Source organism: Glycomyces tritici, assembly GCF_030403505.1.
Genome location: NZ_JAUEMJ010000006.1, coordinates 232533 through 287306, shown reverse-complemented (window position 1 = coordinate 287306; position 54774 = coordinate 232533). Strand labels below are relative to the sequence as shown.

Sequence of the window (54774 nt, the reverse complement as noted above, 5' to 3'; positions counted from 1 at the left end):
GGCCGGAGTCGTGCACCGTGATGCGCACGGCCCCTTCGTGCTCGCTGACGGCGACAGCCACCCACGCGTCCGTGTCGCTGCGGCGCGGCAGCGGCGCGTCGCGGGCGTGCCCGGCGGCGGCCTCGACGGCGTTGTCGACGAGGTTGCCCAGGACGGTGCCGACGTCGGCGGAGTCCTCGGGGTCGAGCGGCGCGAGCGCGCTCTCGGCGACGATGTCGAGCCGCACCCGCCGCTCGGCCGCCTGCGCGGACTTCGCCATGAGGAGCGCGGCGATCGCCTTGTCGCGGATGGGTTCGGCGATGTGCAGTTCGAGGGACTGGCGGTGCCGGTTGAGGGCGTCGATGTAGGCCACGACCTCGTCCTGCTCGCCGATCTGGATGAGCCCGGAGATGGTGTGGAGCTTGTTGTCGAACTCGTGGGCCTGGGCGCGCAGGGCCTCGGCGGTGGACCGGAACGAGCCGAGGTCGCGTTCGAGCTGGGCGAGCTCGGTGCGGTCGCGCAGGGTGGCGACCGAGCCGAGGGACCGGCCGTCCTTGGCGACGGGCATCCGGTTGACGACGAGCACGCGGTTGCCCTGGAGGACGACCTGGTCGGCGCCCGCGGCGGCGCCGGTGAGCACGTCCCGCAGGCGCGCGGTCAGCCCGAGTTCGTCCACGAGCGCGCCGACGGCGCTCTCGGGCAGGTCGAGGAGGCGGCGGGCCACGTCGTTGACGAGGGTGATCCGGTGCTGCGGGTCGAGGGCCACGACCCCTTCGGCGATGCCGTAGAGCATCGCTTCGCGGTGCTCGGCGAGCCCTGCGATCTCGCGCGGCTCCATGCCGAACGTCTGGCGCTTGATGCGCCGGGCCAGGAGCCACGACCCGGCGATGCCCAATGCCGAGGCGATCCCCAGGTAGAGCAGCAGGTCGGGGCTGTCCCCGGCGAGCAGCGCGGCCGGGGAGGGCACCTCCTGGCCGACGACGGCGACGCCGAGCTGCACGATCGGGTCGCCGTCGTCGCCGTCACCGTCGGCGTAGCCGAGCACGGGGGCCTGGCCGACGAGCTCGGTGCGGCCGCCGATCTCGATCTCGCCCCGCCAGCCGCGCCCGTCGAGCACGCCCGGCCCCAGCGGCAGGACGGTGCCGATGAGCAGCGGGTTCGTGGAGGCGACGACTTCTCCTTCAGCGTCGGCGATCGTCACGGAGGACACCAGCCACCGCTCCTGGCTCGACTGGATCTCCGGCGCGAGGGTCTGCGCGGGCGCCGGCGCGGGGAGTCGGCCGCGCACCAGGTCGGAGGCGGCGAGGCTCTCGGCGAGCTGCGTGACCCGGCGGCCCTGCTCGATCGCGAACACCGCCTGCGACTGCGCGAGCGAGACGCCCGCGACGGCGGCGAGCACGAGGAGGATCACCGTCAGCTGGGAGGCGAGCAGCTGACCGGCGAGCGTAGGGCGCTTCCTGAACACAATGAACTCAATGATCGTTACGGACACAAGGCTGACGCCGGGGCCGCGTCGGGGTGACCATCGTCTCTCACAGCACCCTCGAAATGAAAGAGCAACGACGATGAAATTTCACCGGAGGGCCTTCCTCAGCGCCGCGGCGGCCGTCCCCCTCGCTGCCACGGCTTCGGCCTGCGGCATGACCGCCGACGACGGCGGCGGCGAAGGCGGACCCCTCACCGGTCTGCGGATCATGGTGCCCAACAGCCCCGGCGGCGGCTACGACACGACCGCCCGCTCGATCGCCAGGATCATGGAGGACGAGAAGATCGCCAAGGCCGTCGAGGTGTTCAACCTCGAGGGCGCGGGCGGCACGGTGGGCCTCCAGCGGGTCGTGGGCGAGGAGGGCAACGGCGAGCTCGCCATGCAGATGGGCCTGGGCGTCGTGGGCGCCTCGTACACCCAGAACTCCGAGGCGAAGCTGACCGGGACGACGCCGATCGCGAAGATCGTCGAGGAGTCCGGCGCCATCGTCGTGCCCGTCAACTCCCCGTTCCAGACCATCGACGACCTGGTGGCGGCCTGGTCGGCCGACCTCAAGGGCGTCACCGCGGGCGGCGGCTCCTCCCCCGGCGGCCCCGACCACCTGCTGCCGATGCAGCTCGCGAAGGCCGTGGGCATCGACCCGGCGCAGGTCAACTACGTCTCGTACGACGGCGGCGGGGAGCTCCTGCCGGCGCTGCTGGGCGAGAAGATCAGCTTCGGCGCGAGCGGCGTGGGCGAGTTCATCGACCAGATCGAGGCCGGGCAGCTGCGGGTCCTCGCGGTCTCCGGCGCCGAGCGGGTCGACGTCGTCCCGGACGCGCCGACGTTCGTCGAGTCCGGCATCGACCTGGAGTTCACGAACTGGCGCGGCTGGGTGGCCCCGCCCGGCATCAGCGACGCCGACAGGCAGTCCTGGATCGACGCGCTCACCGCGGTGCACGAGTCGGCGGCCTGGCAGGAGGAGCTCGACAAGCAGGGCTGGATCGACGCGTTCGTCACCGGCGACGACTTCGGCGCCTTCCTCACCGAGCAGGACGCGACGGTGGCGGCGACGCTCCAGGAACTGGGCCTGGCATGACCGTCGACAGCGAAACCGCGGTCGAGGAGGCCGAGGCGTCCGCGCCGAAGCGCGACCTCGCGCAGCTGTGGGTGTGCGGGTTCCTCGCCGTCCTCGGCGTGCTCGTGGTCGTCGACGCTTCGCGCCTGGGCGGGTTCTCCGCCTCGAACGACCCGATCGGCCCGAAGCCGGTGCCGATCATCCTCGGCGTGCTGCTGGTCGCCGTCGCGGTCTGCTACGCGCTCGACGCCCTGCGCGGCGGGCACGGCGAGGACGAGGGCGCGAACGCGGGCGAGCGGTACGACTGGAAGACCATCGGCCTGCTCTGCGCCGTGTTCATCGCGAACGCGCTGCTCATCGACTGGCTCGGCTGGGTGATCTCCGGGTCGCTCCTGTTCTGGGGCTGCGCGATCGTGCTCGGCTCGCGCCGGTACTTCCTGACGCTGGCCGCGGCCGTCGCGCTCGGCCTGGCCACGTTCTACGGGTTCGCGATCGGCCTGGGCCTCGGCCTGCCGGCCGGCGTGCTCCAGGGCATTCTGTAGGGGGCGGGCATGGAGAACCTCAACGCCCTCATCGACGGCTTCGGCGCGATCCTGACGCCGGGGAACCTGCTCATCGCGCTCATCGGCGTCACCATCGGCACGGCCGTGGGGATGCTGCCGGGCCTCGGCACGGCCATGGCTATCGCGCTGCTGCTGCCGATCACGTACGGCATGGAGCCGACCCAGGCGTTCATCATGTTCGGCGGGATCTTCTACGGCGGCATGTACGGCGGCTCGACCACCGCGATCCTGCTGAACACGCCCGGCCAGTCGTCCTCGGTGGTCACCGTGCTCGAGGGCTACAAGATGGCCCGGAACGGGCGCGGCGGCCAGGCCCTGGCGACGGCGGCCATCGGCTCGTTCGTGGCCGGCACGATCGCCACGGTCGCGCTCGTGTTCGTCACGCCGATCACCGTGCAGTTCGCGATCGGCCTCGGCGCGCCCGAGTACTTCGCGATCATGATGCTCGCGCTCATCGCCACGGCCTCCGTGCTGGGGTCCTCACGCATCCGCGGCTTCGCGTCGCTCCTGTTCGGCCTCGTCATCGGCACCATCGGGATCGACGCGGTGACCGGCCAGCAGCGGCTGACGTACGGCGTCCCGGAGCTGGCGAACGGCATCGACATCGTCGTGGTCGCCGTCGGCGCCTTCGCGGTCGGTGAAGCACTGTGGACGGCCGCGCGCCGCCGCAACGGCAAGGACGAGATCGTGCCGGTCGGCCGGGTCTGGATGGGCCGCAGCGACTGGCGGCGCTCGTGGGGCCCGTGGCTGCGCGGCTCGGCGCTGGGCTTCCCGTTCGGCGCGGTCCCCGCCGGCGGCGCCGAGGTGCCCACGTTCCTGTCCTATGTAACTGAACGCAGGCTCTCCAAGCACAAGGACGAGTTCGGGAACGGCGCGATCGAGGGCGTCGCGGGCCCGGAGGCCGCCAACAACGCCTCTGCCGCAGGAACACTCGTGCCGATGCTCGCGCTCGGCCTGCCGTGCAACGCGACGGCGGCGGTCATGCTGGCGGCGTTCCAGACCTACGGCATCCAGCCGGGGCCACTCCTGTTCGAGAAGGAGTCGGCGCTGGTGTGGACGCTCATCGCCGGGCTCTTCGTGGGCAACGCGATGCTGCTGGTGCTCAACATGCCGCTCATCCCGATGTGGGTGAAGCTGCTGCGCATCCCCAAGCCGTACCTGTTCGCGGGCATCCTGTTCTTCGCGTCGATGGGCGCGTACGCCACGAGCGGCCAGGCGTTCGAGCTGTACATCCTGCTCGCGCTCGGTCTGGCGGGGCTCGCGATGCGGCGCTTCGGGATTCCGATGCTGCCGATGATCGTCGGCGTGATCCTCGGCCCGATGGCCGAACGGCAGGCGCGCATGTCGCTGCAGCTCTCGGGCGGCGACCTCTCGGGCCTGATCGGCGGCCCGGTGGCGTGGACGGTGTACGCGGTGGTGGCCGTGATCGCCCTGTGGCCGCTGGTGTCGCTGGCCCGCCGCCGGGCAATGAAGGGCCGCGAGGCCGTCGCGGCCTAGTCGGAGGGGGAGGTGGGGGCCGGTCGCGTGCGACCGGCCCCCACCTGTTCCTGTCTCCTAGCGGAGTACGGCTTTCTGGAGCATCTCGGCGGGGCCGGTGCTGAAGCGGCGCAGCCACAGGCTCGATCCGATGAGCAGCAGCGCGCTGATGGAGGCCCAGAGCGCGAGCACGAACCACGGGTTCGAGTCGAACCGCGCGGCCAGGCCCAGGCCCCAGCCGTAGCAGATCACCGAGGCCAGCAGGTTCTGCAGGATGTAGCCGCTCAGCGCGGTGCGGCCCAGGCTCTCGAAGGCGCCCATGACGACGCCGCGCCGGGCCTTCTCGACGATGAGGCCGACGAGCCCGATGTAGCCGAGCATGACCACGGGCGCGGCCACGTACCGCTCGAGGTAGAACAGCTCGGTCGGCCCGGCCATGACGGCGAGGTTCAGCGGCACGCCGATCCCCAGGCCCCACACCAGGAGGCGGCGGCGGATGCGGCCGCCGGTCGCGTCCCCGCCGAACGCGCCGGCGCGGAAGAGCTTGACGCCCAGCATGAACAGGAACACCAGCAGCGGGAAGGTGATGACCGGTTCGATGCGGAAGGCGATGGCGTTGTCGAGGCGGAACTGGACCTGCTCGAGCCACGAGCCGGAGGCGTAGAGCGCCTGCACTTCGGCGTCGGGCTGGGGTTCGAAGCCGCTGCCGGCGGTGACTGCGGCGGTGAGCAGGCCGGTGAGGGCCAGGTGCAGGCCGAGCGCGCTCCACATCACGGCGTTCTGCGCCCGCTGGGAGCGCTTGAGCATCCAGGCGACGACGATCGCGGTGACCGCGTAGCCCATGAGGACGTCCCACGCGAACAGGAGGATGAAGTGGACGGTGCCTTCGGCGAAGAGGAACAGGGCCCGCCAGTGGTAGCGGCCGGGCCAGCGGCGGCCCTTCTTCTCCGCGGAGCGGTACTGGATGGCCAGCCCCACCCCGAAGAGGACCGTGAGCATGGACAGGAACTTGCCGTTGGCGAGGAACTGGAGCGCCCCGCCGAGGAGACCGCCGCTGGTGATGCCGAAGCCCAGGAGCGGCCCGGCCTCGCCGTGCGCGGAGGCGAACAGCCAGACGTTGGTGCCGAGCGTGCCGACGATGGCGACGCCGCGGAGCACGTCGAGCAGCGGCAGCCGCTTGGCGGTCGGTGCGGTGTCGACGGCCGGGGCCGCCGCGGTGGAGGTGTGCATGTACTCAGGTTCGCGCGCCGCGGGCCCGAAAGAATCCTTCCCCGGCATGGACTTTCAGGGTGAAACGGGGCGACCGGGGGTGCAGGTCCGGCCGCCCCGAAAGTCGCAGGCTCAGGCGCCGACTGCGACTTTGGTGGCAGGCGCAGTGCGCCCGGCGCCCGGTTTCCGGGGGCGCTTCGGCTTTCGGTCGAGCCACCACTGGGCGATCATGAGGTTGACGATCCAGCTCGTCCAGATCGAGGCGATGGCCCCGTCCCGGATGAGCGCGTCCATGTCGCCGCCGTAGTACCCGTCCAGGAACGGCATGAGCGCCACGATGAACAGGACCATCCACACCCGGTTGAGCACGATGGAGGTGCAGAGCGCGAAGCTGCGGATCATCCAGCGGCGGTGCTCCTGGAAGCGCCGGCGCCGGGCCGCGACGAACCCGGCGAAGGTGAAGCCGAACCACAGCGACGCGCCGATGAGGTTCCCGATCTTCCCGGCCGGGCCGATCACGGACATGACGGAGACGATGATCGCGAACACGCCGGAGGGCACGACCCCGGCGAAGACGTAGAGGCGCCCGGAGATCCGGTGCACCTTCGGGTGGTGCTGGCGCAGCCACGGCCAGACCTGCATCGAGCAGGTGATGATCGCGATCGAGCCGAACAGGATGTGCCCGCTGAGCATCAGGTAGTGGACCTCGGGGAAGTCCGGCTGGAGCTCGACCAGCGAGTCCCCGGTGTCGAAGGTCAGGTAGCTCGGCAGCCGCGCCGCCACGAACAGGCCCACGATGAGGAACAGCGGGACGATCCAGGGGCGGCGGTACCACTTCGGTCGCGCCTTGGGGGGCGGTGCTCCCGGGGCCTCGGGTGTTTCGGCGAGGAGGGTCGGCTCGGCCATGGGGGGACTCCGATCACGCGTTCCGTTCGATGCGTATGAGATACGCTAATTAGCGTACCTCATACGCAAGACCGACGAGTGCCGCCACATCCGGCCGCGACGTAGGCTGCGGTGCACGAGGCGAAAGTGGAAGGGGCGCACCAGTGGGCACAGGCGACTACGAACTGCTCTGGGGCGGGTCGGCCCGCGCCGGCCGGGGACGGCCCGCGGGCCTCAGCCGCGAGCGCATCGTCGCCGAAGCCGTCGCCATCGCCGACGCCGAAGGGCTGCAGAAGGTCTCGATGAAGCACCTCGCCGAGCGGCTCGGCAGCGGCGTCATGTCCCTCTACCGGCACGTTCCCGGCAAGGACGAACTCGTCCTGCTGATGTACGACTCCCTCATGGCCGGGCCCCACCCGCTCCCCGAAGCCGACCACTGGCGCGAGATCCTGCGCGGCTGGGGGCACGGCGTGCGGAAACTCTTCATCACCCACCCCTGGGCCCTGAGCGTCGCCACCGCCGAGCGGACCATGGGCCCGGGCGAGGCGACCCTGGTCGATGCGGTGATCGGCCGCCTCACCGCCGTCGGCATGCCCGCCGGACTGGGTCTCGTCGCCGTGCTCACCGTCGACTGCTTCATCCTCGGCGCGGTCCGCCCCGAGATCAGCGGCACCGACGGCAGCACCGAGTACTTCCAGTTCCTCGCCGACCCCGCAATGCGCGCCCGCTTCCCCAACCTCGCGCACATCGCCGCGCCCGGCACCGCGTCCGGCATCGCGATGGAGGACTACTTCTCGTTCGGCCTCGAACGCGTCCTCGACGGCCTCGAGCGCCACATCGAAACGGGCGCATAGAAAACGGGGACCGGCCCCGAAGGACCGGCCCCCGCCATTTCAGGAGAGGACAAAGCTTAAGCGGGTTGCAGCGCAGGCTCGCCCCTGCGGGGCGCCTCCTCCGGCTCCTCGGCGTCGCCACCGAAGGCCGACTCGGCGTCCAGCGGCACCGGAGCCGCGTCGTACACCTCGCGGTCGAGGATCTTCTCCGACTTCGCCACGATCACCGGCACCACCATCTGCCCGGTCACGTTCGTGGCCGTGCGGATCATGTCCATGATCGGGTCGATCGCCAGCAGCAGGCCCACGCCTTCGAGCGGCAGGCCCAGCGTCGAGAGCGTGAGGGTCAGCATCACGGTCGCGCCGGTCAGGCCCGCCGTCGCCGCCGAACCGATCACCGAGACGAACGCGATGAGCAGGTAGTCCTGGATGCCCAGCGGCACGTCGTACACCTGCGCCACGAAGATCGCGGCGATCGCCGGGTAGATCGCGGCGCAGCCGTCCATCTTCGTGGTCGCCCCGAACGGCGACGCGAACGACGCGTAGTCGCGGGCGACGCCGAGCCGCTCGGTCACGATCCGCTGCGCCAGCGGCAGCGTGCCCACCGAGGAGCGCGAGACGAACGCGAACTGGATCGCCGGCCACGCCTTGCGGAAGAACTGCACCGGCGACACCTTCGCGACCAGCCGCAGCAGCACCGGGTAGACCACGAGCATCACGATGAGCGCGCCCAAGTAGATGTCGATGCTGAACACCGCGAGCGGCTCCAGCAGGTCCCAGCCGTACGCGAACACCGAGTTGCCGATGAGGGCAGCGGTGCCGATGGGCGCCAAGCGGATCACCCACCACAGGGCCTTCTGGATCAGCGCCAGCGCCGACTCGTTGAACTTCAGGAACGGCTCGGCCTTGTCGCCGAGCTTCGCGGCGGCCGCGCCGACGATGATCGCGAGGAACACGATCTGCAGCACGTTCACGTTGACGAACGCGTCGACCACGTTGGTGGGGATGATCCCGGTCAGGAAGTCCGTCCAGGAGCCGGTGGTCTCCGGCGCCGCGGCGGAGCTGGTGAGGGTCACGCCCTCGCCCGGGTTGGTGGTCAGGCCGATGGCAAGGCCGATCGCGACGGCGATGGCCGAGGTGAGCGCGAACCAGCCGAGGGTCTTGGCGACCAGGCGGCCCGCGTTCGCGAGGTTGCGCAGGTTGGCGATCGACGCGACGATCGCGGTGAACACCAGGAACGGGACGATGAGGAACAGGAGCTGCACGAACAGCGTCCCGATCGTCTCGAGGGTGGTGCCGAGCCAGGCGACCGACCATTGGCGGGCGACGTAGCCGAGGACGAGGCCGAGCGCGAGGCCGATCAGGAGCTGCCAGGCGAACGGGATCTTGAAGCGCTTGCGCTGCTTGGAGTCGTTTGGTGCCGCGGTTGCGGACATGGTGAACCTCTTGGATTCTGGGCAGACAGCAGGGCACGGCCCGGCTGCGGTCTTCTGGGGAACGCTGGGGTGGCTCGAGGCCAGCGTGAGAAAAGGGGGAGTCTTCGGCGAGCCCGCCGGTGAAGAGGTTCGGTGCTAACGACAGAGCACGGTGGACACGCGGCAGAAGTCGAGGTGACGTCTCCGGGTCAGGTGCTGGTTCGTGATCGTGTAGCGCATCGCTCACAAGGCTAGCGGCACTCGCATATCGGGCGCAAGGGTCAGTGAGAGACCGCATACGGCCCGGTCCGCGGGAATATCCGCGGCGACTAGATTCGTGGCGTGCCCGACACCAGCCGCCCGCCGAGGGACCGCGAGCCCCAGCGCCGCCCGCCGCGGGACCGCGGACCGCAGCGTCCACCGCGGGACCGCCGACCCGGGCGCCGCCCGTCCCTGAACGGCCAGTCTCCGCACCACCGCCCCTCCCTGCGCGGCGCGCTGCGCGCCGCCTCCGCACCGGCCCTGGCCGCGGTCGCCGCGGGCGGCGCGATCGGCGCGCTCGCCCGGTACGGGCTGACCGTGGCCTTCCCCGCTGCTCCCGGCGCGTTCCCGGTGGCCACGTTCACCGCGAACACCGTGGGCGGCCTGCTCATCGGGGTCCTCATGATCACGGTCACCGAGGTCGCGCCCGGCCTCGGCCGCCTCCGTCCCTTCGTCGGGATCGGCATCCTCGGCGGCTTCACCACCTTCTCCACCTACATCCTCGACATCGGCCGCACCGCGAGCGCCGGAGCGACCGCGCTCGCGGTCGTCTACGCGTTCGCGACGATGGCCGCAGCGCTTCTGGCCGCCGCGATCGGCATGTACGCCACCCGCAGACTCGTCCGGCGCCGCGCATGACACTCCTCCTCATCGCCGCCGGGGCCGCGATCGGCGCGCCCGCCCGCTTCCTCACCGACCTCGTCATCGCCCACTACGCGGGCCGCTACCTGCCCTGGGGCACGCTGGTCGTCAACGTCGCCGGGTCCGGCCTCGCCGTGTTCCTCGCCGTCGCCGTGACGAACGCGGACTGGACGGCGCTGCTCGTCACCGGCTTCTGCGGGGCGCTCACCACGTACTCGACACTCTCCTACGAGACGCTGCTGCTCGTCGAGTCCGGCCGCTGGCGCCACGCGCTGTGGAACGTCGCCGCGAACCTCGCGGGCGGCCTCGCCGCGGGCCTCCTCGGGCTCGCGCTCGCACACCTCGTCACCGGCTGAGTTCCGACACGCGGCTGCGGCAAATGCGCGGTTCGGGCGCCGCCATGCCCCACGATCGAGGTCCTGCCATAGCTGCCGGCCGGGGGCGCTTCAGTGCCCCCGGCCGGCACGACTCGAAAGGGACCCCTGATGCCGGGCTCGCGCCGCATTGCTCTCCACCGCCTCGCAGGCCGAACGGCCGCGTCCCGCATCCGGACGACCGCCGTCGTCGCCGCGGCGCTCGCGCTGCCGATGCTGGCCTCCTCCTCCCTTGCCGCCCAAGCGGCCCCGGAGGAAGGCGCGCCCCGAGTCTGGCTGGTGGAGCTCGCTCCCGGCGCGGGCGCGTCGGCCCTCGACGCGGCCGCCCGCGACCTGGACTACACGCTCCGGCACGACTTCGCGCGCGTCTGGAACGGCGTCTCGGTCGAGACCGACCCGGCCACCGCCCGGCGGCTCGAACGCCTCGACCTGGTCGAGCAGGTCTGGTCGGACGTCCTCCTGATGGGCCCCGCGCGCGTCGGCGACGAGGCCGCGCCCCCTGAGGCGCAACCCGAACTGGCCCAGGCGATCCAGACGACCCGCGCGGCGGACGCGCACGACCGCGGCATCACCGGCGAGGGCGTCAAGGTCGGCATCATCGACACCGGCATCGACTACACCCACCCCGACCTCGGCGGCTGCTTCGGCGACGACTGCCGGGTCGCGTACGGCACCGACTTCGTGGGCGACGACTTCGACTCGGACGACCCCGAGAACGCCGAGCCCGCGCCCGACGCGGACCCGGCCGACTGCGGCGGCCACGGCACGCACGTGGCGGGCATCGTGGGCGCGAACGGCAAGGTCACCGGTGTCGCCCCCGACGTCGAGCTCGGGGCCTACCGGGTGTTCGGCTGCGACGGCTCCACCAGCTCCGAGGTCATCATGCAGGCGCTCGAGGCGGCGCTGGACGACGGCATGGACGTCGTGAACCTCTCGCTCGGCCAGTCCTTCGAGTGGCCCGGCTACCCGACCGCGGAGGCCGCGGACAAGCTCGTCGAAGAGGGCGTCACGGTCGTCGCCTCGATGGGCAACGACGGCGAGGCGGGCATCTACTCGGGTTCGGCGCCGAGCCTCGGCACCGATGTGATCGCGGTGGCCTCCACGGACAACCCGAAGCAGCGCATGGACGCCGCGTTCGTGCCGGCCCTGGACCGCAGCATCGGCTACCGCCAGATCGACGACACGCCCGAACCGGAAGCGCCCACGGACCCGCTCGTGTGGCTGGGCCGCGCCTGCGCCGACGACGCGTCCGAAGGGGACGTCGCCGGCAAGGCCGCGCTCATCGTGCGCGGCACCTGCACGTTCAATGAGAAGTACCAGCGAGCGGTCGCCGAGGGCGCCACGAGCGTCGTCATCTACAACGACCGCTCGGGCCCCTTCGGCGGCGGCGGCATCGCGGACGGTCCCGTTCCGGCCCTTGCCGTGACGGACACCGATGGCACCGACCTGCACGACCTGGCGACGATCGGCAAGGCCCCGGTCCTGGAGTTCTCCGGCGAGACGGTCCTGGTCGAGCTCCCGCGCGGCGGCTTCGCCTCCTCCTTCACCGCTTACGGTCCGGCCCCGGACCTCTCGTTCAAGCCCGACCTGACCGCCCCCGGCGGCGGCATCTGGTCCACGATCCCCGTGGAAGACGGCTCCTACGCGGCGCTTTCGGGCACTTCGATGTCCTCCCCGCACGTCGCGGGCGCCGCCGCGCTGCTGCTCGACGACGACTCGAGTCTGAAGCCGCGCGACGTGCGCACCCGCCTCGCCAACTCCGCCAAGCCGGTCGCATGGGGCGACAACCCCGACCTGGGCGAACTCGAAGCGGCCCATCGGCAGGGGACCGGGGTCATCGACGTGATCGACGCCCTCGACGCCGAGGCCGACCTCTACCCGACCGGCGTCAACACCGGCGACGGCACGGGCCCGCGCACCTTCGAGCTCCAGCTCACCTCGCGCGACACCAAGACCCGCACCTACGAACTCACCCACCGCTCCACGATCGCCACCACCGGCGACACCCGGGCGCCGGGCTTCGTTGCGGCCGAGCCGAACGTGACGTTCGAGCCGAAGACCCTCGACCTCTATCCGGGCCAGACGGCCACGGTCCAGGTCACGGTCGAGCCCAGCGCGGACCTGCCTGCGGGCTCCGTCTTCGGAGGCCGCATCACCGCCCGCCCGGACTCCGGCGAATCACTGACCGCCGCCTACTCGGGATACCAGGGCGACTACCTCGCCATTCCCGTCCTCGATCACCCGGAGTTCCCCCGTCTCGCGGCGATCGTCGGCCAGGACCCGGAGACCCACCAGTTCGAGTACCGCGACCTGGAAGAGACCGAAACCTTCAGCCTCGCCGAAGGCCCCGACCTCGCCGCCCTCGTCTACCTGGGCCACCAGGTCTCCTCCATGGAGATCAGCGCCGTCAACACCGCCACCGGCGAAGTCGTCGAATGGGAGCCCGAGCAGTTCCTCCCACGCTCCCCGGGCCCGGACGACGCCATCGGCATCCACCTCGAGGACCTCACGGAGTCCCGCCCCAATGCCTTGGAACCCGGCCAATGGACCCTCCATGTCAAGGTCCTCAAAGCCCTGGGCGACGAGGCGAACCCGGCCCACTGGGAGCAGTGGACCTCGCCCGCCTTCACCTTGACCGAGTAGCGCTAGCCGACCGGCGCTCCACCCGCCGGACACGGGAATGGGCGGCACCGCATCGCGGTGCCGCCCTTGTCGTTCCCATCGTTCGCTCTATCGGAGGGTCCAGCGCTGGTTGCTGCCACTGCCGCAGGCCCGCAGGATGATCGGGGATTCGCACGTGGGTTCAGGCTGACACAGCTTTTCGCGCATCTGCAAGCGCAACACACCTTCGTGTGCAAAAGCGTCTAGAAGCCCCCGCCCACCTCACCCTCACCAGCTGTCTTTCGGTGTACCCCAAGACAGGCGACAGTCCACTACTCTGGGTCGCGGCCGTAGAACAAACCCGGCAATCCCCACCGGAGGTCCCACCCGTGCCACAATGCACCCCCAACCTGGCAATGGTCCACGACCTGCTCTCGGAGTCCTGCTGATGGGCAACGGATTCAACCTCGATCCCGAGGCGATCGACAAAGTCGCAACAGGAATCTTCACGCTCTCCGAAGAGCTCTACGGCAACATGAGCCTGGTCGTGAATGATTCCGACGACCTTTCAGGCTCGGTCGATACCGCCCAGTTCACCGGCGTGGCCGAAGTCCTCGAAGCGGTCGGCAAGTGGGGGGACGAACTCATACCGACCCACCGCTTCCGGATCGAGGAGTTCGCCGGATACCTGGTCGTGGCAGTTCGATCCACCGAAGAGATCGACGATTACGTCTCGTCGGAGTTCGACCAGTACGCCGACCAGTTCCCCCGCAACGCCGACATCCCGGCTCCGGCCCTACCTGCGCCAGACTCTGCCGACGCCGTCCCCTCGCCCAACGGCCTTGACGTGGCGGTGTGACGACGATGCCGATCACCTATCAAGGCCTCACCAGCGCCGACTTCGATCCACTCAAAACCCACGGTGAAACCTGGCTGCAGTTCTCGAAGCACCTTGAAGAACGTCTCGCCGAGCTCGACGACTTCCGCACCGGCGACTTGAAGGACGACAATTGGAGCGGCGACGCCGCAGAGGCCGGTCGCGAACGCATCAAGGAATTCGTGCAGGACCTCGACGAGCGCGCAGGCCAAGCTCGAAGAATCGCGGCAGCCATCGATGATGCGGTGGTCGCGCTTCAGGATGCGAAGGCTCAGCTCGCGAATTTCGTCGCGAGCATCGACCCGGCGCTGAATGTCAGTGTTAAGGCTGACGGCACGATCACCTGGGAAGGAGGTGCTCTGGCCGGCACCATTGATCAGATTGAGGGCGAGATTCAGAGCTGGCTCGACAAGGCGACCGAGGCCGACGACGCGTTGAAGGCCGCAATCGGACTATATGGCGAAACACTCAGCGCCGCTGAGGAAGCCGCGCTGGACCAACTCGCCGCCAACGAGGTCGGAGGTCTCCAGGACCTCATCGACGGAGATGCCTCGCCCGAGGAAGTCAACGAGTGGTGGAATTCCCTGAGCGGCGCAGAGCAGATCGCCATGCTCGAGAACCACCCTGAACTCCTCGGCGGACTCGACGGCGTCCCCACCGACACCCGCGACTACGCCAACCGTGAACTGCTGGAGTCCGAGCTCAACCGGTACAGCCCCACTCTCGACGCCGACATCGCCGATCTCCAGGCGCAACTCGACGCCATGGGCGACCCGAAGCAGTTCGAAATGGCCACAGGCGGATTGTGGATGGAGGAGACCGAGGAGTACAAGGAATACCAGGCACTCCAGGAAGAACTCGCCGCCCTTGAAGACCAGCGCGACCGACGCGACTCCCTGACCGGCTTGCAGGACGCCATCACCGGACAGGCGACCACCGGGCAGGATTACTACCTGATCGGATACGACTCAGCGAAAGACGGCAAGGCGATCGTCTCGGTCGGAAACCCTGACTCCGCCGACAACACCGCCGTCTACGTGCCCGGCACGGGCTCCGACCTCTCCAACTTCAGTGGTTCGCTCGATCGGGCCGAGACCATGGCCGAGGACGCCAAGAGTAAGGACTCCAGCGCTGAGACCGCCGTGATCGCCTGGCTCGACTACGACGCTCCCGACGATGTCAAACCCTCCGAGGAGGACGGAGCTTGGAGCACCGGAGCCGAGAACATGCACTGGGCGGAGGACGCGGGCCCAACCCTCTCCCAGTTCACACACGCACTCGAAACGACCCACCAGGGAGACTCGCACACCACGCTGGTGAGTCACTCCTACGGCACCACCGTCGTCGGACACACCGCCTCCGAGTACGGCGTCGCGGTTGACAAGATCGTCGCCGTGGCATCACCTGGTATGGATACCGAGCACGCCGCTGACCTCGGCATCGGCGCCGAGAACGTCTACGTCACCACCGCTGAGAATGACGCCATCCGCGATACGACCGACACGGTGACCACCATTCAAGATGCCCTGCCGGAAGGATGGTCCACTGTTTTCGGCGCACCCACGTATGACAACGAAGGCGACGGCTCGCAAGCCTGGCACGGCGGCACCAACCCAGTCAACGACGACTACGGAGCAGTCGAGTTCGCCAGCGACCCCACCGACAAGAACGGCGAGCTGACTGACGACGGAACCGACATCCACAAAAACTACTGGGCCGACGGGAACGAAGCTCGAGAGAATATGGCCTTCATCATCACTAACCAGGCCGACCGAGTCACTCTCATGGAAGGGTACGAACCGTCATGAGGCACGAACGCCCTCTAGCGCGGCGTATCGCCGCCCGACTCTTGACCGCCTTGGCGGCGCTCACTCTGACAGGAGCCTGCATGCACACCTCCAGTGAGGAAGAACCTCCCCCCGAACGCGAGTTCGACCAGTCGACCGCCTGGGAGCGCCTCGAAGCAGCCGCCGCCGAGGCCATCACCGATCTTCCCGAGTTCCCCGGATTTTTCGAGCGCACCATGCTTCAGCTCGAATGCAGCCACACCGGCACGGTCAACGAGGAGTACATCAACCTCGAACTCTCCTACCGGTTCAGCGCCGAAGTATCGAACCAGGATCTTGTTCGAGAGGAGTATCGGACTGCACTCCGTGACAAGTGGGCGGCAGCGGGATACGACATCCATCGTGATGTCCAACAGGGTGACGACCCGCCGTTCTACGCACTGGAGGCACTCCAGCCGGACGGCATCAACCTCTGGTACGAAGTGGCAGGCTACGTGGTCCTCCATGTGCAATCCGGATGCATCAAGACCGTCGAAGGCGGCGATTACAACCCTGACTGTCCGACCCCGCTCGGCGGCGTAACCCGCGAGAACGACCATGCAAGCAAGTTCTGCTCCAACATCGACACGGTCTACCCCGGCGAGGAGATCGCAAGCGAGGCCGTCGACCCGTTCGCGACTCCTTCAGGGGAGTCGTCGTCCACTCCAGCGAGGATGGTTCCCTGGGCGCGTGAACCCGATCCGCGCGAGACAGGCCCGACCAGTTACGAGGGCCTACTCTGACCTCGTTCCGCAAGAACGACATCGGCCCGGCAGTTACCGCCGGGCCGGTGTGCTTGCGCTGCTTACTGCTGGCGGCGGTGAACCTGCTGGGCTCCGGTCTGGTCTCGGGGCATGATCGTGATCTGGTCGACGTTGACGTGCGCGGGTCGCGTTGCGACCCAGGTGATCGTCTCGGCGATGTCGTCGGCGGTCAGGGGGGTCATGCCTGCGTAGACCGCATCGGCGCGCTCCTTGTCGCCTTCGAAGCGCACCAGGCTGAACTCGGTCTCGACCATGCCCGGGTCGATCTCGCAGACGCGGACCGGTTGGCCGAGGAGTTCCAGGCGCAGGACGCGCGTGACGGCCGCTTCCGCGTGCTTCGCCGCGTTGTAGCCGCCACCGCCGGGGTAGGGCTGGTGGGCCGCGATCGAGCCGATCACGACGACCTGGCCGTTGCCGGATTCGACGAGCTTCGGCAAGAGCGCCTTGGTGACCCGGATGGTGCCGAGGACGTTCACGTCGTACATCTTCTGCCACAGGTCGAGGTCGGCCGTGGCGATCGATTCGAGGCCGAGGGCCCCGCCCGCGTTGTTCACCAGCAGGTCGCAGCGTTCGACCTGCTCGGCGAAGGCTTGCACTGAGGTTTCGTCCGTGACGTCGAGCGCGATCGCCCGGCCCCCGCACTCCGCCGCGACCTCGGCGAGCCGGTCGGCACGGCGGGCTCCCAGGACGACGTCGAACCCGGCCTTGGCGAGGGCTTTCGCGGAGGCGGCCCCGATACCGCTGCTCGCTCCCGTGACTACGGCTACTGGTCTGGTGCTCATGGGGCCCGAGCCTACCCATTCGCCGGAGGGACCGAGCCGCGCTCGTCCCACAGTGCGGCCTCGTTCGGGGCGCAAGCCCCTGCGCGGCCGTACCATCGGTTCCGACGCTGGTTCCGGAGCGGTGCACGCCGCCCCGGCTAAGAGGGAATCTGGTGCGAATCCAGGACTGCCCCGCAGCGGTGAGAGGGAACGAAACCCGCCATGAGCACTGGGCCCGGAACCTGGGAAGCGGTGGGGACTAGGAGAACAAGCGCCCTCGAGTCCGAATACCTGCCCGCGTACCGCGCGCGACCGCGCGCGGTCCCGTTGTCGCAAGTTCGAGGGAACTGACACATGAACACACCTACCAGCGTGCCCGCGAAACCGCAGGCCACCGCACTCGGCTACCCGCGCATCGGCCCGAACCGCGAGCTCAAGCGCGCGCTCGAGGCCCACTGGTCCGGGCGGCTCGACGCCGCCGGGCTCGAAGCCGCCGCCGCGTCCGTCCGCTCCGGAATGCTCGACGACCTCTCGGTGCTCGACACGGTCCCGTCCGGGACGTTCTCGCTCTACGACCACGTGCTCGACACGATCGTGGCTGTTGATGCGCTCGCTCCTCGGCATCGCCGCGAGACCGAACTGGCCTCCTACTTCGCGGCCGCGCGGGGTGACGAGGCGGCCGTGCCGCTCGAGATGACCAAGTGGTTCGACACGAACTACCACTACCTGGTGCCTGAGATCGGGCCCGACACCGAGTTCGACGCCAAGCCCGCCAAGGCCGTCGCCGAGTTCCTTGAAGCGAAGGAACGCGGCCTCGACGCCCGGCCCGTGCTGCTCGGCCCGGTCTCGTTCCTGCTGCTCGCCAAGGCGAGCGAGGACGCTCCTGCCGAGTTCACGCCGTTCGACCGGCTCGACGACCTCGTTCCGGTCTATGTCGAGCTGCTTGCCGCGCTCAGGGAGGCAGGGGCCGCGCTCGTTCAGGTCGATGAGCCCGCGCTCTGCGCCGACCGGTCCGAGGCCGAGCTCGCGGCCGTCGCCGCGACCTACCGGCGGCTCACCGCCGACACCGAGATCGTCGTCGCGGGCGGCTACGGCCCGTTCGGTGAGGCGCTGCCGGTGCTGCTGGAGGCGGGCGTCGCAGGCATCGCGCTGGACCTCGTCCGGGGCCGCAGTGACCTGGAAGCACTTGAGGCACTGGATGTTTCACGTGAAACATATTTGCTCGCGGGCGTGGTCGACGGCCGCAACATCTGGCGCACCGATCTTGCCAATGCGGGCGCCGACATTGCACGGCTGCAAGGCATCAGCGACCGCGTCGGGGTCTCCTCGTCCTCCTCGCTGCTGCACGTCCCCGTCGACCTGGACGCCGAGCACGAGCTGCCCGCCGCGCTGATCGAGCGCCTGGCCTTCGCCCGCCAGAAGCTCCGCGAGATCACCACGCTCGCGGACCCGGACGGTGCGCGCGCCGCGCGGCCCCAAGCTCCGGATGCATGGCGCGATGACTCGGTGCGCTCGCGGCTCGCCGCCCTCGGCGCCGACGCCGACCGGCGCATCCCGTACGCCGAACGCCAAGCGGCCCAAGCCGAACGCGTGCCGCTCCCGGTGCTGCCGACCACGACCATCGGCTCGTTCCCGCAGACCGCCGAGCTGCGCAACGCCCGCGCCGCGCACCGCCGCGGGCTGATGATCGACGCCGACTACAAGGCCCGCATGAAGGCCGAGGTCGCCGCCGTCATCGCCGAGCAGGAGAAGCTCGGACTGGACGTGCTCGTGCACGGCGAGCCGGAACGCAACGACATGGTGCAGTACTTCGCGGAGCAGCTCACGGGCTTCGCGACCACCGCCGCGGGCTGGGTCCAGTCCTACGGCTCGCGCTGCGTCCGCCCGCCGGTGCTCTACGGGGACGTCACGCGGACGGCCCCCATGACCGTCGAGTGGACCTCGTACGCGCAGTCGCTCACCGAGAAGCCCGTCAAGGGCATGCTCACCGGGCCCGTGACGATCCTGGCCTGGTCGTTCGTGCGCGACGACCAGCCGCTGTCCGAGACGGCCGACCAGGTCGCGCTCGCACTGCGCGACGAGGTCACCGACCTCGAAGCGGCCGGGACGGCGATCATCCAGGTCGACGAGCCCGCGCTGCGCGAGCTCCTGCCCGTGCGCGCGGCTTCCCGTGCGGCGTACCGGGACTGGGCGACCCGCTCGTTCCGCCTCGCCACCGCCGGCGTGCGCCCGGAGACCGCGATCCACACGCACCTCTGCTACTCGGAGTTCGGCGAGGTCATCGACGCGATCGCCGCCCTGGACGCGGACGTGACCTCGATCGAGGCCTCGCGCTCGAAGATGGAGGTCCTCGCCGACCTCGACCGCGCGAACTACCGCAGCGCGGTCGGCCCGGGCGTGTGGGACATCCACTCGCCTCGCGTCCCGGCCGCCGACGACATGGCCGAGGCGCTGCGCCTCGCCGTGGCCGCGCTCGGCCCGGAGCGGGTGTGGGCGAACCCGGACTGCGGCCTGAAGACCCGCCGCTACGAGGAGGTCCGGCCGTCGCTGGAAGGCCTCGTCGCCGCGGCCCGCACGGTGCGCGAGCAGCTCGCGTAAGACGAGAGCACCGCCCCGGATCGAGCATCCTATAGGAAACAGGGTGCACGGTCCGGGGTCGGAGCGCTGCTGTCCGGCTCCCCGGAATCGGGCACGTACCCTTGCATATGTGGCGATCGACAACTTCCGTGTCCTGACCGAGCCCGAATTCGGCACCATGTCCGGCCTGGCGAAGGCCAGCGCCGACTGGCGGCGCCTGGCGCACAACGTCGAGGCGCTGGCGGCCGTGGCCGGGGTGCCGATGATGGCGATGGTGAAGGCCGACGGGTACGGGCACGGCATGGTCCCGGCCGGACGGGTCGCGATCGAGGCCGGGGCCGCCAGCCTCGGGGTCGTGACCCTCAGGGAGGCATGGCAGCTCAAGCGCCTGCCCGACCTCGCGGATACGACCGTGATGGCGTTCTTCTTCGCCCCCGACCAGCCCGGTCTCACTGAAGTCGTCGGCGCGGGGATCGAGCTCGGGGTGTCGTCGCTGGCGCAGCTCGACGCGGTCGCCGAGGCGGCCGACCGGGCCGGGGTACCGGCCCGCATCCATCTCAAGGGCGACACGGGCATGTCGCGCGGCGGTGTGGCCGAGCACGAGTGGGCGTTCGTCGCCGAGGCCGCCGCGAAGCACCAGGCCGCCGGATCACTGGTCGTCGTGGGCGCGTGGAGCCACCTGGCGTGCGCCGACGAGATCGGGCACCCGGCGAACGCCCAGCAGAAGGCGGCGTTCGAGCGGTTCCTCGAAGCGGTCGCCGCCTCGGGCCTGGAGCCGGAGGTGCGGCACCTGGCGAACTCGGCGGCGCTCATCGCCGACCCGCAGACCCGCTATGACATGGTGCGCCCCGGCATCGCCCTGTACGGGTACAACCCGGTGCCGCAGTTCGCGGTCGACCTGCGGCCGGTGATCGAGGTGCGGTCGGTGGTGATGTCCGTCAAGCGGCTCCCCGCCGGTTCGGGCATCTCCTACGGGCACACGGTGCACTTGGAGCGGGACACGAACGTGGCGCTCGTGCCGCTCGGGTACGCCGACGGTGTACCGCGGGCCGCTTCGGGGAAAGCCGAGGTGTACCTGGCGGGCAAGCGCCGCCGGGTGCTGGGTCGGATCTGCATGGACCAGTTCATGGTCGACTGCGGTGACGACGCGGTGAAACCCGGCGAGCCGGTGGTGCTCATCGGCGCGGGCGCGCAGCACCTCGACGCGGACGACTGGTCGGCGTGGGCGGGGACGATCCCCAACGACGTGCTGACGGGGATCGGTTCGCGGGTGCCGCGGTTGTGGAACCGCGGCCTGGCGCCGCTCGGGGACGCCTGAGTACGGAACGCCGCGTCTGCTGCAGTGCGGCGGTTCGACCGGTGACGGGGGACTTGTGTTCGGAAGGCTTGGTGTTCGAAGGCATTGCGAGGCCGCATGAGTGAGAAGCAGTCCCGCCGACGCCGCGGTCTGGCGGTCGCCGGCGGCGTGACCGGCGGTGTGGCGTTCGGCGCCGCCTTGGCGTGGGGCATCCCCCGGTACCTGGCGCGGCGCACGCGGGCGTCGTCGGTCGACCCGTACGCGCACGAGCCGTTCGAGCTCCCGCCGCAGCGCTCGGTGTTCACGGTGGAGTCGCGCGCCGGCGTGCCGATCCACGTGGAGACCGCGGGCCCTGAGGACGCCGACCTCACAGTGGTCTTCGTGCACGGCTACATGCAGGACATGGCCACCTTCTACTTCCAGCGCAAGGCGATCGCCGAGGCGAACCGGGGCGACGTGTCGCTGCGGGCGGTGCTGTACGACCAGCCCGGGCACGGCCGGTCCGGCCCGCTGCCCCGTACGGAGTACGGCATCGAGGACCTGGCGGAGGTCATGCACGACGTGCTGACGGCCGTGGCCCCGCGCGGGCCGCTGGTGCTGGTCGGGCATTCCATGGGCGGCATGACGATCCAGGTGTACGCGCGCCTCCACGAGGCCGACTTCCGCGAGCGCGTGAAGGGGGTCGCGTTCCTCTCCAGCAGCGCCGCGGGCCTCGACACCGTGGAGACGAAGCCGATGCGCGCACTGCGGCGGCTGCGGCGCACGGTGCTGCCGATGCTCCAGCAGGTCGCGGGCTGGACGCCGGACCTGATCGACCGGTCGCGGCTCCTCGCGGGCGACCTGGGGTGGCTGCTCACCCGCAAGGCCGCGTTCGGGCACATCGACCCGCCCGCGTCCCTGGTCACGCTGGTCGAGCGGATGAACCGGCGGACCTCCATGCAGAGCATCGTCGGCTACGCGCGCGCTATCCTCGACCACGACGAGACGGCGACGCTGCCGCTCTTCAAGGGGCTTCCGGCGCTGGTCGTGGTCGGTGACGAGGACCTGCTGACGCCGCCGGAGCATTCGCGAAGGCTGGCGGCGGCGCTCGAGGGGTCGCGATTCGCGCTCATAGCCGAGGCGGCTCACTCACCGCAGCTGGAGTATCCTGGTGAGATCTCACAACTCTTGTTGGAGATGATCGACAAAGTCGTGGCTGAGATCGGCAGGGGTTCCGCCGTGTCCGCCGCACCGGAGGCGACGCCGTTCGAGCGCGACCCGGGGCGGCACCGCAGGTGGTCGCCGTTCTCCCGCCACCACGGGCACCGTCTCGAACCGTGACGCGACCCGAGCAGTAAGACCCGCGCCGCGCCGACACGACGCGGCCCATCGACACGCACTTGGAGGAGTGAAACGTGAGGCTCCAGCTCCAGACGGCCGACGACACCCACGAGTTCGGGCTGCGCCTGGCCGCGGTCCTTCGCGCGGGCGACCTCGTGATCCTCACCGGCCCGCTGGGGGCCGGGAAGACGGCCCTCACGCAGGGCATCGGCGCCGGCCTCGGCGTCGAAGGGCGGATCACCAGCCCCACCTTCGTGATCGCCCGCTCGCACCGCGCGGGCACCGCGGGCGTGCCGCTGGTGCACGTCGACGCGTACCGCCTGGAGACCCTCGACGAGCTCGACGACCTCGACCTCGACACTGATGTGGAAGCGGCCGTCACGGTCGTGGAATGGGGCGCGGGCCTGGCCGAGCGCCTCGCCGAGTCGCACCTGGAGATCGCGATCGAACGCCGGGCCGACGAGGTCCGCGAGGTCGTCCTGCACGGCCGCGGCGGCGACTGGGCCGAGCGCCTGGCGTCGGGTCTCGGCGACTCCGACGAGCCGTCGATCGGTGCAGCGGCTCCCGTGGGCGCTGCCGCATGAGGGTCCTCGCACTCGACACGTCCACTGCCGCAGTGCAGGCCGCACTCGTCGACCTCGACGACGACGAGCTGTTCCTGACCTCGTTCCGCCGCGAGATCGACGCGCGCGGCCACGTGGAGAAGCTCGCCCCGTTCATCGAAGGCTGCCTGGCCGAAGCCGGGCGCACCGTCAAGGACGTCGACGCGGTCGTCTCCGGCGTCGGCCCCGGGCCGTTCACCGGCCTTCGCGTGGGCATGGTCACCGCCGCCGCGTTCGCCGACGGCGCGGGCATCCCCGTCTACGGCGTCTGCTCGCTCGACGGCATCGGCGCGAACACGAGGGGCCGCGCGCTCGCGGCCACGGACGCGCGCCGCAAGGAGATCTACTGGGCCGTCTACGAGGACGGCGTGCGCGAGGGCGAGCCGCAGGTGTGCAAGCCGAGCGAGCTCCCCGACACCCGCGCCGACTACGCGATCGGCGAGGGCGCGAGCAAGTACGCCGACGAGCTCCCGATGGACGCCGAGGCCACCGCGATCTACCCTGACCTGGTGAAACTCGTCGAACTCGCCGCCCCGCGCCTGCTCGCGGGCGCCCCGAGCGAGCAGCTCACCCCGCTGTACCTGCGCCGCCCGGACGCCCAGCCCGCCGCGGGGAACCCGGCGCCGTCGGCCTGAACGCCGTCGCGTGGTACAGCTTGATGCGATGAACGACTTGCGGATCGACCGGCTGCGCTGGTGGCACCTGCCCGCCGTCGCCGAGATGGAGACCGCGATCTTCGGGCCCGAGGCCTGGAGCGAGGGACTGCTGTGGACCGAGCTCTCGGCCGGGAACGACTACCGCGCGGTCTTCGACGGTGAGCGCATCCTCGGCTACGCGGGGACCGCGCTCAACGGCGATGAGCTGTGGCTCAACAACATCGCCGTCAGCGCCGAGGCGCGCCGCAGGGGTGTGGCGCGGATGCTCATGGACGATCTGATCGCCCGGGGCCGGGCGCACGGCGTGAAGGCGGTGTACCTGGAGGTCGCCGTCGACAACGTCCCGGCCCAGCGCCTGTACGACGGGTACGGTTTCGTGGGGCTAGGGGTGCGCAAGAACTACTACCAGCACACTGGCACGGATGCCGCGGTGATGAGGATGGACCTGTGAAGAACAACCCTGTGGTGATGGGCATCGAGACCTCGTGCGACGAGACCGGTGTCGGGATCGTGCGCGGCCACGAGCTGCTGGCCGACGCCGTGGCGTCGTCGGTCGACGAGCACGCCCGCTTCGGCGGGGTCGTGCCCGAGGTCGCCAGCCGCGCGCACCTGGAGGCGATGGTGCCCACCGTGCAGCGGGCCCTGGACGACGCCGGGCTCACCCTGAACGACCTCGACGGCATCGCCGTCACCGCGGGTCCCGGCCTCGCCGGGGCGCTCATGGTCGGCGTCGGCGCGGCGAAGGCCTACTCGATCGCCACGGGCGTGCCCCTCTACGGCGTCAACCACTTGAGCGCGCACATCGCGGTCGACACCCTGGAGAACGGCCCGATCCCGGAGCCGGCGATCGGCCTGCTCGTCTCGGGCGGCCACTCCTCGATCATGATGGTCGAGGACCTCGCCGGGAAGGTCACGCAGCTGGGCGCGAGCATCGACGACGCCGCCGGCGAGGCGTTCGACAAGGTCGCGCGCCTGCTCGGCCTGCCGTTCCCCGGCGGGCCCTACATCGACAAGGCCGCCAAGGAAGGCGACCGGGCGTTCGTGCGCTTCCCGCGCGGCCTCACCGCCGCGAAGGACATGGAGAAGCACCGGTACGACTTCTCCTTCTCCGGTTTGAAGACCGCCGTGGCCCGCTGGATCGAGGCCCAACGGGCCGAAGGCAACAACGTCCCGGTGAACGACGTGGCCGCGGCGTTCCAGGAGGCGGTCTGCGACGTGCTCACCCAGAAGGCGATCCTCGCGGCGAAGGAGCACGGGGTCGACACGATCCTCCTCGGCGGCGGCGTCGCCGCGAACTCGCGGCTGCGGACCCTCGCGGTGGAGCGCGCCGAGGACGCCGGCATCACGCTGCGCTACCCGCGCCCGAAGCTGTGCACGGACAACGGCGCGATGGTCGCCGCCCTCGGATCGCACCTGGTCTCGGCCGGTGTGGCCCCGTCCGTGATCGACTTCCCGGCGAACTCGTCGATGGACGTCGAGGTCGTCAGCCTCGCCAACCGCCTCTAAGGGTGATTGAGCAACCCCGCTAGACCGCCTGCGCGGGCCGGTCCAGACCGCCCGGGGCGCTCAGAGCGAGGTGATGCGGACGATCGCCGTTCCCGCCGTGAAGGCGAGCAGCTCCACGATGAGCACGCCCGCCTCGGCCTCGGGGAGCGGCGGGCGCTCGTCGCCGACGAACCCGCCGTAGCAGCCGGTCTGGACGCCGTTCTCGGTCAGGAACGCCACACAGTAGCCGCCGGAGATCCCCGCGGAGGTGGAGCCGCCGCCGCGTTCGGCGGTGATGTCGACGCCGTCCTGGGTGACGGCCGTGATCTGCAGCGTGAAGCCGTCGAGTCCAATGTCGACCGGTTCGCTCACGGCCACTTCGCAACTGCCGTCGCCGCAGGCGGCGTAGTCGGTCCCGTCGGCGGCGGTCGGCGGCTCGGGGGTCGGACTCGGCTCGGGCTCGGTCGCTTCGACGGTGGCCGCTGCGCCGGAGGACTCCGGAGCGGGATCGACGGTCCCGGTCTCGCCGGTGCAGCCGGCCGCGAGCAGGAGGAGCAGTGCGGGGGCGAGGAGCCGCGAGGCGGTTGAGGCGTCCATGGACCGATGTTAGGCGCGGCGGCGCGGGACCGGTCCCTTCGATCAGTCCCCGTAGTGCGCAAGGATGCCCGCCGCCAGCTCCCTGACCTTCTCGCGGGCCTCGGGCGGGTCGAGGACCGTCGCGGAGTCGCCGAACGACAGGAGCTGGCACACCTCGTCGACGACGTGGCAGCGCAGCACGGCGTGCGTCCATCCCGGTTCGGCCGCCTCGCCGAGGGCCAGGCGGGAGCCGAAGATCCGTTCCGCGCGCCCGCGCTGGCGGTCCTTGAGCACGAAGCGCACTTCGAGCCCGCCGCCCGCGTCCCACCGCTCGGTCAGCTCCCGTGCGGTGGCGGCGAGGCCCGCGCCGGGGCGCAGCCGCCGCGGCACCCGCAGCGCGTCCCACCGCTCGACCCTGGCGAGGTTCCACATCCGCGCCTTCCCGAGCTCGTCGGCGATCAGGTACCAGCGCCCGCCCTTCGCGAGGAGCCCGTAGGGGTCGACGGTGCGCCAACGCGGTTCCCCGCCTTCACGGGCATAGAGGATCTTGAGGCGCGCACCCGAGCGCAGGTCCCCGATGAGCGCCGCAGGGGAGGTCCCGGTGGGTTCGCGGCCGAACCACGGCCGGTTGTCGCTGACCACCAGGTCGTTGACGGCGAGCAGGTCGTTCCCGGCGCGGGCCGCGACCTTGCGGCGGGCCCGCCCGCCCTCCTCTGCGACGCCGAGTCGGCGCCGCTGCTCGTCGTCGAGTCCGTTGAGCGCCAGTTGATCCCGCTCGCCGGGGGTCAGACGGGTCATGTCGAGGGTCCCGCCGGGGAGCATGAACACGCCGCCGTAGCGGCCGCGCCGCAGCACCACCGGGAAGCCGGCGTCCTGGAGCCATCTGAGGTCGCGCTGGACGGTCCGCTCTGACGACCCGGTCTCGGCGGCGATCGCGGCCACCGTGGTCTCGGGACGGGTCTGGAGGGCGAGGACGAGCGAGAAGAACTTGTCTGGGGTCACGCCCCGATTCTCCTCGAGAACCCGACAGTTCCTGTCGCCTTCCGCTCCTAGGGTGGCCCGGTCAATCGCTTCGAGAGGACGGCAGCCAATGCCCGCACCGAACCAGTTCATCGTCTACGTCGCTGACGCCCCGGCCTCAGCACGCTTCTACGGCGGCCTCTTCGATCTGAAGCCGGTCTTCGAGACGCCCGGGTTCATCGCCTTCGACATCGGCGGCGGTGTCCAGTTGGCTCTGTGGAGCCGGGTCCCGTTCGACCTCGCCGAGGTCGATCACCGCACCAGTGAGCTGTGCGTCGCCGTCGAGGGCGCCCCGGCCTCGGTAGACGCCCTGTACGAGGAGTGGAAGGCCAAGGGCGCCAAGGTGGTCACCGAACCGTATGACGACGTCTTCGGCCGCACCTTCCTCGTGGCCGACCCCGACGGCAACCTGATCCGGGTCGCCCCGGTCGACTAGGGCTTGTCCCAGGCCGGGGTGGCGTCGATGCCGCTCCCCAGGTCAGCCTGGGGAGCGGCATCGACCGGTGCGAAGGCGGTCGGGCTCACCGGCTCGCCACGAGCGGGTCGGCCGGGCGGTTCGCGCGGCGGACGCCTGCGAGGTAGAGGACTGCGCCGACCACGCCCACGATCCAGGGCGACGGCAGCAGGATCGCCGTGTTCACCAGCGTCCAGGCGAGCAGGATCCAGCCGAGGTACGCGGGCGGGACCAGGCCGCGCCGGTCGATCCAGAGGATTGCGAGGCCGAGCACCACCAGCGGCCCGCCGAAACTGGCGAAGGAGAACCAGTACGCGCCCATGGTCGGGTTCATCTCGGTGAAGCCCCCTTCGGGGCGCCACAGTTCCGCCCCGAACCAGGCGGCGGCGCGTTTCGGAGCGGTCATCGCGAGGCTGAGGACCATGTGCGCGGTGCCGAGGAAGACGAAGATCCGTCCGGCCCATTTGATCATGACGACTCCTAATTACGGAACTGATAGTTTCAATACTCTTGGTTCCGTATCCTAGGTCCATGCTGGAAGCGAAGCAACCCGTGGGCCGCCCGCGAGACGGCCAGATCGATCACGCCATCGCCGCCGCGACGCGGGAGCTCCTGGCCGAACGCGGGTACGCGAAGCTCACCGTGGACGCGGTCGCGTCCCGGGCCGGGATCGGCAAGGCCGCGATCTACCGGCGGTTCACCACCAAGCAGGAGATGATCTTCGCGGCCACCGTGCACGACATGGAGGAGCAGCCGCCGCCCGACTCGGGCTCCCTGCGCGGCGACCTGCAGGCCATCGGCGAGGTCATCGCCGGGCAGCTCTCGACCGCGCCCCCCGATGTCCTGCACGGGCTCTTGGCCGACATCCACGGGGACAAGTCGCTCGGGGCCCGCTTCACCGGGACGTTCATCGAGCGCGAGCGGTTCGTGATCGACACCGTCCTCGCGCGCGCCGTCGAGCGCGGCGAACTGGAGGCGATGCCGGACGCCGCGATCGTCCACGCCCTGCTGCTCGGCCCGATCTTCTACTGGCTGCTCATCCTCATCGGCGACCGCGACGCCCTGCCCGAACTGGTGCGGACCGCGGTCGGCGCGGTCGCCGACACGCTGACCGCTACCTGAGCGGCACGAACACCCTGCGCGCGGGCACCGCGACGAGCAGCGCCGCGGCGACGAGGACCGTTGCGGCCCATAGCGGCCCGGTCGGGCCGGTGCCCAGCGCGAACGCGGCGATGACGGGCCCGATCGCGGCGCCGACGTTGAGCGCGGCGGTGGCGTAGGAGCCGGCCATCGTGGGGGCGTCCGCCGCTTCGTGGAGGACCCGGGCGATGAGGGTGCTGCCGACCGCGAACGCCAACGCGCCCTGGGTGAACGCGAGCGGGAGCAGTACCGCGGGGTGCCCGGCCCAGAGGCCAAGGGCGCACCAGCCGAGGAGCAGGGCCGGGCCCGCGACGGCGACGACCCGGCCGGGCCGGCGGTCGGACCAGCGCCCGGCGACGGTGACGCCGGTGAACGAGCCGGCACCGAAGAGCACGAGCACGACGGGGACCCACAGTGCGCCGAGTCCGGCGGTCCCGGTGACGACGGGCGCGATGTACGTGAACGCGCCGAACGTCGCCGCGTTCACGAGTGCGCCCAAGCCCATGACCAGGAGCAGCCGGGGCCGGCGCAGTGCGGCGAGCTCGGTGCGCAGGCGCGGGCCGTCCGCCTCGCGGGTGTCCGGAAGCCCGCGCAGGAGGCCGAGGGCGGCGGGCAGGCACAGGAGCGCGACCGCCCAGAAGGTCGCGCGCCAGTCGAGGAGCGCGCCGAGGAGCGCCCCGCCGGGGACGCCCGCGATGGTGGCGATGGTGGTGCCGCCCAGGAGGACGGCGAGGGCGCGGCCCTTCCGGTCGGGTGCGACGAGCGCCGTGGCGGCGGTGAGGGCGACGGCGAGGAACCCGGCGTTCGCGAGCGCCGCGACGACGCGGGTGGCGAGCAGGACCGGGAACACGTCCGTGACCGCGCCGACGACGTGGGCGGCCAGGAACAGGCCGAGGAACGCGAGGAGGGTCGCGCGCGGGGGCCGGCGGCGGGCGAGGGCGGCGGTGAGCGGCGCGCCGACGACCATGCCGGCGGCGAACGCCGTCGTGAGGAGCCCGGCGTCGGCGACGGTGACGCCAAGGTCGGCGGCGAGGTCCGGCAGGAGGCCGGCGAGCATGAATTCGGAAGTGCCCATGGCGAAGACGGCCAGGGCGAGCAGGTATACGGGAAGCGGCATCGGATGGCTCCGTGGTGTCGAGCGGTCTGTGGGACGTCTCGTCACCGCGGCCAGCGGCCCCGGGGTCGTTGCTTCAGGGGGCTGGCGGGTGACCGGCAGCCCCTGCCGTGTCCGATTCCGGATTCACCATGTGCGCGACCCTATGCGGGCGGGCGCGGCGGGCGCAACGCATTTGGCCCGGATGTCGGACCTGCGGTCTACGGTGGCGGGATGAGCGAAGACGAATGCTGGTGGGAACCGCCGCTGGCGGGCACCGAAGAGGCGCACCTGCTGGGGGCGCTGGACCGGCTGCGGGCGACGTTCCGCTGGAAGGCCGACGACCTGGACGCGGCGGGACTGGACACGCGGATCGGCGCGTCGGCGCTGACGCTGGGCGGGCTGCTGAAGCACCTTGCGCGCGCTGAGGACGTGACGTTCAACTGGAAGCTCCGGGGTCGCGCGCCGGGCCCGGACTGGGACGAGCCCCTGCTCGCCGACACCGATGAGAACTGGGTGTTCACGTCGGCCGCCGAGGACTCGCCGGAGTTCCTCTACGACCTGTGGGACCAGGCGGTGGCGCGCTCGCGCGAGCGGCTCGCGGCGATCCTCGAAGAGGGCGGTCTCGATCAGCCCGCGCATCTCGAATGGCCGGGGATGGGGCATCTGAGCGTGCGCCGCGTCGTGTTCGACATGGTGGAGGAGTACGGCCGCCACACCGGCCACGCCGACCTGCTGCGGGAGGCCGTCGACGGCCGCGTGGGCGAGGATCCGCCTGCGGGCTGGCGCCCGGTCAGCGGATCGGGCGGCGCCTGACCGACCGGGAGCCGTGTAGCCCTCCGCCTTGCGGAGACGGGAACCGGCACCGACCTGACTCCAACGGTGAGGTCCCGCCGGCGAACTGACGCCAATCGCGGATCGCGTCGCCCAGCCGACCGGGTGCCTTGCGGCCCTTCGTCTTGCGGGTCCGGGTTCCCCATCTCCGCAGTGCCGTCCGTGCCGTGATCCGCCGACCGGCCGTCACACCGCGAGTACTAAATCCCTTGCCCGCGATCACCCCCTCGGGAATGCTGACGGCATGAGCGGCAACCCTTCCTCGCCGAACGGCGAACTCCGGCTCAACCTGCCCGTCTTCCTCGCCCGCTTCGGCCTCGAGGCCCGAGGTAAGGCAGAGCCGCTGACGGGCGGCGAGGACAACGTCAACGCGCGGGTCGCCACGGACCGCGGCGACGTGGTCGTGCGCGAGTACGTGCGCTCCGAACCCGCGAAGGTCAGAGCAGAACTCGCCCTCGTCGCGCACCTCGCGGGCAGCGGATTCCCCACGCCCGCACCGTTCACCGCCGACAGCGGCGAACGCTTCGCGCTGGTCGCGGGGAAGCCGATTGCGGTGTTCCCCTTCGCCTCCGGCGAGGTGCCGCCCGCGATGACACCGGACCTGGCCGAGCAGTCCGGGGCCCTGCTCGCCCGGATGCACACGGACGCGGCGGGCTGGACCGACGACCGCATCCCCGTCACCGACCGGACCTGCCTCCTCGAGACCGCGGCCTCCAGCGACGTCGACCTCACGGGCGCGGACCACTGGCGCGCAGCGGTCCGCGACTTCCTCGACCGGCACGCCGAAGACCTGGCGCTCCTCGGCGAGCAGCCCGCGGGCCCGCTCCACCACGACCTCCACCGCCAGAACCTCCTGGTCGAAGACGGCCGGGTCACCGCCGTGCTCGACTTCGACGAGCTCAACCACGGGCCCCTGATCCTCGACCTCGCCAGGGCCCTGCAGTACGCGGCCCTGGAGCAGCCGGACCGGCGGCTCCCGGCCGCCGTCGCGGAGGCCGCGCTCGCGGGCTACCGGAAGATCCGGCCCCTCACCCCGACCGAACTGCAGCTCCTCCCGCTCGCCTTCGACCTCGCCGGGATGTGCGACGCGGCCGGATTCATCATGTGGGCCGCCCCCTACCTGGGGGTCGAGCACGTCGATGAGTGCCGCAGCTGGCTCGGATACCTCGCCAACCGGGACGCGCTGCACTGACGGACCCCTGACTTTCGGCAGGGGTGGTTCAGGACATTCGGCAGCGGGCAGGGGCCCCGAAAATCCATAACCTCGAAGCATGGAACCGAGACACCCCGCCAGATCCCTCCTCACCAAGAGCGTCGCCGCCGGCGGGATCGCCTTGGCCGCCTTGGGCTTCACCGCCCCGGCCGCTGCCGCCGCACCCGCGGCCGAGCTCACCCCCGAGGCGATCGACGCCTACATGACCGACCTCCACGAAACCTCCGGCGTCCCCGGACTCTCGGTCGTCGTGACCCGCGACGACGAGATCGTCCTCGCCGCCGGGTACGGGCACGACTCCGAAGGCGAGGAGATCACCGAGGACAGCCCGTTCCGCGTCGCCTCCGTCTCGAAGTCGTTCACCGCCATGGCCGTCATGATCCTCGCCGAGGAGGGCGCGATCGCCCTCGACGAGCCCGTCGCGGACCAGCTCCCCGGGTTCGACATGGCCGACGAGCGGGTCGACGCGATCACCCCCCGGCACCTCCTGAACCAGACTTCCGGGTTCTCCGACACCTCGATCGACGTCGTCGAACTCCAGGACGCCACCTCCCTGGAGGACTACGTCGCCCGCCTCGGCGACGACGCCCTCGCCACCGATCCCGGCACCGACTGGGAGTACGCGAACCCGAACTTCAACGTCGCCGCCCGCCTCGTCGAGGTCGCGAGCGGGCAGACCTTCGAGGCGTTCATGGCGGAGCGCGTGTTCGCACCGCTCGGCATGGAGCACAGCGCCACCCGGGACGAACTGATCGACCCCGGGCTCGGGTACAACAACCTCTTCGGCCTCTGGATGCCCCGCGGCGCGGCCGTCGACGGCATGCTCGACAACTCCGGTTCGGGCGGGATCATCACCAGCGCCGCCGACATGGGCCGGTGGCTCATCACCCAGAACGGCCAAGGCCCCCAACTGGTCTCCGCGGAGGGCCTGGCCGAGATGCACGCGCCTTCGGCGGTCCAGGACTACGGCATGGGCTGGGGCGTCGAGCCCGACGGCACGCTCGTGCACTCCGGGAACCTCATGACCTACAACGCGGTCGAATGGATCGACCCTGAGAGCGGCTACGGCATCGCGGTCCTCACCAACGGCGCCGGCATGGCCGACGTGACCTACACGGCGATGGAGGCCCTGGCCGCCATGGCGAACGGCGCGGAACCCGCAGCGCCGAAGGGCGACGCGCTCGCGCAGATCGCCCTGGCCGCGCTCACCGCCGCCGCGATCGCCCTCGGCGTCATCGGCGTCGTCCGGTCCCGCCGCTGGGCCGAGAAGCGCCGGGGACGACCGGCCTGGCGCATCGCGCTCCGCTTCATCCCGGTCCTGCTGCCCGCGGTGCTGTTCCTTTCCTATCCGGCCCTGGTCTCGCTCATCTCGAACGGCCGCACGGTCACCTGGCCCTCGGTCTTCTACTTCGCGCTGCCGCTCACCCTCGCGCTGCTCGTCGCGGGCCTGGCAGGGGCGGCCACGGCGGCCGCCCGCCTGGTCCGGCTCCGATCGGTAGGCTCGGCCGCATGAGAAACGGGGCGCTGCTGGCGGTCATCGCGCTGGCCGGACTGGTCGACGGTGTGGCGACGTTCGCGGTGCCGATGTCGCGGCAGGCGCTCCTGGTCCTGGTGGCCGCCGCGGCGTACCTCCACGGCTGGCGATTGACCGTGCGCTACGGCTGGTGGATCCTGGGGGCGGTCGCGGCGCTGGGGACCCTGCTCGGGATCGCCACCGAGCGGGACCCGTTCACGACCCTGCTAACCTTCGGCTCCTTCGTGGTGCTGCCCTGGCTGATCGGCCGCTTCCGGCGCCAGCAGGCCGACCTGATCGCCGCCGCCGCCGACCGCCTCACGCGGCTCGAACGCGAACGCGAACTCGTCGCGGGCCGCGCCCGGGCCCAGGAGCGGGCCCGGATCGCGACGGACATGCACGACTCGCTCGGCCACGAACTCGCCCTGATCGCACTCCGCGCAGGCGCGCTCGAACTCTCCCCGGACCTCCCGGACGGCAACCGCGAGGCGGCGGCTGCGCTGCGGCGCAATGCGGTCGACGCCACGGACCGGCTGCGCCAGACCATCGGCATCCTCCGCGACGGACCGGCCCCGGAGGCCCCGCTCGACGAGTCGCTCGAGGCGCTGGTCGGGCGCGCGGCCGAAGCCGGCATGCGCGTCACCCTCGCGACCGATGCGGTCCCGCTGCCGCCGCTGGCGGCGAAGACCGTGCACCGGGTGGTCCAGGAATCCCTGACGAACGCCGCGAGGTACGCCCCGGGCGCTGAGGTGCGGGTCGCCGTATCGGTGGCGGACGCGATCGCCACCGTGTCGGTGCGCAACAGCGGCAGGCACGCCGCGGTCCCGTCCGGCAAGGGCAGCGGCCTGGTCGGGCTGGAGCAGCGGGTCCGGCTCCTGGACGGCGCCTTCAGCGCCGGACCGGTCGAAGACGGCTTCGAAGTGCGAGCCGAAGTGCCGCTGGAGAACATGAAGATCGATGCGACCTGGCAGGGGAACCGATGATCCGCGTACTGCTCGCCGACGACGAGGCGATGATCCGGGCCGGCGTCGCGGCCATCCTCGCCACCGACCCCGGCATCGAGATCGCGGCCGAAGCGGGCGACGGCGCCGAAGCCGTGGAACTCGCCCGCGCGCACCGCCCCGACGTGGCGCTGCTCGACATCCGCATGCCGAAGATGGACGGCCTGGCCGCCGCCGCGGAACTCCGCAAGGTCATGCCGGAGGTCGCGGTCGTCATGCTCACCACCTTCGACGAGGACGCCTATGTCGCCCAAGCGCTCTCGCAGGGAGCGAGCGGGTTCATGCTGAAGGCCGCCGACCCGCGTGAACTCATCATCGGCGTCAAGGCGGTCGCCGAAGGCGCGGCCTACCTCTCACCGAGGATCGCCCAGCGGGTGATCGCGCGGCTCAACAACGGCGGCCTCGAACGCGTCGCCCCGGCGAGGGAGCGCATCGACGCGCTCACACCGAGGGAGCGAGACGTCCTGGCACTCATAGGGAAGGGGGAATCCAACCACGACATCGCCAGGCAACTGCACCTCTCCGACGGCACCGTGAAGAACCATGTCAGCACGATCCTCACCCGCCTCCAGGCCAAGAACCGCGTCCAAGCGGCGATCATCGCCTATGAAGCGGGCCTGGTCAACGACTAGGGACCGATTTGCCCGCGCCGACTACCGTGGCGCAGATGCTCCCCCACAACGCCCTCGACGCGCAGGGCATGAACCGGCCCCGAGGGCCCGAGCCGGTCCGCATCGCGTTCCTCGTGCTCGCGGCGCTGATCCCGATCGACCTCATCGCCGGCCTGATCGGCGGGTTCGCGCTCTTCGCAGCGAACGTGGCGAACGACATGGGCGGGCGCACCGTCGTCGTCCCCGCCTACACCAAAGTGGTCCTGGCGGTCGCGCTCGGATTCGCCGTGGTCTGGACGATCGGGCGCGTCGTACTCGCCTTCGGCGTCGCGAAAGGCCGGCCCCTCGCGCGCATCGCGGCGATCGCTGCCGCCGGGCTCGCCATCGCCGTCTGGGCGGCGGCCACGGTCGCCAGACTGGAGGACGGCGACGGCGTCGACATCGGAGGCGGCCCGATGGAGGCGCTCCGGGGCTTCGCGATCGCCTGCATCATCGAGTCGGCCGCGATCATCGTCCTGCTCTGCCTCCCCTCGGCCCGCGCGTGGTTCAAGCGCGACCAGGTCGCCGCCTAGGCGAAAGCCCGGACCTGCGATCGGACTGGTCGCCGCCTGGGCGAAAGCCCGGATGCCTGCGGTCGGGTCTGGTCGCCGCCTGGGCGAAAGCCCGGATGCCTGCGGTCGGGCCTGGTCGCTGTGGAGCGGTACAGGCGGACGCGCTGCGGTCGGGCCTGGTCGCCGCCTGGGCGAAAGCCCGGACCTGCGGTCGGACCTGGTCGCCGCTGGAGCGGTAGAGGCGGAGGCGCTGCGAGGAACGCCGATGTCTTCGGACTGGGCCGTCGGGTCCTGAGGCGTCGCGGGCAAACGTGATTGAAGGGAACGCTGGCGTTGCGGAACCGCCGCACCAGTCTAGGCGGCGGAAAGGTCCCGATGTTGCTGCGGCGTTGCCGCATCGGCCTACGCCGACGCAACGGGCCGCGCGGTGAACTGTCCTTGTCGGGCCGAATCCCTATCGGCCGCAGCAAAGGATGAGACCTGATGGACAAGCTCAAGAAGACCGCGATGTGGACGGGAATCGTCGTCATCGGATTGTGCGGCGTGGTGCTGCTCGGCGGCGGCAAGATCGTGTCGGGAACCCTGATGGTCACCACGGCCTTCCTCATGGTGCTGCCGTACGGGCCGCGCAAGCTCCCGCGATGGCTGGGCGTCGCGCTGCTCTGCGCCGTGTTCGCCCTCGTCGTCTGGAACATCTCCACCACCGAACTCCCGGACCCCTCGCTCGGCATGGTGGCGTGCGGCGATGAGATCTCCGACCTGTACTCGCCGACCGGGATCGAATTCGTGGACCAGGTCATGTACATCTTCAGCGGCTTCCTGGCCCAGGCGGCGCCTTCCTAGCGGTCGACCGTCTTCATCGGACAGAGCGCCGGTTTCGAGGTCCCCGACGGACTGCGTCACTGCGGTGGTCGCTGACCGAGGCTGCAGTGCTCCGGAGGAAGGTGATCAAGCCTCCTCCGGAGTCGCGGGTCAGCGCTGGGTGAGCGAGATGCGGTTGCCGCTGGGATCGGCGACCACGGACCGGCGGGGCGCGTAGTCGGTCTCGAAGGGCGCCTGGACGAGCTCGGCTCCCGCGGCGAGTGCGGCCGCGTGAGCGGCGTCCAGGTCGTCGACGTAGATCCCGAACATCGCCGGACCGAACCCGCCGCCCTTACCCGCCGCCGCGTCGAGCGTCAGCAGGAAGAACGAGTCGGTCTCCCACGCGCCGAACTGGAACGAGGCGATGCTCTGGTCGTATTCGAGTCCGAACGCCTCGGTGTAGAACCGGACGGTCGCGTCGAGGTCCCGTGCCGGAACGGTCACCTGTACCACCCTGTCCTCCTTCGTCATTGCCATTTCGGTCCCTTCCTCGTAGTGCCGGCCGAGGGTCTCGGCCAGTCGCTGGACGGCATGAGCCCGCTCCAGGAGACGTTCGCGGTGCGCGTGCAGCACCGCCGAGGCGTCCTGTCCGCTCTGGTCGGCCAGCAGCGTCCGGATCTGGTCGATGGGCACGTCGACTGATCGCAGGTGGCGGATCAGCGTCGCCTGCGCGGCTTGGTCGAGCCGGTAGCGCCGGTACCCGGTGCCGGGATCGACCCGGGCCGGTCGCAGCAGATCGACCTCGTCGTAGTGGCGCAGTGCCGGGATCGACAGGCCCGTCTTGACGGAGAACTCGCCGATGCTGAGCAGTTCGCGATGACTCATACCGGCCACGCTATGGGCTCCGGTCACCTGAGGGTCAAGCCTCGGCCAGAACTCTTTTTCGAGCAGGACGCACGGCTCGGCGGCTCGGCGGCTCGGCAGCTCGGCAGCTCGGCAGCTCGGCAGCTCGGCAGCTCGGCAGCTCGGCAGCTCGGCAGCTCGGCAGCTCGGCGGCTCGGCGGCAGGCTAGTCGACCTCGGCGAGGACGTCCGCGATCATCCGGTGGCCCTGCGCCTCAAAGTCCTCGGCACCGACCAGGTGCGCCCAGCAGGCCGTGCCGATCGCCGAGCGGACGCGCTGGCGGAACCAGGCCTCGGGCTCGCGGGGGTCCGCGCCGTATCCGGACAGGAACGCCGCCTCCGAGCCGGGATGCCACACAAACTCCTGCGCGGCCAAGCGCTCGAAGTCCTCCGCGGCCGGGCGCATGTCCGCGCGGCCGAAGTCGATCACCCGCAGGAGGCCGTTGTCCTGCAACCAGTTCCGCGTCTGCCAGTCGCCGTGCGTGGGTACCCGGACGACCGCGGGCGCGGGCCAGGACCGCACCAGGTCCCGCAGCCGGTCGGCGGTCGCCGGTTCGACCCGGTTCGGGCCGTCGAGCCACGCGAACGCCTTGGCGTTCATGTGCTCCTCGTAGCCCGGGTCCTCAATGGCCGACTGGTCGTGGAAGGCGCGCAGCAGTGCTCCCGCCTGCGCGTAGAGGTCGAGGTCGGCGGCCGCCGCGGTGTCCCGCACCAGCGTTCCGGGGAGGTATTCGGTGACGAGGAGCCTCGCGTCGGCGTCGGCGTGGAGCATCCGCGCGGCCCTGCCGATCCGCGTCCACGGCCCGGTCCACTCGTGATGCGCGCGGATCTCCCGCTCCATGTGGTGGTCGCCGGGGCCGCCCGCCTTGACCACGACGAGCCGCTGCCCCGCCTTCGCCCGCAGGACCGTGGTCGCCACCAGGTTCCAGCTCATGTCGGCCTCGACGGCGAGGCCGGGGAGCCAGGTTCGGAGGAGTTCGCGCTGGCGCGGGTCGAGCGCGTCGAGTGGGTCGATCATCGATGCGAGCTTAAGGCTTCCGCGCTTTCGGGGCGGGGAAGCCGGGGGCAAAGCTCGTCGAACTCGCCCGGATCGCTTGGGGCGGGCGTCTTCCAGGTTTCGGAATGCCGTCCGTCACCTACTCTGGTGTCGTCGGAACGACAACTGCGCGAAAGGGGCCCCGAGATGGTCGACGAGCGGTTCGGCATCGTCTGGAATCCATCGAAGACGTCTAGGGAGGCACTCGAAGCGGCGGCAGGGCCGGTACTCGGTTCGGTCTCGTGGCACGAGACGAGCGAGGAGGATCCCGGTCGGGGCGCAACGGAGGAAGCCCTGGCGGCGGGTGCCGACGTGGTGGTGGCCGCGGGCGGTGACGGCACCGTGCGGGCCGTCGCCGAACGGCTCGCCGAGGACGACACCGCTGCCGACCTGGCCATCGTGCCGCTCGGCACGGGCAACCTGCTGGCCCGCAACCTCGGCGTCCCGCTCAACGACCTCCCGGGCGCTTTCACGCGGGCGATCGAGGGCGATCCCCGCGGTATCGACCTCGGCTGGGTCGAGGGGATGGTCGAGGGCGTCGGCATCCGCAAGGCCTTCACCGTCATCGCGGGCTTTGGCCTCGACGCGCACATGATCGACCAGACCGACGACGACCTGAAGAGCAAGGTCGGCTGGCTCGCGTACATCGAGTCGCTGGGACGCGCGCTGAAGGCGAGCGAGGTGGTCGACCTCGAGCTCACCCTCGACGGCGGGACGCCGGAGCGGACCAGCGGGCACACGCTGATGATCGGGAACTGCGGCTCCCTGCAGGGCGGGGTCGCACTGCTGCCGGACGCGGACCCCTCCGACGGCGAGCTCGACCTGCTGCTGCTGGAGGCCGAAGGTGTGGGGCAGTGGCTCGACACGCTCCGGTCGTTCGTGTGGGACAACGGCATCCGGCGGCTCGTCGGCAAGCAGGGCGAAGCGCAGAGCGCGGACACGGTCACGCACGCGAGGGTCCGCAGCCTGAGCGTGTCGATGAGCCGGCCGCGGCTGCTGCAGATCGACGGCGACGGCCTCGGCGCGACCTCGGCCTTCACGATCGAGACGCAGCCGGCCGCCGTCCGCGTGCGCTGACGCGGAGCCCGATGCTCTGCGGAGGCGCCGCTGCCCGGTCGGCGCCTAGGGCCTGTCCTGGCAGCGAGCGGGCAGATGGGCCAGCTAGCGGCCTTCCGGCGTCACAGCACAGGCCCTAGAGGCTCGCCGGGAGGCCTTCCCTGATCGAGGGGAACGCGGGCGCCCAGGCCAGCTCGCGTTTCGCCTTGGCGTTGGAGAGCCGGATGCGGGTGGCGACCATCAGCGCGTGGAGGTACGGAAAGGCCTTGAGCGCGGCGCCGGGGACGGTGCGGGGGGCCGGTGCTCCGGCGGTCAGGGCGATCGTGCGGATGTAGTCGTCGAAGCCGACCGGTTCGTCGTCGACGATGTTGTACGCCTGGCCCGCGCGCCCGCGTTCGAGCGCGGCGGCCACGGCTGAGGCCGCGTCGTGGAGGTGGATCGGCGCGATGGTGCCCGCACCCCGGACCGCCGGCAGTCGGCGCCGCCGGGCCAGCGCGAACAGCTTGCGGGTCGCGGGTTCGGGCCCGTAGAACATGCCGTACCGCAGGGCGATGCCGCCGCTGCCGAGGACCTGCTCCTCGTTGGCGCGCATCGCCCGCATGTGCCGGTCGATGCCGCGGTGCCCGGTGGGTTCGGCGAAGGGCCGGTCCTCGGTGAGCGGCTCGGGGCCGTGGTCGCGGTAGCCGTAGCCGAGGAAGAACGACTGGGTGAGGACGCGCCCCGCCCCGGTCTCGGCGGCGGCGCGCAGCAGGTTCGCGGTGCCCTGCTCGCGCAGATCGTCGGTGGCGTAGAGGGAGCGGTGGAACATCGGCATCCCGGTGATGGCCGTGGCCTGGTGGACGATCGCGTCGGTCCGCACGCCGTCCAGGGCGCGGAGCAGGGCGTCCGCGTCCATCATGTCGGCGAGGACGGGCCGGATGCCGTTGGCCGCCAAGCGGTCGGCGCCAGTGTGGGATCTGGTCAGGCCGAGCACGTCGTGCCCTGCCGTGTGCAGCTGCGTCACCAGTGTGGAGCCGATCGCGCCGGTGGCTCCCGCGATGAGGACCTTCATTTCGCGGCCTCGGTGTCGGCCGGGCGGCGGCGCAGCACGCGGAGCCGGATCACGAGACCGACCGCGCCGACCGCGGAGAGCGCCAGCAGCGTCCAGGGGTCCGAGGCGTTGCCGCCCATGTGCAGGTCGAGGGCGTGGTTGAGGGCGTGGAAGGTGTTGGTGAAGACGAAGCCCGCCAGGACGACGGCGGCGGCGTCGCGCCACAAGAGCGTCCAGAGCAGCATCAGGCCGATGCCCATCTGGAACGTGCCCGCGTCGTGCAGGAAGTGGATGTGGTTGGGCCAGTTGGCCCATGCGGCGAAGCCCGCCGGGTCGAACCAGGCCCAGACGCCGGTGGCCAGCATGGACAGTGCCGCGATCACGAGGGCGGTGTTGATGGCGAGTCGGGTGCTCAAGGTCTTTCCTCCTTGGGGAGACGAACCGTATCGTGTCATCACCGTACGCCAAACATCCCGGCCCGTCAACACGAACCGGTTCGTCTCCCCATGGGGTAGGGTGGCGTCCATGTCAGCACCGCGAACCCCCGACCCCAACCGGCGCAACCCGGAGTCGACCAAGGCCATCCTCGAAGCGGCCTTGGCGCTCGCCCGCGACCAGGGCTGGTCCAAGGTCAGCATCGAGGGCATCGCCGCACAGGCCGGCGTGGGCAAGCGGACGATCTACCGCTGGTGGCCCTCGAAGGGCGCGGTCGTGCTCGACGCCTACGCCGCCCGGCTCCAGGAGCGGCCCTACATGCACGCGGACGAGGCCGAGGACGGCGACCTGCGCGAGGACCTCGTGCGGGTCCTCGGCGAGACCTGGGACATGGTGAGCGACTCGCTGCCGCTGCTCGCCTCGCTCATCGGCGAGGCCCAGCACGACCCTGACCTGGGCGAGCGGCTCTGGGAGCGGCTCATCGGGCCCTCGAGTCTGCCCGTGCAGGCGAGGATCGAACGCGCGCAGGCGAACGGCGAGATCGCGGGCGACGCCGACCCGTTCCGCGCCGCCGAACTCGTCTACGGCCAGATCTACCTGCGCCTGCTCGTCACCCCGAAGCCGATCGACGCGGGCTTCCTCGAGAACTGCGTCGACCTGGCGTTGCAGGGACTCCGCAGCAGGCCCTGACCCGCGGTCCCGGCGCAATGGAGTTGCCCCGGGACCGAAGGCGGCCATAGCCTGCGGTGATGTGGAAGCCGATGATCGAAGCCGCACTCGTCCGTGAGCAGGTCGCCGCCGCGATCGGGCCGGTCACCGCGTGGGAGGCCATCACCGAGGGCGAGAACTCGCAGGCCTACAGCGCGGTCGCCGGCGGCCGGGAGCTGGTCGTGCGGGTGAGTCTGCGCCGGGAGGGCTTCGACCTGGACGCGTGGGCGGGCGGTCTCCGGCTCGGCGCCGGCGTCGCGGTACCCGAGGTGATCGCGGTCGGCGCGATCGACCGGGCCTGGTTCTGCGCGAGCACGCGGCTGCCGGGCACCAGGCTCTGCGACCTCGACATGCCGGCGGCCGTTGCCGCGGCACCGGCCGTTGCCGAAGCCCTGCAGCGCATCAGCGATACCCCGCTGGCCGGCGCCGAAGGCTTCGGCGGCGTCGATCCCGCGACGGGCAATGGCCGCAGCCCTTCCTGGGCGGGCGCCGTCGCCTGGGGCGTGCCGGACTCCTGGCCCGCACTCGAAGGGGCCGAACGGGACCTCCTCGAGGACTTGGCGGCGTCGACGCTCGCCGAGACCCGGACGCTGCCGGACTTCGGGCGGCTCGTGCACGGCGACTGCAGCGCGGACAACCTGATCGTCGCCGAGGACGGCTCGATCGGGGTGATCGACTGGGAGGGCGCGATGATCGGCGACCCGCTCTGGGACACGGCCTACCAGCTGTTCTGGAGCCGCGCCTGGCCGGTCATGCGCCCGCAGGCGCGTGCGGCCACGGCGGCCGAGTTCACGGAGGACGACCTGCAACGCCTGCGCTGCTACATGATCGTCACCGGCCTGCGGTCGGCGTCGTTCTACCTCACCGGGGCGCGCGGGCCCGCGCTCGACCTGATGATCGACCAGCTCCGGGCGATCCCCCAAGCGCCCCAGTCGATCGAGGAGCTCCTGCCGCAGGCGGGGTTAGTGGCAGCTCCAGGAGAACTCGACCCGGTCGAAGCGGCGGGCGGCGAGGTCGTCGCGGCCGATGACCCATTCGGACCTGCCGCAGTCGCCCCAAGGCATGCCCGCGTCGGGGTCGTAGTCCATCCTGACCAGGAGGACCGGCAGGTCCAGCGCTTCAGGACCGGGGGTGCCGGGGAGGTCCGGCACCTCGGAGGCCGGCGCGCAGGGGAAGTCGTACTGAGTGCCGAACGCGTAGTACCCGCCGATGCGGTGGTCGCCCTCGTTCGGGGGCTCCGGGTCGTCGATCTCGGTGGCGAGGACCCGGCCGAGTCCTTTGAAGTGGCCCTTCGGCACGCCGCTGAGGTACGGATGGTCCGGCCCCGGTCGGCTCGGCTCGACCACGGCCATGAGGTCGATCCGCTCGCGTAGAGGCCAACCGTCGTCGACCGGGCACTCGCGGGGCCGCAAGGCCGCGGCGTCCTCGAAGAACAGGACCTCCGGCTCCTCGTACTCCGTATCGATGAAGCACAGCAGCACACCCCGGTCGGGCAGGTCGATCCCGATGCGCGGCAGCGCGGCCAGGTCCAGGGTCATCAGATACTGCTTCGGGGCGCCGGACCCGTCCAGGGGCCACTCGGCCTCCGGCGGCAGCGCGGGCCTGCCCGCGACCGAAGCGACCACCGGCGAGCGACCGTCGGCCCGCCGGAGCCCGATCGAATCGCGCCACAGCGCGCGCCACTGCTCGAACCGTTCCGGTTCCATTCCGCGCTCCCTGCTCTCGACGCCGCGCCCCGCCCGACGCCCTCGCAGCGTCCCGGTCGCGGCTTTGCCTGGAGGCGTTGGGCATTCAGGTTCGCCGGCCAGGATATGGCACGGCGGCACTAGGCTCCGGCGCATGAGCGACACCACCGTGAGTCTGCAGGCCGCCGACCCCGAGGACGCCCCGGCGCAGCGGCGGCCCTGGTACCGGTGGCGGTGGCTGCGGGTCCTGTCATGGCTCGGGACGGCCGGCGTCGTCGCGTACGGCGCGGTCCGCCTCCTCGGCCTCGAGAGCGGATTCCTGCTGGTCACGACTGTGGCGTTCGTGCCCTACTTCGTGATCGCCGCATTCATCGGCGCCGGAATCCAAGCGGCCGTGCGCCACTGGCTCGCCGCGGGTGTCACCGCGGCCATGGCGATCGCGCTCGCGATCGTGCTGGTGCCGCGGATCGTCGCCGACGACCAGCCGGCCGCGGGCGGCGCCGAGCTCACGGTCATGTCCGTCAACCTGTACGTGGGCAACGCGAACTTCGACTACATCATGGAACTGGTCGAGGAGCACCAGCCGGACCTGCTCAGCGTCCAGGAGCTGACCCCCGGCTCCCCCGACGCGTTCACCGAACGCGGCCTCGACGAGCTCATGCCGTACTCGATCCTCGAACCGGACGGCCTCGCGGTCGGGACCGGCCTGTACTCGCGGTACCCGCTCGAACGCATCGAGACCGTCGGCCGCGACGCCATCTTCTACCAGATCGCCGCCGAGGTCGACCTGCCCGAGGGCACCGACATCCGCTTCATGGCCGCCCACCCGGCCGCGCCCGCCTCCGCCGAGCGCATCCCCTTGTGGGAGGAGGACTTCGCACAGCTGCCGCGACCCGACGGCGGCCTGCCGTGGGTGCTCGCCGGGGACTTCAACGCCACCATCGACCACGAGAACATGCGCGAACTGCTCGACGCCGGGTACACCGACGCCGCCGAGGCCACCGGGGCCGGGCTCGACGCCACCTGGCAGCCGACCGAGGGCTACCTCGACGGCCTCATCACGATCCCGGCCGTCACCCTCGACCACGTCATCGCCGAGGAGGGCATCGAAGTGCTCGACTGGGAGGTCCTGGAGAAGGCCGGCAGCGACCACGCGCCCGTGGTCGCCCGCCTCCGGCTCCCCTGACACCCGAAGGCAAATTTCGCGCTTGCGATGAATCCCGCCGGGCCGCCTCGTCATAGTGGGTGGAAGCAACCAGCGTTCACTACCGAAAGGCCAGCCTCATGCGCCAGCTCATCATCACCGCGTTCGTCTCCGTCGACGGGGTCATGGAGGCCCCCGGCGGCGAGGCCGGCTACCGCAACACCGGCTGGACCTTCAAGGACATCGAGTTCCTGCCCGAGGCCTACGAGCTCAAGAACCGCGAGCAGGAGGAGGCCGGGGCGCTGCTGCTGGGCCGCAAGTCGTACGAGGCGTTCGCGCCCGTGTGGCCCGGCATGGTCGACGAGTTCGCCGGCTACAACGCGATGCCCCGTTACGTCGTCTCCACCACGTTGCAGAAGCAGGACGACCGCTGGCCCGCCACGATCCTCCGCTCGATCGACGACGTCGCCGCGCTGAAGGAGACCGAAGGCGGCCCGATCTCGGTGCACGGCAGCGCCACCCTCGGCAAGAGCCTCGCCGACGCCGGGCTCGTCGACACCTACCACCTGCTGGTCTTCCCCAAGCTCCTCGGCGCGGGCAAGCGCCTGTTCAGCGAGGCCGACAAGGACGCCCAGATCCTCGACCTCGTCGAGCACGAGGTGTACAAGAACGGCATCCAGAAGCAGGTCTTCAACGTCGTCAAGTAGGCGCTGCCGAGGGGACGGGTCGCGCGTCGCGCATCGGGCCGGAAGCGATTCCGGCCCGCAATGCCGTCCAGGGTCAGTCGTCGACCTGGTGGTCCTTCGGGAGCGCCAGGCGCGCGCACGGCAGGACGGCGCCGCTGATCTCCGCGGTCCGGCGCTCGCCGTCGGGCACGAAGCCGTACCGCGTGTAGAAGCGGTGGCTCGCCTCGCTGCCCTCCATCTCCCACACCCGGATCGGCAGGAGCCCCTGCTCGGTGAGCCAGCGCTCGCCCTCGCGCAGGAGGGCCCGGCCGGCGCCGCGGCTCCAGTGGTCGGGGTGGACGTAGATCATCTGCACCTCGCCGGGAACGCCCGGTCCGGCGCCCTCCTCGCGCGCCTCGGTTCGGTCCCAGGTGAAGACGGCGAAGCCGATGACGTACGGGCCCTTCTCGGCCACGAGGGTGAGTTCGAGGTCGGGATGCTCGGCGAGGTGGCGCACGTAGCGTTCGGAGGCCTCTTCGGGGAGCCCGGCGAGCACTTCGGCGTCGACCAGGCCGGCGTAGGCCGCGCGCCATGCGGCGGTGCGGATTTGAACCATCTCATCGGCGTCTGCGGGGGTTGCCGTTCGGATCCTCATGTCTACCAACCGTGCCCGAAGGTCCACAAGAAATCAACCATTGACGCGCGGTGAATTGCCGGAGCAACCCGTCTGTGCAAGAAGTGTCTAGTCGACCGGTGACTCCAGGAGTCGCAGCGTGCGCGCGGTGGCGTCGACCTCGGCCCGGATGCCGATCGGCAGCGGCAGATTCGGACCGGTGTGTCCGAAGTCGACTCCGGCGAGGACCGGGAAGTCGTAGTCGCCCAAGACGTCGAGTACGACGTCTTTCACCGTGACCGGCCCGAACGGGGCGTCGGCGGGGAGTTCGACGCCGAGGGGGATGCCCACGACCATCGCCCCGACCCGGTCGAAGACGCCCTGCATGCGCAGCACGTGGAGCTGGTTCCAGACGTGGCCGAGGTTGCGGCCCACGTCCTCCCAGAAGAAGAGCGCACCGTCCCAGACGGCGGGGTCGAGCGCGTACGGCGAGGCCTGGACGTTGATGAGGCGGTCGAGCAGCCCCCCGACGAGGCGGCCGGTCGCCCGGCCGGGCTTCCATGTCTCCCAAGCGCTGTCGGCCGGGAGGTCGGTTTCGGCGAGTTCCCCGGCGAGCAGTCCGCGGACGAGCTCGCGGATCGCGACGTGGCGCTCGTCGGACTGGTCGCGCGCCGGGTCGCCGGTGATGCCGGGCGCGAAGTCGGCGTGCATGCCGACCAGGCCGGTCCGGGAGTGGATCGCCAGGTGGAGCGCGGTGATGTCGCTGAAGCCGAGGAGCGGCTTGGGGTCGCGGCGGATCGCGTCGTAGTCAACGCGGTCGAGGTAGGCGGAGGTGGCGTTCCCGCCGGTGAACGCACTGATCGCCCGCACCTCGGGGTCGTTCAGGAGCGCGTTGAGCTCGGCGGCCTGAGCCTCGGGCGGGGCGGCCCGCCAGAACCGGTGCTCGCCGGACTCCACGAGCGGCGTGGCGCGCACGTTGAAGCCCATCGCCGCGAACACGGCTTTGGCGGCGTCGAGCCGGTCGCGCCGGTCGGGGGCGCACGGCCCGGACAAGGCCGCGATCGCGACGGTGTCGCCGGGCTGCAGCCGTTTGGGGCGCAAGGGTTCCATGTGGTCGCCTTCGTGGGGACGGGAGCGGGGCCGCTCACAGCCTACGGCTGGGGCGGCCCCGGTGCAATCCTGAAAGCAAGCGTTATCGGACGTGGAGCGCGGGCTCCGGCGCCTCGCGGACGACCGCCGCGACCGGGGTCGCGTTGCGGGCCTTGTGGACCGTGAGGGCGATGCCGGCGGCCGCGATGAGGATCGAGGCCGCGAAACCGGCGAGCGTCGCCGCGTCAGGGGCGACGAAGGACTGGCCGCGCACCGCCTGCACCACCGTGGTCGCGAAGACCCCCAGGTAGCCGAGTGAGAGCCAGCGGACGATCGCGGCGCGGACGCGCTCGTCGCGCATCCAGGCGCGGCGGACCGCCACGAAGCCCAGGAGCATCGCGACGCCGATGAGGACCTGGATGCCGTGCAGGCCGATGAAGTGCGGGACGCGCATGTCGCCGCCCGTGGTGGACCAGCCGGTGAGGACCATGCCGTTGCCGTCCAGGTCGCCCACGCCGTGCCCGGCGTTGAGCACGACCTCGTCGCCGTTGGCGTCCACCGCGGTGCGCTCGCCCTGGCCGCCCACGGTGACGATGAAGAACGCGGCGAACATGCCCAGGCTCGACAGGAGCAGGCCCCAGCGGACGACCGCCGTGACGGCCTTGTCGCCGATGCGCTGGAACAGCACGATCACCGCGATGACCAGGTTGGCCAGGAACATGACCGGCACGAACTGGAACGCGAGCTGCACGACCTGGTTGAACGGGTCCTCGGAGGTGTTGAAGTGGCTGTAGGTGCCCGCGGCGGCCGCCGCGACGATCACGCCGACCTCGGCCGCGCTGATCACGGCGAAGAGCGTGCCGAACGCCCAGCCGGTGCGCCGCAGCTTCGTCATGTGGGAGAGCAGCCAGGCCAGGCTCAGGCAGTAGGTGAAGAAGGAGAAGCCGAACTTGAAGGCCTTGAGCCACACGCTCTCGCCTTGGATGGTGCGGTCGTCGAACGGGATCGCGAGCAGGGAGGCGAGGGCGACGATCCCGCAGGCGATGCCGAGGACCAGGAGCGGGCGGTGCCAGCGGCGCCCGCCGTCGGTGAGGGCGAGCCCGGACGCGGCGGCCTTCCCGGTGACGCCTTCGACAGTGCGGCTGACGACAGTGCGGCTGACGGCAGCGCTCCGGACGGTGCCGCTGTCGGCTGCGGCGGAGCGGCGGTGGCGAGCGGCGGGGCGGGGCGGCGTGGCCAGCGGGGTCTGGTTCATGCCTATGACGCTATTGCGATTCGCGTTGCGGCACATTGCCGTTGACAGGCCGAAAAAGGGTGGGGCCAGCCTTACCCCCGGCGCTACGCTGCGGCGATGGGAATCGTGTACATCGTGCAGCACGGGGAGAAGGAGCGGGTTCCGGGCGATCCGGGCCTGACGGCGCGGGGCCGGGAGCAGGCGGCGCTGGCGGCCGAGTGGTTGCGGGACAGGGCGTTGCCGGACGGCGGGTTGCGGGCGGTATATGCGAGCCCGCTGCTGCGGGCGCGGCAGACCGCCGAGGCGGTGGCGACGGTGACGGGGCTGCCGGTGCGGATCGACGCGCGGGTGGCCGAGCGGATGAACTGGGACGGGAGCGTGCCGTTCGAGCGGTTCGCTGAGGACTGGGCGCGCACGAGCGCGGACCGGGACTTCGTTCCGGCCGTGGGGGATTCGTCGCGGGCGTCCGGGGCGCGGTTCGCGGCGTTCCTGCAGGAGCGCGAGGGCGAGGACGGATCGGTCGCGGTGGCCTGCCACGGCGGGGTGACGGTGGACCTGCTGCGGACGCTGGTCGGGGACGCGGCCCTGCCGGAGGCGCTGCTCTCGGACGGGGTGCCTTCGGGGGCGATCACGATCATCGACGGACTGCGGCCGGTGGCAATCGCCGAGACGGGGCATCTCGCGGGCCTGGAGACGGGGCACCGGCCGGGGTAGGGGGCCGTTTTTTCACTGCCGCCGTGAGACCGTCCACCAACCCCCACCCACCACTAGAGGGGAAGAAAAGGTCAGGCGGCGATCGTCGCAGCCGGGTCCGACAAGAACCGGGCCGATTCGGGCCCCGCACCCGAAAAGTCACCCGAAAGGCGGAGCCGGAGCGAGGGTCGTTCGCGGCAGTCGGGACGGCCGTGGCGGGGCGGCATTGGGGCTCACGGAGTGTCCACTGCGATCATGTTTCGCCTCCCGCAGCGGCGAATCCTAGACGAAGTGCGCGTGAACGCTTGCGCGTTCATCCAGCCGTAACGAGGATGTGACGCATGAGCTCTAACCTCAGTCGCATATTGGACTCAGTGGATCCGTTCATCGGCACCGAACCGGCCGATCTGCCCGCGGCGCAGGGACTGGCCGCCAGCTGGTGGTGGCCCAAGGCCCAGGTCGGGAACACCCACCCCGGCGCCTGCCATCCGCTCGGCATGGTCTCGGCCTGCGCCTGCTCCGGCGCCTACCCCACCGGGTACGGCCGCTACGGCATGTCCACCGAGGGCGCCCCCGCGCCCCTCTACGACGACTACCTCGCCAGCGGCTTCACCCACTTCCAGCAGTCCGGCACGGGCGCGATCCGCAAGTACTACAACTACTTCCGCGTCACCCCGATGATCGAGCCGCTCGACGCCCTCGGCACCCGCTGGAAGCTCCAGAACGAGTCCGCCGAGCCCGGCTACTACGCCGCGACCCTCGAGAACGGCATCCACTGCGAGCTCACCGTCGGCGAGAAGACCGCCGTGCACCGGTACACGTTCCCCGAGGCGTCCTCGGCCCGCGTCGTGCTCGACTTCTCCTACGGCGGCCTCGCGATCGAGCACGGCACCACCGTGCCCCTGCGGGCCGGCCTCGAGAGCCTCGGGCAGGGCTGCGCGCAGGGGACCGTGGTCATGGAGGGCATCCCGCTCTCGGTGTACATCGACTCGGACACGCCCAAGTCCTGGCGCCAGCTCGTCTGGTACGACCGCCGCCGCGTCGACGGCGGCACCCGCCTCGACTTCGACTACATCCGCCGCACCACGCTGCGCCCCTTCGGCCTCATGTTCATGGGCCCGACCCGCGCGGGCACCACCGTCGAGATCCGCATGGGCTTCTCCATGCGCGGCACCGGGCAGGCCCGGAGCAACCTCGAGCAGAGCCTGCCCGGCGGCTTCGAGCACGGCTTCGACCGCGTCCGGGAGCAGACGCACGACGCCTGGGCCGGGTACGCCTCCCAGGTCGAAGTGGACGGCGGCACCCCCGAGCGGCGGACCGTGTTCGCCACGAGCCTCTACCACTCGCTCATCAAGCCGTGCTTCGCCGAGGACGAGAGCCCGTTCTGGCCTTCCAAGGGCCCCTTCGTGTTCGACATCGCGACGATGTGGGACATGTACAAGACCCAGTTCCCGCTGCTCACCGCCCTCGATCCGGCCAAGGGCGCCTTGATGCTCGAATCGCTCGTGCGGATAGCCGAGGAGGAGGGCAACCTACCCATCGGCTACCGGATGGCGCGCGGCTCAGACCGGTTCTTCCGCCAGGCCTCGGCCCTCGCCCACACCGTGCTCGCCGACGGCTACCAGCTCGGTCTCGAAGGCCTGGAATGGGATTGGGCACTCGTCCACATGCAGGACGACCTGCGGCGCGGGTACGGCGAGGACTTCGCCGACCGCGGCATCGCGCACCCGGTGAGCCACACGCTGGACCTCGCCGCGGGGTACTGGTGCACGGCGATCATCGCGCGGGGCCTGGGCGACCACCGGCTCGCGGACGAGCTGGAGGCGAAGTCCCGGGCCTGGACGAACGCGTTCGGCGGCGACGGGCTCCTGCGCGACTCGAGCTTCTACGAAGGCGGACGCTGGAACTACTCGTTCCGGCTCCTGCACGACATGGCCGCCCGCATCAGGATCGCCGGCGGCGACAAGGAGTTCACGGCCATCCTCGACCGCTTCTTCGGGTACGGCGCGGGCCCCGTGACCCAGCTCGGCGTGCCGCCGTTCGGCCCCGAGTTCGCGATCGGCCAGGACCTCAACCGCTTCCAGGGCCTCAACAACGAACCTGACATGGAGGCGCCCTGGGCCTACCACTACGCCGGGCGCCCCGACCGGACCGCGGAGATCGTGCACGCCGCGCTCTCCTACCAGTTCGGGACCGGCCGCGGCGGCCTGCCCGGCAACGACGACTCCGGGGCGCTCTCGTCCTGGTACGTGTGGGCCTCGCTGGGGCTCTTCCCGGTCGCGGGGCAGAACCTGTTCCTGGTCAACGCCCCCGCGTTCGGCGGGGCGAGCCTCCACTTCGGCGGCAACGACTTCGAGCTCGTGACCCACGGCCACGTCGAGTCCGGCATCGGCGAGGACGCCGCCGGCGCCTCGGCGCAGTACGTCCAGTCGGCCCGCTTCAACGGGAAGCCGCTGGACCACGGGTTCCTCACCGGCAACCAGCTGCACGGCGGCGGGCGGCTGGAGATCGAGCTGGGACCCGAACCTTCCGACTGGGCGACGAAGACGCGCCCGCCGTCCGCCTCCGACCGGCCCGACCCCGCTCGGGGCGGCGGGGCCCGACTCCAGGAGTTCTCACCGTGACCCAGCAGCCCCGCGGCCCGCAGCACGGCCGGACCGACCAGCGCCTGCTCGAGGGCGAGCACTCTATTATGGAGGCTCGCCCGCAGCGGCGCCTGGTCATCGTGGTCCGCGCCGACCCGGTCATCTGCGGCCACGCCACCGAGGCGCGCGGCCTCGCCGAGGTCGCGCTGACCCGCGGCTTCGACGACGTGCGGATCGTGACGTGGCCGATCGAGGCGCTGCAGGCGGCGGGGCTGCCGCTCAAACCGCTCGACGAGCTCCTGCCGTACTCGGCGGGGATCACCGTGGAGCGGCCCGGCCCCGTGGGCGACTACCGGGTCCCGACCGGCCGGCACCTGCTCGGCCTGGCCGGGCGGCTGTTCGAGCTGTTCACCGACGGGGTGCCGACGGTGTGCATGTCGATGTACCTGACGCCGCACGCGAACGCGGTCGCCGAGGCGCTGCGGTCGGTGCGCGCCTCGGGGCTGGACGCGGACGTCACGACGATCGCCGAGGCCGTGGGCTCGGACATCACGAACGTGGTGCGCTCGTGCATCGGCGAGGGCGCGGTGGGGGCGGCGGCGTCGCTGTTCACGGCGTACCTCGCGCACGACCGGGTCGTGGCCGTCTCGGCGTACACGCGCGACCTCATCCTGGAGTCGGCCGCGCAGGTCGACCTGGCGTGCGGGACCCGGTTCGCCGAGGAGGTGACCGCGCGCGTGGAGGTCTCGTACCCGGCGGTGGACGCGGGCGCGTACCTCGACCTCGATCCGTCCGCTGTGGACGCCGCGCTGGCGGCGCGGGGCCTGGCCCGCAACGGCTACCTGCTCTTCCTCTCCCGCGTCGCGGCCGCGAAGGGCGCGGACGACCTCATCGCCGCCTACCGGGCGTCCGCGGCGTCCCGCACGCACCGACTCGTCATCGCCGGGAACGGCCCCGCGCACGCCGAGACGCGGGCCCTCGCCGAGGACGATCCGCGCATCCTGTTCCTCACCGACGTCGCGGACGAGGAGAAGCCGCTGCTCATGAACGGCTGCGCCGCTTACGCACTGCCGTCGAAGCCGCGCCCGGAGTTCGTCGAGACCTTCGGCATCGCGCTCGTGGAGAAGATGCTCGCGGGCGGCGGGCCCGTGATCACCACCCGCACCGGCGGCATCCCCGAAGCGGTGGGGGACACCGCGATCGAGGTCCCGCACTCGGACCCGGCGGCGCTCGCGGCCGCGATCGACCGGGCGCTCGCCATGAGCCCGGCCGAACGGGAGGCGGCGGCCGAGCGGGCGCGGGCGTACGCGATGCGCTTCGACCGCACGGCGGTCTTCGACAACCTCTTCGCCGGGCTCCTCGACGACCCGGCGTCCCTGCCGGTCGACGCCCACGTCACCATCAGCTGAGACCCGACCACTTCCCTGACCTGCGCGAACACCGCCGCCCCGGAACTATGCAAAAAATCCTCGGAACAGGGGCAACCTTCGGGGCGTCCGCGGCAACCTCATGACGGTGCGGCAACCCGGCTCCGTCGCACCCACTAAGCACAACCAAGGGGAGGGCCGATGGTCCTCACCGCATAGCAAGAAACGCAAGGCCCGAGCGGCGATCGCGGCAGCGGTCGCCGCCGCGGCGCGTGCGGCACCTGCCGCCCGCGCCGGCGAACCGCCGGCCGTCGGCTTCCTGGCGACCGGATCGCGCGCGCACGGCGCGACATGATCCACCCTTCTCGGCCGCACGCGGCTGGGGGAAAGGCCTTTCCTGCCATGGACGGTGCTTTCCACAACCGGACAGGGCGCGAGCACCGGGGGTGCTCGCGCCCCCCGGCCTGCCGTCCACCGCTGCTAAAGGCAAGGGCGCCATGGTGAAATTGCTAGACTCGCCGCCTCCCCGAATTCGACCCGCGACCGGAGGCCCCCCGTTGGACGTCCCCGCTCAGCTGGAAGAGGACGCGTTCCGCGCCTTCTTCGAGCGGCACCACGCCGAGCTGGCGCGCTTCGCGTGGCTGCTCATCGGCGAGAGCGGGGCGGCCGAGGACATCGCGGCGGACGCGATGCTCGCGGTGTGGCGGCAGTGGGACCAGGCCCGGCGGGCCCGGTCGCAGATCGCCTACGCGCGCGGTATCGTCGCCAACCTCGCCAAGAGCCGCATCCGCGCGGCCGTGCGCGAGCGGCGCCGCAACACGCTGTTCTGGCAGCGTCCCGGCGAGACCCACGACGGCCCCGACACGGCGGCGGTCGTGGACGTGCGGGCGGCACTGGAGCGGCTGCCGCTGCGGCGGCGCGCGTGCGTCGTCCTGCGGCACTCGCTGGAGCTCTCCGAACGCGAGACCGCCGACGCGCTCGGCATCTCGATCGGCACGGTCAAGAGCCAGACGTCGAAGGGCCTGGCCGACCTGCGGCGCATCCTCGGACCCCAGGAGGGATCGGCCTGGGCTTCGATGAGGAAGGGGGAGCGGCAGTGAACGACGACGACGTGAACGACCGGCTCCGGGTGACCGCCGAGGAGTACGAACCGGACCGCGACCGGATGTGGACGCGCGTGTCCGAGGGCATGCGCACGCCCCGGGTGCAGGCCGAGACCGTGCGCACCGGCTGGCGGATCCCGCAGCTGGGCCTGGCGACGGGCGCGGCGCTGGCGCTCATCGGCGTGATCGTGTTCTTCGGGCAGTTCCTGGGCATCGGCCCGGTGGCCGGCCCGACTCCCGAACCTCCTGCGGCCGGCCCCGGTACCCGGTCCGCTGAGGCGACGGACCCCGCGAGCGGCGGCGACGCCGCCACGGGCGGCGAGGCGACGAGCGCGGACGAGGGCGGCGACGAGCCGGACGGCGAGACGTCCGAGGACGTCTCGTCCGAGGGCGAGTCGAGCCCGGAGGCCCCGGTCGCGCCCGCATGGCTGTGGACGGACGGGTCAGTGAACCCGGACAGCGAGGAAGAGTTCTGGTCGCAGCTGGACCTGAAGGTGCGCAACGAGGAGCCGCTCACGGAGCTGGACGTGGAGCTGCGGGTGGCCGAGGGCGGCGGCCTGGAGTCGACCGGGGCGTGGACCACGGGCGACACCTGGTTCAACGCGGCGGTGGTGACCAGGGAGGACGGTTTCCTGGTGTACCGCTGGAGCCTGCGGGACGGGGCGGTGCTCCCGGTCGGCGAGTACACGCTCGCGGGCCAGTTCAACCACGGCTCGGGCGCGCGCAGCGCGGCCGAGGACCGGTTCACGTTCGAGGCCGAGACCGAGGGCGGCGAGACCGGCGCGACGGAAGGCGACTTCACCTGACCGCCGCGCCGCGGCATTGACTCCGCCGCTCGATGCGGCGACCCCAGGGCGAGAGCGGGGACCGGGCCATCGGCCCGGTCCCCGCTCCGAATATGAAATGGGTGCGGTCCCGTAATATCCGCATAAATCCCCCCTAAGGGACCCCTGGCGCAAAAGTACTCCCGGGGTGCGACAGGAAACGCCCGAACGTCCGATCCTGGCCATCATCAAGCCCGAACATCCTCGACTCGCCGAGGCGGTTGTCAGAAACTGATCAGCTCGAACGTGGTCGCGTACTGGGTGCCGAAGCGCTCGCCCGCGCCTGCGGCGAAGCTCGAGAGGAAGCCGCGCACGTACGTCTCCGGGTCCTCGTCGGTGAGCGCCGCGATGTAGGCGCGGTGCTCCAGGAGCGAGGCGATGCCGGCCTCCATCGTGTCGGTCACGTCGACCGCGTGCGTCGACTCCGGCGAAGCGGCGAGCGCCACCCACCGCACCCCGCCCCACGGCTCGAGGCCTTCGGCGGCGAGCTCGGGGAAGATCCAGCGGTTGCCCGCGTCGTTGGCGGCGTCGAGCACCGATTCGCCGACGGCCCGGTGGTCGGCGCTGTTCCAGTTGCCGGGCATGAAGTGGTCGCGCCGGTTGAGGGTGATGACGAGCTCGGGCCGGTGGCGGCGGATCGCGGCGGCGAGGTCGCGGCGGAGGGCGACGCCGGATTCGATGACGCCGTCGCGGTGGTCGAGGAATTCGACGGAGGAGACGCCGACGACCGCGGCCGAGGCGCGCTGCTCGGCCTCGCGCACCGGCGCGCACTCCTCCGGCGCCATGGTGTCGATGCCGGCCTCGCCGCGGCTGACCATGAGGTAGGCGACCTCGCGGCCGCCGCCCGTCCAG

The 54774-nt window shown here is 71.0% G+C and carries 53 protein-coding genes, 1 pseudogene and 1 riboswitch (2 of these 55 running past the window's edge); of the genes and pseudogenes, 36 read left to right on the top strand and 18 right to left on the bottom strand.

What is annotated here, in order from left to right:
• On the bottom strand, nt 1–1444 hold the 5' portion of the coding sequence (locus QWI33_RS20265) for a sensor histidine kinase (RefSeq protein ID WP_289958969.1). It extends 215 nt beyond the left edge of the window; only the first 1444 of its 1659 coding nucleotides appear in the window; it begins with the start codon at nt 1442–1444; its stop codon lies off the left edge, out of view.
• A gap of 100 nt (nt 1445–1544) precedes the next feature.
• Here QWI33_RS20265 and QWI33_RS20260 point away from each other — a divergent pair, with 100 nt between their 5' ends.
• Genes QWI33_RS20260 through QWI33_RS20250 form a run of 3 tightly spaced genes read left to right on the top strand, consistent with a single transcriptional unit; the run spans nt 1545 to nt 4582 of the window.
• Entirely contained in the window at nt 1545–2543 is a 999-nt protein-coding gene (locus QWI33_RS20260) for a Bug family tripartite tricarboxylate transporter substrate binding protein (RefSeq protein ID WP_289958968.1), read from the top strand.
• A complete protein-coding gene (locus tag QWI33_RS20255) occupies nt 2540–3064 on the top strand; it encodes a tripartite tricarboxylate transporter TctB family protein (protein ID WP_289958967.1) in 525 nt (174 codons plus the stop codon). The genes QWI33_RS20260 and QWI33_RS20255 overlap by 4 nt, the downstream gene beginning before the upstream one ends.
• 9 nt (nt 3065–3073) lie before the next feature.
• Nucleotides 3074–4582 carry a tripartite tricarboxylate transporter permease gene (locus QWI33_RS20250; protein ID WP_289958966.1) on the top strand — a complete coding sequence of 503 codons (1509 nt, stop codon included), beginning with the start codon at nt 3074–3076 and terminating at the stop codon, nt 4580–4582.
• Nucleotides 4583–4639: 57 nt separating this feature from the next.
• Here QWI33_RS20250 and QWI33_RS20245 read toward each other — a convergent pair whose 3' ends face one another.
• Both QWI33_RS20245 and QWI33_RS20240 read right to left on the bottom strand, forming a co-directional pair.
• Nucleotides 4640–5791 (bottom strand): DUF418 domain-containing protein, encoded by a 1152-nt coding sequence (locus QWI33_RS20245; protein WP_289958965.1) that lies wholly within the window; start codon nt 5789–5791, stop codon nt 4640–4642.
• 111 nt (nt 5792–5902) lie between these two features.
• The gene (locus tag QWI33_RS20240; RefSeq protein WP_289958964.1) at nt 5903–6676 is read right to left on the bottom strand and encodes a DUF2306 domain-containing protein; all 774 of its coding nucleotides are present in this window, start codon (nt 6674–6676) and stop codon (nt 5903–5905) included.
• A gap of 143 nt (nt 6677–6819) precedes the next feature.
• Between QWI33_RS20240 and QWI33_RS20235 the strand changes: the two genes are divergently transcribed.
• Entirely contained in the window at nt 6820–7509 is a 690-nt protein-coding gene (locus tag QWI33_RS20235; protein ID WP_289958963.1) for a TetR/AcrR family transcriptional regulator, read from the top strand.
• A 56-nt stretch (nt 7510–7565) separates the two neighbouring features.
• On the opposite strand, the gene QWI33_RS20230 is transcribed toward QWI33_RS20235, so the two are convergent.
• On the bottom strand, nt 7566–8924 hold the full coding sequence (locus QWI33_RS20230) for a dicarboxylate/amino acid:cation symporter (protein ID WP_289958962.1): 1359 nt from the start codon (nt 8922–8924) through the stop codon (nt 7566–7568).
• A gap of 321 nt (nt 8925–9245) precedes the next feature.
• Between QWI33_RS20230 and QWI33_RS20225 the strand changes: the two genes are divergently transcribed.
• The 6 genes from QWI33_RS20225 (at nt 9246) to QWI33_RS20200 (ending at nt 16227) form a co-directional block, all read left to right on the top strand.
• The gene (locus QWI33_RS20225; protein ID WP_289958961.1) at nt 9246–9803 is read left to right on the top strand and encodes a fluoride efflux transporter FluC; all 558 of its coding nucleotides are present in this window, start codon (nt 9246–9248) and stop codon (nt 9801–9803) included.
• Nucleotides 9800–10162: a fluoride efflux transporter FluC gene (locus tag QWI33_RS20220; RefSeq protein WP_289958960.1), complete on the top strand. Its 363-nt coding sequence runs from the start codon at nt 9800–9802 to the stop codon at nt 10160–10162. Before QWI33_RS20225 ends, QWI33_RS20220 begins: the two co-directional genes overlap by 4 nt.
• A gap of 129 nt (nt 10163–10291) precedes the next feature.
• On the top strand, nt 10292–12823 hold the full coding sequence (locus QWI33_RS20215) for a S8 family serine peptidase (protein ID WP_289958959.1): 2532 nt from the start codon (nt 10292–10294) through the stop codon (nt 12821–12823).
• 406 nt (nt 12824–13229) lie between these two features.
• On the top strand, nt 13230–13640 hold the full coding sequence (locus QWI33_RS20210) for a hypothetical protein (protein ID WP_289958958.1): 411 nt from the start codon (nt 13230–13232) through the stop codon (nt 13638–13640).
• Between the two features lie 5 nt (nt 13641–13645).
• Nucleotides 13646–15466, top strand: coding sequence for an alpha/beta hydrolase (locus QWI33_RS20205; protein WP_289958957.1), 1821 nt, complete (start codon nt 13646–13648; stop codon nt 15464–15466).
• Between the two features lie 80 nt (nt 15467–15546).
• Nucleotides 15547–16227 carry a hypothetical protein gene (locus QWI33_RS20200; RefSeq protein WP_289958956.1) on the top strand — a complete coding sequence of 227 codons (681 nt, stop codon included), beginning with the start codon at nt 15547–15549 and terminating at the stop codon, nt 16225–16227.
• Nucleotides 16228–16289: 62 nt separating this feature from the next.
• Here the strand turns inward: QWI33_RS20200 and QWI33_RS20195 are convergent, their stop codons facing one another.
• Entirely contained in the window at nt 16290–17030 is a 741-nt protein-coding gene (locus QWI33_RS20195) for an SDR family NAD(P)-dependent oxidoreductase (RefSeq protein WP_289958955.1), read from the bottom strand.
• A 91-nt stretch (nt 17031–17121) separates the two neighbouring features.
• A riboswitch (cobalamin riboswitch) is annotated at nt 17122–17322 on the top strand.
• 41 nt (nt 17323–17363) lie between these two features.
• On the opposite strand from QWI33_RS20195, the gene metE reads away from it, so the two are divergent.
• From metE to tsaD, 7 genes are all read left to right on the top strand, one after another.
• Entirely contained in the window at nt 17364–19607 is a 2244-nt protein-coding gene (gene metE / locus QWI33_RS20190; RefSeq protein ID WP_289958954.1) for a 5-methyltetrahydropteroyltriglutamate--homocysteine S-methyltransferase, read from the top strand.
• Between the two features lie 109 nt (nt 19608–19716).
• Nucleotides 19717–20904 (top strand): alanine racemase, encoded by a 1188-nt coding sequence (alr, locus tag QWI33_RS20185; protein ID WP_289958953.1) that lies wholly within the window; start codon nt 19717–19719, stop codon nt 20902–20904.
• A gap of 96 nt (nt 20905–21000) precedes the next feature.
• Nucleotides 21001–22203 carry an alpha/beta fold hydrolase gene (locus tag QWI33_RS20180; RefSeq protein ID WP_289958952.1) on the top strand — a complete coding sequence of 401 codons (1203 nt, stop codon included), beginning with the start codon at nt 21001–21003 and terminating at the stop codon, nt 22201–22203.
• A gap of 74 nt (nt 22204–22277) precedes the next feature.
• Nucleotides 22278–22787 carry a tRNA (adenosine(37)-N6)-threonylcarbamoyltransferase complex ATPase subunit type 1 TsaE gene (tsaE, locus tag QWI33_RS20175; protein WP_289958951.1) on the top strand — a complete coding sequence of 170 codons (510 nt, stop codon included), beginning with the start codon at nt 22278–22280 and terminating at the stop codon, nt 22785–22787.
• Nucleotides 22784–23440, top strand: a complete 657-nt coding sequence (tsaB, locus tag QWI33_RS20170) for a tRNA (adenosine(37)-N6)-threonylcarbamoyltransferase complex dimerization subunit type 1 TsaB (RefSeq protein ID WP_289958950.1) — start codon at nt 22784–22786, stop codon at nt 23438–23440. Before tsaE ends, tsaB begins: the two co-directional genes overlap by 4 nt.
• 28 nt (nt 23441–23468) lie before the next feature.
• Nucleotides 23469–23912, top strand: a complete 444-nt coding sequence (rimI, locus tag QWI33_RS20165) for a ribosomal protein S18-alanine N-acetyltransferase (protein ID WP_289958949.1) — start codon at nt 23469–23471, stop codon at nt 23910–23912.
• Nucleotides 23909–24967 carry a tRNA (adenosine(37)-N6)-threonylcarbamoyltransferase complex transferase subunit TsaD gene (gene tsaD / locus QWI33_RS20160; protein ID WP_289958948.1) on the top strand — a complete coding sequence of 353 codons (1059 nt, stop codon included), beginning with the start codon at nt 23909–23911 and terminating at the stop codon, nt 24965–24967. Before rimI ends, tsaD begins: the two co-directional genes overlap by 4 nt.
• Before the next feature lie 60 nt (nt 24968–25027).
• Here tsaD and QWI33_RS20155 read toward each other — a convergent pair whose 3' ends face one another.
• Together QWI33_RS20155 and QWI33_RS20150 are read right to left on the bottom strand one after the other, a co-directional pair.
• A complete protein-coding gene (locus tag QWI33_RS20155) occupies nt 25028–25543 on the bottom strand; it encodes a hypothetical protein (RefSeq protein WP_289958947.1) in 516 nt (171 codons plus the stop codon).
• 42 nt (nt 25544–25585) lie between these two features.
• Entirely contained in the window at nt 25586–26524 is a 939-nt protein-coding gene (locus QWI33_RS20150; protein WP_289958946.1) for a helix-turn-helix transcriptional regulator, read from the bottom strand.
• Nucleotides 26525–26612: 88 nt separating this feature from the next.
• On the opposite strand from QWI33_RS20150, the gene QWI33_RS20145 reads away from it, so the two are divergent.
• Nucleotides 26613–26978 (top strand): VOC family protein, encoded by a 366-nt coding sequence (locus QWI33_RS20145; RefSeq protein WP_289958945.1) that lies wholly within the window; start codon nt 26613–26615, stop codon nt 26976–26978.
• Between the two features lie 85 nt (nt 26979–27063).
• On the opposite strand, the gene QWI33_RS20140 is transcribed toward QWI33_RS20145, so the two are convergent.
• The gene (locus QWI33_RS20140) at nt 27064–27468 is read right to left on the bottom strand and encodes a hypothetical protein (RefSeq protein ID WP_289958944.1); all 405 of its coding nucleotides are present in this window, start codon (nt 27466–27468) and stop codon (nt 27064–27066) included.
• 59 nt (nt 27469–27527) lie between these two features.
• Between QWI33_RS20140 and QWI33_RS20135 the strand changes: the two genes are divergently transcribed.
• The gene (locus QWI33_RS20135; protein WP_289958943.1) at nt 27528–28118 is read left to right on the top strand and encodes a TetR/AcrR family transcriptional regulator; all 591 of its coding nucleotides are present in this window, start codon (nt 27528–27530) and stop codon (nt 28116–28118) included.
• Here QWI33_RS20135 and QWI33_RS20130 read toward each other — a convergent pair.
• The gene (locus tag QWI33_RS20130) at nt 28111–29253 is read right to left on the bottom strand and encodes a Cmx/CmrA family chloramphenicol efflux MFS transporter (RefSeq protein WP_289958942.1); all 1143 of its coding nucleotides are present in this window, start codon (nt 29251–29253) and stop codon (nt 28111–28113) included. The genes QWI33_RS20135 and QWI33_RS20130 overlap by 8 nt on opposite strands.
• 210 nt (nt 29254–29463) lie before the next feature.
• Here QWI33_RS20130 and QWI33_RS20125 point away from each other — a divergent pair, with 210 nt between their 5' ends.
• The 7 genes from QWI33_RS20125 (at nt 29464) to QWI33_RS20095 (ending at nt 35795) form a co-directional block, all read left to right on the top strand.
• Nucleotides 29464–30045: a mycothiol transferase gene (locus QWI33_RS20125; protein WP_289958941.1), complete on the top strand. Its 582-nt coding sequence runs from the start codon at nt 29464–29466 to the stop codon at nt 30043–30045.
• 262 nt (nt 30046–30307) lie between these two features.
• A complete protein-coding gene (locus QWI33_RS20120) occupies nt 30308–31255 on the top strand; it encodes a phosphotransferase enzyme family protein (protein WP_289958940.1) in 948 nt (315 codons plus the stop codon).
• A gap of 79 nt (nt 31256–31334) precedes the next feature.
• Nucleotides 31335–32789 (top strand): serine hydrolase domain-containing protein, encoded by a 1455-nt coding sequence (locus tag QWI33_RS20115; protein WP_289958939.1) that lies wholly within the window; start codon nt 31335–31337, stop codon nt 32787–32789.
• A complete protein-coding gene (locus tag QWI33_RS20110; RefSeq protein WP_289958938.1) occupies nt 32786–33772 on the top strand; it encodes a sensor histidine kinase in 987 nt (328 codons plus the stop codon). The genes QWI33_RS20115 and QWI33_RS20110 overlap by 4 nt, the downstream gene beginning before the upstream one ends.
• Nucleotides 33769–34422 carry a response regulator gene (locus tag QWI33_RS20105; RefSeq protein ID WP_289958937.1) on the top strand — a complete coding sequence of 218 codons (654 nt, stop codon included), beginning with the start codon at nt 33769–33771 and terminating at the stop codon, nt 34420–34422. The genes QWI33_RS20110 and QWI33_RS20105 overlap by 4 nt, the downstream gene beginning before the upstream one ends.
• 35 nt (nt 34423–34457) lie before the next feature.
• Entirely contained in the window at nt 34458–34973 is a 516-nt protein-coding gene (locus QWI33_RS20100; protein ID WP_289958936.1) for a hypothetical protein, read from the top strand.
• Nucleotides 34974–35435: 462 nt separating this feature from the next.
• Nucleotides 35436–35795 (top strand): hypothetical protein, encoded by a 360-nt coding sequence (locus QWI33_RS20095; RefSeq protein ID WP_289958935.1) that lies wholly within the window; start codon nt 35436–35438, stop codon nt 35793–35795.
• Nucleotides 35796–35924: 129 nt separating this feature from the next.
• On the opposite strand, the gene QWI33_RS20090 is transcribed toward QWI33_RS20095, so the two are convergent.
• Both QWI33_RS20090 and QWI33_RS20085 read right to left on the bottom strand, forming a co-directional pair.
• Complete coding sequence (locus tag QWI33_RS20090; RefSeq protein ID WP_289958934.1) at nt 35925–36638, bottom strand: MerR family transcriptional regulator; 714 nt, start codon at nt 36636–36638, stop codon at nt 35925–35927.
• Nucleotides 36639–36821: 183 nt separating this feature from the next.
• A complete protein-coding gene (locus QWI33_RS20085) occupies nt 36822–37673 on the bottom strand; it encodes an aminoglycoside phosphotransferase family protein (protein ID WP_289958933.1) in 852 nt (283 codons plus the stop codon).
• Between the two features lie 165 nt (nt 37674–37838).
• On the opposite strand from QWI33_RS20085, the gene QWI33_RS20080 reads away from it, so the two are divergent.
• The gene (locus tag QWI33_RS20080; RefSeq protein ID WP_289958932.1) at nt 37839–38768 is read left to right on the top strand and encodes a diacylglycerol/lipid kinase family protein; all 930 of its coding nucleotides are present in this window, start codon (nt 37839–37841) and stop codon (nt 38766–38768) included.
• A gap of 115 nt (nt 38769–38883) precedes the next feature.
• Here the strand turns inward: QWI33_RS20080 and QWI33_RS20075 are convergent, their stop codons facing one another.
• Both QWI33_RS20075 and QWI33_RS20070 read right to left on the bottom strand, forming a co-directional pair.
• Entirely contained in the window at nt 38884–39798 is a 915-nt protein-coding gene (locus tag QWI33_RS20075) for an NAD-dependent epimerase/dehydratase family protein (RefSeq protein ID WP_289958931.1), read from the bottom strand.
• Entirely contained in the window at nt 39795–40193 is a 399-nt protein-coding gene (locus QWI33_RS20070) for a hypothetical protein (protein ID WP_289958930.1), read from the bottom strand. Before QWI33_RS20070 ends, QWI33_RS20075 begins: the two co-directional genes overlap by 4 nt.
• 109 nt (nt 40194–40302) lie before the next feature.
• On the opposite strand from QWI33_RS20070, the gene QWI33_RS20065 reads away from it, so the two are divergent.
• Together QWI33_RS20065 and QWI33_RS29440 are read left to right on the top strand one after the other, a co-directional pair.
• On the top strand, nt 40303–40902 hold the full coding sequence (locus tag QWI33_RS20065) for a TetR/AcrR family transcriptional regulator (RefSeq protein ID WP_289958929.1): 600 nt from the start codon (nt 40303–40305) through the stop codon (nt 40900–40902).
• A gap of 59 nt (nt 40903–40961) precedes the next feature.
• A pseudogene (locus QWI33_RS29440) lies at nt 40962–41723 on the top strand (phosphotransferase family protein); the annotation flags it as partial.
• Between the two features lie 159 nt (nt 41724–41882).
• Here QWI33_RS29440 and QWI33_RS29435 read toward each other — a convergent pair.
• On the bottom strand, nt 41883–42626 hold the full coding sequence (locus QWI33_RS29435) for a DUF1963 domain-containing protein (RefSeq protein ID WP_353895528.1): 744 nt from the start codon (nt 42624–42626) through the stop codon (nt 41883–41885).
• Nucleotides 42627–42759: 133 nt separating this feature from the next.
• Here QWI33_RS29435 and QWI33_RS20055 point away from each other — a divergent pair, with 133 nt between their 5' ends.
• Nucleotides 42760–43791 (top strand): endonuclease/exonuclease/phosphatase family protein, encoded by a 1032-nt coding sequence (locus tag QWI33_RS20055; protein ID WP_289958927.1) that lies wholly within the window; start codon nt 42760–42762, stop codon nt 43789–43791.
• A 98-nt stretch (nt 43792–43889) separates the two neighbouring features.
• On the top strand, nt 43890–44456 hold the full coding sequence (locus QWI33_RS20050; protein WP_289958926.1) for a dihydrofolate reductase family protein: 567 nt from the start codon (nt 43890–43892) through the stop codon (nt 44454–44456).
• Between the two features lie 73 nt (nt 44457–44529).
• Here QWI33_RS20050 and QWI33_RS20045 read toward each other — a convergent pair whose 3' ends face one another.
• The 3 genes from QWI33_RS20045 to QWI33_RS20035 form a co-directional block, all read right to left on the bottom strand.
• Nucleotides 44530–45030: a GNAT family N-acetyltransferase gene (locus tag QWI33_RS20045; RefSeq protein ID WP_289958925.1), complete on the bottom strand. Its 501-nt coding sequence runs from the start codon at nt 45028–45030 to the stop codon at nt 44530–44532.
• Between the two features lie 126 nt (nt 45031–45156).
• Nucleotides 45157–46137 carry a S66 peptidase family protein gene (locus QWI33_RS20040; protein WP_289958924.1) on the bottom strand — a complete coding sequence of 327 codons (981 nt, stop codon included), beginning with the start codon at nt 46135–46137 and terminating at the stop codon, nt 45157–45159.
• A gap of 82 nt (nt 46138–46219) precedes the next feature.
• Entirely contained in the window at nt 46220–47371 is a 1152-nt protein-coding gene (locus QWI33_RS20035) for a hypothetical protein (RefSeq protein ID WP_289958923.1), read from the bottom strand.
• A 96-nt stretch (nt 47372–47467) separates the two neighbouring features.
• On the opposite strand from QWI33_RS20035, the gene QWI33_RS20030 reads away from it, so the two are divergent.
• The 5 genes from QWI33_RS20030 (at nt 47468) to QWI33_RS20010 (ending at nt 53904) form a co-directional block, all read left to right on the top strand.
• Nucleotides 47468–48064, top strand: a complete 597-nt coding sequence (locus tag QWI33_RS20030) for a histidine phosphatase family protein (protein WP_289958922.1) — start codon at nt 47468–47470, stop codon at nt 48062–48064.
• A 320-nt stretch (nt 48065–48384) separates the two neighbouring features.
• The gene (locus tag QWI33_RS20025; RefSeq protein ID WP_353895527.1) at nt 48385–50667 is read left to right on the top strand and encodes a glycoside hydrolase domain-containing protein; all 2283 of its coding nucleotides are present in this window, start codon (nt 48385–48387) and stop codon (nt 50665–50667) included.
• A 68-nt stretch (nt 50668–50735) separates the two neighbouring features.
• Nucleotides 50736–52037 carry a glycosyltransferase gene (locus tag QWI33_RS20020; protein ID WP_353895533.1) on the top strand — a complete coding sequence of 434 codons (1302 nt, stop codon included), beginning with the start codon at nt 50736–50738 and terminating at the stop codon, nt 52035–52037.
• A 515-nt stretch (nt 52038–52552) separates the two neighbouring features.
• A complete protein-coding gene (locus QWI33_RS20015; RefSeq protein WP_289958919.1) occupies nt 52553–53095 on the top strand; it encodes a SigE family RNA polymerase sigma factor in 543 nt (180 codons plus the stop codon).
• Nucleotides 53092–53904 (top strand): hypothetical protein, encoded by an 813-nt coding sequence (locus tag QWI33_RS20010; protein ID WP_289958918.1) that lies wholly within the window; start codon nt 53092–53094, stop codon nt 53902–53904. Before QWI33_RS20015 ends, QWI33_RS20010 begins: the two co-directional genes overlap by 4 nt.
• Nucleotides 53905–54146: 242 nt before the next feature.
• Here the strand turns inward: QWI33_RS20010 and QWI33_RS20005 are convergent, their stop codons facing one another.
• Nucleotides 54147–54774: the 3' portion of a PIG-L deacetylase family protein gene (locus QWI33_RS20005; protein ID WP_289958917.1), read on the bottom strand. 101 nt of this gene lie beyond the right edge of the window; 628 of the gene's 729 nt are visible here — the last part of the coding sequence; the start codon falls outside the window, past its right edge; its stop codon occupies nt 54147–54149.

What these genes read in the sequence shown, in the direction of transcription:
- QWI33_RS20260 (WP_289958968.1), top strand. Translation starts at nt 1,545, where the DNA reads ATGAAATTTCACCGGAGGGCCTTCCTCAGCGCCGCGGCGGCCGTCCCC.
- QWI33_RS20255 (WP_289958967.1), top strand. Translation starts at nt 2,540, where the DNA reads ATGACCGTCGACAGCGAAACCGCGGTCGAGGAGGCCGAGGCGTCCGCG.
- QWI33_RS20250 (WP_289958966.1), top strand. Translation starts at nt 3,074, where the DNA reads ATGGAGAACCTCAACGCCCTCATCGACGGCTTCGGCGCGATCCTGACG.
- QWI33_RS20245 (WP_289958965.1), bottom strand. Translation starts at nt 5,791, where the DNA reads ATGCACACCTCCACCGCGGCGGCCCCGGCCGTCGACACCGCACCGACC.
- QWI33_RS20240 (WP_289958964.1), bottom strand. Translation starts at nt 6,676, where the DNA reads ATGGCCGAGCCGACCCTCCTCGCCGAAACACCCGAGGCCCCGGGAGCA.
- QWI33_RS20230 (WP_289958962.1), bottom strand. Translation starts at nt 8,924, where the DNA reads ATGTCCGCAACCGCGGCACCAAACGACTCCAAGCAGCGCAAGCGCTTC.
- QWI33_RS20220 (WP_289958960.1), top strand. Translation starts at nt 9,800, where the DNA reads ATGACACTCCTCCTCATCGCCGCCGGGGCCGCGATCGGCGCGCCCGCC.
- QWI33_RS20215 (WP_289958959.1), top strand. Translation starts at nt 10,292, where the DNA reads ATGCCGGGCTCGCGCCGCATTGCTCTCCACCGCCTCGCAGGCCGAACG.
- QWI33_RS20210 (WP_289958958.1), top strand. Translation starts at nt 13,230, where the DNA reads ATGGGCAACGGATTCAACCTCGATCCCGAGGCGATCGACAAAGTCGCA.
- QWI33_RS20205 (WP_289958957.1), top strand. Translation starts at nt 13,646, where the DNA reads ATGCCGATCACCTATCAAGGCCTCACCAGCGCCGACTTCGATCCACTC.
- QWI33_RS20200 (WP_289958956.1), top strand. Translation starts at nt 15,547, where the DNA reads ATGCACACCTCCAGTGAGGAAGAACCTCCCCCCGAACGCGAGTTCGAC.
- QWI33_RS20195 (WP_289958955.1), bottom strand. Translation starts at nt 17,030, where the DNA reads ATGAGCACCAGACCAGTAGCCGTAGTCACGGGAGCGAGCAGCGGTATC.
- metE (WP_289958954.1), top strand. Translation starts at nt 17,364, where the DNA reads ATGAACACACCTACCAGCGTGCCCGCGAAACCGCAGGCCACCGCACTC.
- QWI33_RS20180 (WP_289958952.1), top strand. Translation starts at nt 21,001, where the DNA reads ATGAGTGAGAAGCAGTCCCGCCGACGCCGCGGTCTGGCGGTCGCCGGC.
- tsaB (WP_289958950.1), top strand. Translation starts at nt 22,784, where the DNA reads ATGAGGGTCCTCGCACTCGACACGTCCACTGCCGCAGTGCAGGCCGCA.
- rimI (WP_289958949.1), top strand. Translation starts at nt 23,469, where the DNA reads ATGAACGACTTGCGGATCGACCGGCTGCGCTGGTGGCACCTGCCCGCC.
- QWI33_RS20155 (WP_289958947.1), bottom strand. Translation starts at nt 25,543, where the DNA reads ATGGACGCCTCAACCGCCTCGCGGCTCCTCGCCCCCGCACTGCTCCTC.
- QWI33_RS20145 (WP_289958945.1), top strand. Translation starts at nt 26,613, where the DNA reads ATGCCCGCACCGAACCAGTTCATCGTCTACGTCGCTGACGCCCCGGCC.
- QWI33_RS20140 (WP_289958944.1), bottom strand. Translation starts at nt 27,468, where the DNA reads ATGATCAAATGGGCCGGACGGATCTTCGTCTTCCTCGGCACCGCGCAC.
- QWI33_RS20135 (WP_289958943.1), top strand. Translation starts at nt 27,528, where the DNA reads ATGCTGGAAGCGAAGCAACCCGTGGGCCGCCCGCGAGACGGCCAGATC.
- QWI33_RS20130 (WP_289958942.1), bottom strand. Translation starts at nt 29,253, where the DNA reads ATGCCGCTTCCCGTATACCTGCTCGCCCTGGCCGTCTTCGCCATGGGC.
- QWI33_RS20125 (WP_289958941.1), top strand. Translation starts at nt 29,464, where the DNA reads ATGAGCGAAGACGAATGCTGGTGGGAACCGCCGCTGGCGGGCACCGAA.
- QWI33_RS20120 (WP_289958940.1), top strand. Translation starts at nt 30,308, where the DNA reads ATGAGCGGCAACCCTTCCTCGCCGAACGGCGAACTCCGGCTCAACCTG.
- QWI33_RS20115 (WP_289958939.1), top strand. Translation starts at nt 31,335, where the DNA reads ATGGAACCGAGACACCCCGCCAGATCCCTCCTCACCAAGAGCGTCGCC.
- QWI33_RS20110 (WP_289958938.1), top strand. Translation starts at nt 32,786, where the DNA reads ATGAGAAACGGGGCGCTGCTGGCGGTCATCGCGCTGGCCGGACTGGTC.
- QWI33_RS20105 (WP_289958937.1), top strand. Translation starts at nt 33,769, where the DNA reads ATGATCCGCGTACTGCTCGCCGACGACGAGGCGATGATCCGGGCCGGC.
- QWI33_RS20100 (WP_289958936.1), top strand. Translation starts at nt 34,458, where the DNA reads ATGCTCCCCCACAACGCCCTCGACGCGCAGGGCATGAACCGGCCCCGA.
- QWI33_RS20095 (WP_289958935.1), top strand. Translation starts at nt 35,436, where the DNA reads ATGGACAAGCTCAAGAAGACCGCGATGTGGACGGGAATCGTCGTCATC.
- QWI33_RS20090 (WP_289958934.1), bottom strand. Translation starts at nt 36,638, where the DNA reads ATGAGTCATCGCGAACTGCTCAGCATCGGCGAGTTCTCCGTCAAGACG.
- QWI33_RS20085 (WP_289958933.1), bottom strand. Translation starts at nt 37,673, where the DNA reads ATGATCGACCCACTCGACGCGCTCGACCCGCGCCAGCGCGAACTCCTC.
- QWI33_RS20080 (WP_289958932.1), top strand. Translation starts at nt 37,839, where the DNA reads ATGGTCGACGAGCGGTTCGGCATCGTCTGGAATCCATCGAAGACGTCT.
- QWI33_RS20075 (WP_289958931.1), bottom strand. Translation starts at nt 39,798, where the DNA reads ATGAAGGTCCTCATCGCGGGAGCCACCGGCGCGATCGGCTCCACACTG.
- QWI33_RS20065 (WP_289958929.1), top strand. Translation starts at nt 40,303, where the DNA reads ATGTCAGCACCGCGAACCCCCGACCCCAACCGGCGCAACCCGGAGTCG.
- QWI33_RS29435 (WP_353895528.1), bottom strand. Translation starts at nt 42,626, where the DNA reads ATGGAACCGGAACGGTTCGAGCAGTGGCGCGCGCTGTGGCGCGATTCG.
- QWI33_RS20055 (WP_289958927.1), top strand. Translation starts at nt 42,760, where the DNA reads ATGAGCGACACCACCGTGAGTCTGCAGGCCGCCGACCCCGAGGACGCC.
- QWI33_RS20050 (WP_289958926.1), top strand. Translation starts at nt 43,890, where the DNA reads ATGCGCCAGCTCATCATCACCGCGTTCGTCTCCGTCGACGGGGTCATG.
- QWI33_RS20045 (WP_289958925.1), bottom strand. Translation starts at nt 45,030, where the DNA reads ATGGTTCAAATCCGCACCGCCGCATGGCGCGCGGCCTACGCCGGCCTG.
- QWI33_RS20040 (WP_289958924.1), bottom strand. Translation starts at nt 46,137, where the DNA reads ATGGAACCCTTGCGCCCCAAACGGCTGCAGCCCGGCGACACCGTCGCG.
- QWI33_RS20035 (WP_289958923.1), bottom strand. Translation starts at nt 47,371, where the DNA reads ATGAACCAGACCCCGCTGGCCACGCCGCCCCGCCCCGCCGCTCGCCAC.
- QWI33_RS20030 (WP_289958922.1), top strand. Translation starts at nt 47,468, where the DNA reads ATGGGAATCGTGTACATCGTGCAGCACGGGGAGAAGGAGCGGGTTCCG.
- QWI33_RS20025 (WP_353895527.1), top strand. Translation starts at nt 48,385, where the DNA reads ATGAGCTCTAACCTCAGTCGCATATTGGACTCAGTGGATCCGTTCATC.
- QWI33_RS20020 (WP_353895533.1), top strand. Translation starts at nt 50,736, where the DNA reads ATGGAGGCTCGCCCGCAGCGGCGCCTGGTCATCGTGGTCCGCGCCGAC.